Below are 56,766 nucleotides of genomic sequence, written 5' to 3' on the forward strand. Positions count from 1 at the left end.
CGTCAGCGGATACAGGGTCTTGTCGTCCCAGAGATAGGCCCGGCAGTCGCCGACCCAGGCGATGCGGTAGCCGCTGCTGACCCGGTCGGTGAAGGGCATGGCGACGACCAGCACGCAGTCGTCCTCGTCGAGCAGGAGGGCCTGTTGGGCGGCGATCATGGCCTGGATGGCGCCCTGAGCGACGGGCGTGGCGACGGCGGCGGCAGCGGCCTTGCGCGCGGCCTCGGCCGAGCCCGCGGTGTCGCCGATGCCGTCGGCGACGGCGAAGACGAGCTCGCCCGTGGCCGGGTCGCGCCGCGTGGCCACGGCGTCCGCGTTGGTGGCACGCAGGTTGCGCTCGCTGGCGGTGTCCCAGCGGATGTCGAGATCGTGGTGCACGGCGATCTCCTCCCCGAACTCGGCGGTAGAAGGCAGCCCACCGCACACGACCAGGTTCGCGGACTCGCCTGTGAGGACGCTGAGACGGTCGTAGTCAATTGCTGAGGGAATTCGGGGTCTCGCCCTGCCTACTGCGTTCGCCGCGCGAGCCCGAAGCGTAGGGCATGGGTCCCCGCCGCGCAGGCTTATGAAACCGTAGCGTGTCCGTAGATCACCCAGATGGCGGCTTGATCCACTGTGGACGCCATCATAACCGCAGGTGAGGGCGGCCGCCGGACGATCACGACCGGAATGTTCCGGCGTCGCGCGGCCACCAGTTTCGCGTCGTCGCCGCCGCTGTCCTTGGTGACGAGCACGTCGATGCCGTGCTCGTCCAGCAGCTCCAGCTCGGATTCGACGGTGAAAGGGCCGCGGCCCAGAACTGCCTCGACGGGCACGTTCGGTTGCTCGATCGACCTGGCCAGCAGCCACACGTCACTGAGACGGGTGAACGGTTCCAGCTCTTGACGCCCCACAGTGAGCAAGGCGCGCGTTCCGACCGTGGGCAGCAGCTCCGCCGCCTCGGCGACGGAGCCGACCCACCGCCAGTCATCCCCCTCGGCCTGCCGCCAGCCGGGCCGGCGCAGCACCAGGAACGGCAGCCCCAGCGCGCTGGTCGCCGCCGCGGCCGAGGCCGTGATCCGGGCCGCGAACGGATGGGTGGCGTCGACCACCGCGTCCACCCGCTCCTCACGCAGCCACGCCGTCAGCCCCTCGACGCCGTCGAAGCCGCCGATCCGCACCTCGCCCGGTGGCAGGTGAGGCCGGCTCACGCGCCCGGCCAGCGAGGTGACGACACGGAGTCGGTCGCCTGCCTCGGCCAGCGCCTCGGCCAGCCGCCGGGCCTCGGCAGTGCCGCCCAGCACGAGCACAGTCCTGACCACCACCGGACGATAGCCTGGCTGGGTGGCGCGTACGGAACGTGACGATCTCGGCCGGGAGGTGCGGCTGCCCGACGAGGTGCGGCGGGTGGTGTCGCTGGTGCCGTCGCTGACGGAGGCGGTGGCGGCCGTCGACCGTGACCTGCTGGTGGCGGCCACTGAGTGGTGCACCCATCCCGCGGACCTGGGGGTCGAGCGGGTGCGGGGGACGAAGAACCCCGACACGCGCCGGATCGCGGAGCTGGGGCCGGACCTCGTCGCGGTCAACAAGGAGGAGAACCGGGAGATCGATGTCCGGCGGCTGGAAGAGGCCGGCGTGCCGGTGTGGGTGACCGTCGTGGAGGACGTGCCGGGCGCGCTGAGCTCGCTGGACCGGCTGATCACCGTGGCGCTCGGACGTCCGACGCCGGAGTGGCTGGCGGAGGCGCACCGAAGGCTCGACGGACCGGTGCCGGAGCCCGAGAGGTCGGCGCTGGTGTGCGTGTGGCGGGATCCGTGGATGGTGGTCGGCAGCCGGACCTTCGCCACGGACCTGCTGGCCCGGATCGGCGTCGCCAACGTCTACGCCGACCACGCCGACCGCTACCCGAAGCAGGAGCTCGACCAGCTGCGCGCGGCCGGTCTGATCGTGCTCCCGGACGAGCCCTACGTCTTCACCGCCGCCGACGGCCCCGAGTGCTTCGACGCGGATCGGGTCCGTCTGGTCAGCGGACGCCTGCTGACCTGGTACGGACCCTCCCTGGCCATGGCGGCCGAGACCCTGCGCGAGCAGCTGGGACTGGGCTCAGACGGCCCGGCGTGACTCCACGGACCCGGGACAGCCCCGGTGCTCGGCCCACTCGTGGGCCAGGATCGACATGACGTGGGCGTCGAAGCGCTGGCCCTCCCACAGCAACGCGTCGCGCAGCACGCCCTCGGGCCGGAAGCCGACCTTCTCGTACACCCGGCGGGCCCGGGAGTTGAACGAGTAGACCTCCAGGCTGATCCGGTGCAGGCCGACCCGCTCGAACGCGTAGCCCAGCACCAGCCGGGTGGCCTCGGTGCCCAGCCCGCGGTTCTGCCCCGGCGCCCCCAGCGCGATGCGGAACGAGCAGGAGTTGTTGTTGGGGTCGAGCTCGTTGAGCACGACCTCGCCGACGTAGCGGCCGGTGGCGCGGTCGACGGCGGCCAGGTCGAGGCGGTCGTCGTGCTCGGCGCGGCTGCCGTACCACTGCCGCATCGGCTCGACGTCGTCGGGCGAGAGGGTGCCGTGCGATCCGGTCAGCCGCAGCACGTCGCCGTCGGCCAGCACCTCCAGCATGTCGACCGCGTCGTCGGCGATGACCGGGCGCAGCACCACGGTTTCGCCGGAGAGCACGGGTTTCTCACGGAAATCAGGCATAGGACGGATCATGCCGGATGCCGGGAGCGGCCGACTACGGTCCCGGCCCGATCGATCACCACGATGTCCACGGCGATGCCGGCGCCGCGCAGGATGCCGTCGGCGGTGGCCAGGCAGCGGTCGGCGATGAGGTCGCCCAGCGGCAGGCCTTCCCGCTGGCACAGCTGCAAAGCGCCGAGCGCGGTGTTGGCCGTGCGGACGGCCTCGACCAGTTCCGGCGAGCCGTCGCCGTCGACGACCAGGGCCGCCAGCAGCTCGTGGTTGACCTGCGAACGACCCGAGTGCAGGTCCAGGTGCCCGTCGGCGAACTTGGCCAGCTTGCCGACGCCGCCGGCGATGGTCAGCCGCGGCACCGGGTGCCGGCGCAGGTGCTTGAGCATCGCGCCGACGAAGTCGCCCATGTCGAGCAGGGCGTCCTCGGGCAGCGGGTACATCTGGGTGACCACCCGTTCGGAGGTGCTGCCGGTGCAGCCCGCGACGTGCTGGTGCCCGGCGGCGCGGGCGACGTCGATGCCGCGACGGATGCTGTCGATCCAGGCCGAGCAGGAGTACGGCACGACGACGCCGGTGGTGCCGAGAATGGAGAGGCCGCCGAGGATGCCCAGTCGCGGATTCCAGGTCTGCCGGGCGATCTCCTCGCCGTTGTCGACGGAGATCTCCACCACGACGTCGCCCGAACCGCCGTGCGCCGCGGCCACCTCCGTCACCACGCCCTGCATCAGCTGCCGCGGCACGGGATTGATCGCCGGCTCGCCGACCGCCAGCGGCAGGCCCGGCTTCGTCACCGTGCCCACGCCCGGCCCGGCCCGGAACACCACGCCCGAGCCGGCCTCGCCACGCCGGACGGTCGAGCGGATCAGGGCCCCGTGCGTGACGTCCGGGTCGTCGCCCGCGTCCTTGACGATGCCGGCCGTGGCGGCGCCGTCGGCCAGGGACTCCACCGCCAGCGCGAACGCCGGCCGCTGGCCCTTGGGCAGGGTGATCTCCACCGGATCCGGGAACGCGCCGGTCAGCAGCGCCGTGTAGGCCGCCTTGGTCGCCGCCGTCGCGCACGCGCCGGTGGTCCAGCCCCGGCGCAGCCCCGTCCCATCCCTGCTCACGCCGATCAGCATCGCATCGGCCAGCTTCCCCCGAACGGGCGGCCAAGTCGCGCCCCACGTCGCCGGGATGTCCGGCAGGATCGGGTCGAGGTTAGGAGGATCCGTGGCCGAGCTTGCGAGGGCACCAATGAGCACCGGGACCTGGGTCGCGGACCCGCCGAGCGCTGGCGAGGCGGGCCTGGTGACCGAGACGATCGATCAGACTGCGGCGATCGACCAGCTCCAGCAGCAGATCACGGAACTCAGGGAGCAGTTCGCCGCGCTGGTGAAGCGCGGCGGCCGGGTGCGGCCCGGGCTCGACGACGTGACGGAGGACCTGGCCGACGCGGTCGCAACCCTGGCCGAGGGGCACGAGGCCGAGCGCCGGCAGCTGACGTCCGACCAGGCCAACCTCGTGCGCAAGCGGATCGCCGAGGTGCAGACCCAGCTGGCCAAGCCGGCCAGCCGGCGCCAGGGCGGCGACGGCTACATCAACCTCACGCCCAAGCAGGTCCAGGCCAAGTGGGCCACCGTGGAGGCCGCCCAACGCATGGTCGAGGCCGACCTGGCGAAGCTGGAGGCGGCCGCCCTCGGCGGCGGCCCCGACAAGGACCGGATCACCGCGGCCAAGGCCCGGGTCAGCGTCGTCGCCCGCCAGCGCCTCAACGACGCCATGGCCGCCGGCGACCCGCTGCCCGTCTGGCTCACCAGCGCCGTCGGCAGCCTGCACCGGCCCGACCCCGAGCCCTGGGTCAAGGCCGCCCACAGCGTGCTGGTCTACCGCCTGGAGCACGGTGTCGGCGACCCCATCCTGCCCTTGGGCGGCAAGCCCAGCGGCGACGACGCCTACGGCGCGCGGCGGGCGGGGGAGTGGAAGAAGGTCGCCGAGGAGCTGAACAAGCTGCACGCCTTGGCCGGCAAGAGCGAGTTCAAGCTGTAGGTCCGGCTCAATGCAGGGAAGGACGCCTTACCCGCGTTGAGCGAGGGTAAGGCGTCCTTCCCTGCATCAGCCGGGGTTAGCCGGAGGCGAGCCGGCGGAGGGCGTCGTGGGACGGCGTGCCGGGGTCGGCGGTCCAGGTGAACAGCTGCTGGTCGGGATCGGCGGTGCAGACGAGCGCCGCCCAGTCGAGGGTGAGATCGCCGACGATCGGGTGCCGCACCTCGTTGACGCCGGCCCCGCGGACCGCGACCTGGTGCGCGGTCCACCAGCGCCGGAAGTCCTCGTCCAAAGTCGAGAGTTCCTCGACGAGGGCCGCCAGCTCGGGGTCGTCGGGATCCCGTGCGGCCTCCCTCCGCAGCTGCGCGACGCCGTTTCGGGCCGCGTGCTCCCAGTGCGGGTACAACGCCCGCACGCCCGGGTCGCAGAAGACCAGCCGCACGAAGTTCCGGTCCTTCTCCGACAGACGCCCGAAGTCGGTGAACAGCGCCGCCGCCATGGGGTTCCAGGCCAGGATGTCCGTGCGCCGCCCCAGCACCACCGCCGGGGTCGTGACGAGGTCGCCGAGCAGTCGTCGCAACTGCGGGTGGGCCCGCGGCCGCGACGGCCGCCCCGTCTGCTGTTCCCGACCGGACAGCTCGAACACGTAGGCGCGTTCGTCGTCGCTGAGCCGGAGGGCCCGCGCGATGGCGGCCAGCACTTCCTCGGATGCCCGCCGCCGTCCCTGTTCGAGTCGCGTGTAGAAGTCCGTGCTGATCGAGGCGAGGGCGGCGACCTCTTCCCGGCGCAGTCCCCGGACCCGCCGCCGGGGTCCGACGCCGGGCAGCCCGACCGCGTCGGGGCTCAGCTCGGCCCGTCGCGCCTGGAGGAAATCGCCCAGTTCGCTGCGATGCGCGTCGCCGGTCACACCGGAAATCTAACAGCGTCAAAGCCGAGGGTGGGCCAGGACTGTCCCAGGACAACACCGGCCCTTTCGCCGGGCGCGCGGCCGGTGCCACCGTCGGACCCGAGAAGTCGAACCACAAGGAGAACCCATGAGTGCCGGCACCGCCGCCGTCGACCGGGGCACCGCGCCCCACCTGCGCCGGTTGTACTTCGTCCGCTTCGGTTTCGCGATCGTCTGGGCCGGTCTGCTGGCCGCGACGGCCTCGACCGTCACCCCGTTGGCCATCGCGCTGCTGGTGCTCTACCCGGTGTTCGACGTGGCCGCCGCGGTGGTCGACGCGCGCTCGTCCAATGGCGTCAAACCGGGCCTGTACGTGAACATCGCGATCAGCCTGCTCGCGGCCATCGGCCTGGCCGTCGCCGCGTCGTCCGGCAATCCCGGCGTGCTGCGGGTCTGGGGCGCCTGGGCCATTCTGTCCGGCCTCGTGCAACTCGTCGTCGGCCTCACCCGCCGCGCGCTGGGCGGCCAGTGGCCGATGATCATCAGTGGCGCCATCTCGACGGTCGCCGGCGTCTCGTTCATCCTGCAGGCCGGCCAGCAAGGAGCCGGACTGTCCACACTGGCCGGTTACGCGACGCTGGGTGGCATCTTCTTCCTCGTCTCCGCCCTGCGCCTCGGCCGCGCGGCTAAGGCTTGATCATGGTCATGCCGGCGGCGGTGGAACGGTCCATCGCCGCCAGGGCCGAGGCGGCCTCGGCGAGGCCGATGGTGCGGGCGATGAGCAGGTCGGGGCGCAAAGCCCCCGATGCCACCAGATCCATCATCGGGCCGTAGGCGTGGGCAGCCATGCCGTGGCTGCCCAAGATCTCCAGCTCCCAGCCGATGACCCGGTCCATGGGCAGCGGCGTCGGTCCGGACGGCAGGAGTCCGACCTGGACGTGCCGGCCGCGGCGGCGCAGCGACAGGACGGAGTTCGACGCCGTCACGGGATGCCCGAGGGCATCCAGGGACAGGTGAGCGCCGCCCGTGGCCTCCCGAACAGCGGAAACGACGTCTGGATGCGCTTCCAGAGCGACGGCGGCGCCGAACCGCTTGGCCAGGTCCAAGGCGGCCGGGTTGACGTCCACGGCGACAACCTGCGCGCCGAGGGCGGCGGCGATCATGACGGCGGAGAGGCCGACGCCGCCGCAGCCGTGGACGACGACCCACTCGCCGGGGCGGGCGCGGCCCTGGGCGACGACGGAGCGGAAAGCGGTGGCGAAACGGCAGCCCAGGGCGGCGGCGGTGGAGTAGGCCATCTCCGGGGGCAAGGCGACGAGGTTGACGTCGGCGTGGTCGATGGCGACGTACTCGGCGAAGGAACCCCAATGCGTGAAGCCGGGCTGGGTCTGCGCGGAGCACACCTGCTGATCACCGGCGACACACGAGGCGCACCGCCCGCAGGCACAGATGAACGGCACGGTGACGCGGTCGCCGACACGCCAACGAGTGACGTCGCCGCCGACCGCGTGCACCTCCCCGGCCAGCTCATGCCCCGGCACGTGGGGCAGTTCGGTGATGTCGGAGTCGTGCCCCTGCCAGCCGTGCCAGTCGCTGCGGCACAACCCGGTCGCCCGGACCCCGATCACCACCCCGTCCCGTGTGGGCGTGGGATCGGCGACCTCGCGGACCTCGGGCTGACCGCCGAACGACTCGTAGACGACTGCTCGCACCCGACCACCGTAACTTCAGCTGCCGAAGACCTGGAATTCCCAGAGAGAAACGCCATACGGGGTGGCCCGGGTCTGTCCGAGCAGGCGGACGTAGCGGCCGCTGCCCGACACGGCCAGGGTGTTCACGCCGCCGGTCCCCGCGCCGGTGGCGTAAAGATCCGTGGACGTGGCGAAACTCGGGTCGTTCGACACCTGGACACGGAACTGCCTGGCGTAGGCCGCTTCCCAGTTCAGCACGACCCGGTTGATCTGCTTCACGGCGCCGAGGTCGACCTGGATCCACTGCCCGTCGGCGAAGGAACTGCTCCACCGCGTGGAACCGTTGCCGTCCACGGCATTCGCGGGCTGGTAGGAGGCGTTCTCCACCGACGACGCCGTCACGGGACGGCCCTGGGACAGCGGGCCGGCGCCGGCGGTGGCGTTGAAGGAGAAACTGGTGGTGGCCAGACCCTGGCCGCCCTTCCAGATCTCGAAACCGGCCTCGGCGTCGAGCAGGTAGTGGTTGGCGTTGGTCACGCCGCGAGCCACCGAGTCGTCGATCAGCGCCTTGACGTCCAGGTTGGACAGCGACGTCGCGCCGCCTTGCAGCACATAGGAGACGATGTTCCAGGACGTCTGCCGCCCGGTCCACACGTCCCAGTTCAGGCCGCCGATGCTGGCCGTCGCGACCTTCTGGCCGAACGGGCCGACGCCGCCGCGGCTGTTCATCCAGATCATGATCTCGCTGCCGTCGGGCTGCCCGCCGGTGGTGGGCGTGGAGTTGGTCCACAGGTCGTAGGCCACGTCGTAGGCGCCGCTGGCCGGTTGCGTTGTGCTCCACGACGACGTCGAGCTCGCGATCTTGCTGACCTGGAGCGGCAGGCCGCTGCCGGACGTGCAGGCGCCCCAGTGACAGCCCTTGTAGATCGACGGATACGTGGCCGGCGCGCCGCCCGAGAGGGTGAAATTGGCCGTGCTCACCGACCATGCGGTGCCGCTGCTGTAGGTGATGCACTGCTGGTCGGACGAGTTCCATTCGTTGGCCTGGATGGTGTATTCGCCGCCGGCCGCGCTGATCGAGCCCTGCGGGTCACAGGTCGTGGTGGCCGCATGGGCCGCGGGCATGGGCAGCAGCATGGCGGTCGCGCCGACCAGTGCCGCCACGGCCAGCCGTCGCAACTGTGCTCCGGACATGGGCAAGCCTTTCGAAGCAGGGTGGGTGGCGGCCCGGGGCAGGGGTCCTGGAAGCGCTTCCAGAACGCGACCGTAACGTGGCTCACACCGAGCTGTAAAGGTTGAAACCCTTGTAAACGCTTACGACCGGCGCAGCAGGACCACGGTCGACCCGGTCAGCGCGGCGGTGATCACGGCAGCGGTCACGAACAGCCGCTGCGCCGCCGACAGATGCCGGGACAGCACGGCCAGCACGCACATCCCCGCCCACGGCACCACGGCCAGCAGCCCGATCACGCCGCCGACGGTGAATGTGCCGCTGATCTCGCCGTCGCCGAACGGCACCGCCGCCACCAGCAGGACCAGCTCCGCCGCGGCCGCGGCGGTCGTCACCCACGCCAGCGGCCGCCGTCGGACTGGTGCGGTAGCGGTACAGCCCAGAGTTCGTTGTTGTGGGCCTCTACACCGGAGTCGCGAGGCCCCGCCGATGCTTGGCCCGGTTGCCGGATTTCGCCCGCCGCCACCCGACGTGCCTACCCCACCCGGGCCGATGCGGCGGGCGAAATTCAGCAAGGGCGAGGCCTCGGCCCCCGAAGGGGCCGAGCCCCGCGCGGAACGCGCGCCACGGGCACGGTCATACCGCGCAGACCAGCGGCAAGATCAGCAGCCGGGGGTCAGCTTCGCCACCTGCTGCCCCGCCATCAGGTAGGCCCCGACCGCGTAGGCGCCGCTGTCGGTGGCCTTGACCGGCTGCGCGCCGTGCGGGCCGGTCGCGTCGCCCTGCACGTAGCCGAACAGGCCGCTGGGCTGCAACGCCTTGGTGGTCAGGGCGTTCCAGCCCTTGGTCACGGTCGGCGTGAACTTCTTGGCGTCCAGAATGCCGTTGTTGACGCCCCAGCCCAGCGCGTAGGTGAAGAACGCGGTGCCGCTGCTCTCCGGGCCCGGGTGGTCGAACGGGTTGAGCAGATCGACGTTCCAGAAGCCGTCGTTTCGCTGAACCAGCCGAAGGGTGTCGGCCATCTTCTGGAACACCCGCACGTACTCCGGCCGGTTCGGGTCGTCCTTGGGCAGCCACTGGAGCACGGTGGCCAGCGCGGCCAGGGCCTCGCCGTTGCCGCGCGACCAGAACTGGAAGGTGCCGACCTGGCTCGCGTCGTGGTACCAGAGGCCGGTGAGCTCGTTGAACAGGCCGAAGCCGCCGGCCCGCTTCTCCGTGTAGTGGAAGAGGTCCTGCGCGGCCTTGATGTTCTCCGGCTTGTTGTCCATGACGCCCAGCCGCACGAACTGCGGCCACGCCTGGTTCAGCGCGTCGACCGTGTTCCAGTACTTGACGTGCCCGGCCTGCACGGAGGCCACCTCGTCGGCCACCCGCTGACGCAGGGCGGCCAGGATGGGCGGGTCCGGGTGGAAGTAGGTGTAGAGGTCGAGATAGGCCTCCCCGGCGGCCTCGTTCGCGGGGTTGAACTCTCCTGCCGGATCGGTGTCCAGCTGGTAGTTCAACGCCTGCGCCCACGGCAGGGTCTTGTGGTTGGACTGGCCGCTGGTGAGCACCATGGCCAGGTTCCCGACATGGAAGACGGCGTTCTTCCAACTGGCCGAGGCCAGGTCGGTCCCGTGCGCGAGCCAGTAGTCGGCGGCGGTGTACATCGGCGCGACGACCGGGCATGCTGCGGGCACCGTGTCGGCTGACGCGACAGGAGCTGCGGCTGCCTGTCCGACCAACACGGTCGTGCTCAAGGTCAGACTGGCGACCAACGTCGCAGCGACCCTCATGTCGTCCTCCTCGATCACGGGGACGCGGCGGTGCAGTCATCTCACTACGCACGTCGGTGACTGTCAATCGCGCGTGCTGCTAGCCTCACCGAGAGTTACGTCGACTCCGCCGCGTCGACCACCTACCTGGGAGGTCGCATGGCAGGAAGTGTGTCCCGGCGCGGTTTTCTGGGCAGCGCCGCGGCTGCCTCCGTCGTCGGCACGGTGGCGGTGGCGCCCGGCCGGGCCTGGGCGGATTCAGTTCCACCCGACCGGATTCACTTGAGCGTCAACGGCAAGGCGTACGAGATCGACGCCGATCCGACGGTCACGCTGCTGGATGCGTTGCGTGAGCGGCTCGGGCTGACCGGCACCAAGAAGGGCTGCGACCGCGGCCAGTGCGGGGCCTGCACGGTGCATGTGGACGGCCGCCGCGTGGTGTCCTGCCTGACGCTGGCGATCGCCTGTGCGGGCAAGAAGGTCGTGACGATCGAGGGCATCGCGGACGGCGATTCGTTGCATCCCGTGCAACAGGCCTTCGTCGACTGTGACGGGTTCCAGTGCGGCTTCTGCACCTCGGGACAGATCATGTCCGCGGTCGAGGTGGTCGCGCAGGGCGCGGCCCGCAGCGACGAGGAGATCCGGGAGGCCATGTCCGGCAACATCTGCCGGTGCGGCGCCTACCCCAACATCGTCGACGCCATCAAGCAGTGTCGGGGTGAGCACTGATGAAGACCTACGACTTCGTCTCGGCCGGTTCCATTCGGCAAGCGCTTTCCCGGGAGGACGCCTCCTACCTGGCCGGCGGCACCACGCTGGTGGACCTGATGAAGCTGGAGGTGATGACGCCGGCCCACGTCGTCGACATCAACTCCCTGCCCCTGCGGGGGATCCACTGCACGCCGCAGGGCCTGCGGATCGGGGCGTTGGAGCGGATGGCCGACGTGGCCGTGCACCACGAGGTGGCGCAGCGCTGGTCCATGGTGTCGACGGCGCTCGCGCTGAGTGCCTCGCCGCAGCTGCGCAACATGGCCAGCATCGGCGGTAACCTGTTGCAGCGCACCCGTTGCGACTACTTCCGGGACGTGCGCATGCCGTGCAACAAGCGCAAACCGGGCAGCGGCTGTCCGGCGGTCGACGGGGACAACCGGATGCACGCCGTTCTCGGGGGAAGCTCCGCCTGCGTGGCCACCCACGCCAGCGACCTGGCGGTGGCGCTGGTCGCGCTGGACGCCTCGATCCGGCTTCAGGATCGGCACGGCGAGCGGGTGATCAAGCTGGCCGACTTCTACCGGCTGCCCGGAGACACGCCGTCGGTGGAGAATCAGCTGCGGCCGGGGGAGCTGATCACCGAGGTGATCGTGCCGGCCTGCGACTGGCCGCAGGCCTACGTGAAGGTCCGGGACCGGACGTCCTACGAGTTCGCCCTGGCCTCGGCCGCCGTGGCGGTGGACGTGCACCGGGATGTGGTGCGGGACGCCCGCATCGCGGTCGGCGGCGTGGGCACCCGGCCGTGGCGGTTGCAGGCCGTGGAGAAGGCGCTGCGGGGCAGGCCGGCGACCGAGGCGAGTTACCTGGAGGCGGCCCGCGTGGCGGTGGTTGAGGCGAAACCGTTGTCTGGTAATGGATTCAAAGTACCGCTGGTGCAGCGTACCATCGCTCGGGCCCTGGCCGGTGCGCGATGACCGTGTCACTGTCCCGTGTGGAGTCTCATCTCAAGGTCACCGGCGGCGCGGTGTACGCGGCCGACAATGCCGCCACCGCTTACGGCTACCTGCTGACCAGCACAATCGCCTTCGGCACGGTGACCACAATGGACACCGCCGCCGCGCAGGCCGCGCCGGGTGTGTTCGCGGTGTACACGCCGTTCAACCCATTGAAGCTCTACGGGTACGGCGACGGCTCCACCGACGAGACCGCGCCGGTGTTGCAGGACGCGGCCGTCCGCTACAACGGACAGGTGATCGGCATGGTCGTCGCCGACACCTTCGAACACGCCCGGGACGCCGCCTCGCTCGTGTCGACGACCTACGATGCCAAGCCGGGCACCGTGAACTTCGCCGCCGGCGTCCCGACCGCGACCCCGCTGGGCGCGCCGGTCGAGGTCCTGGCCCCGGGCGTGCCGTCCATCGACGCCGCGCTGGCGGCCAGCGACGTGACGGTGTCGGCCGTGTACACAACCCCGCACCAGCACCACAATCCGATGGAGCCGCACGCGGCCGTCGCGGTGTGGACCGACGACCGGCTCACGCTCTACACGGCCACCCAGGGCGTGATGAACGTGGTGAGCCACATCGCCCGGGCGCTCGGTGTCGATCAGTCCAAGGTGCACGTCGTGAATCCCTATGTGGGAGGGGCGTTCGGCGGCAAGATCGGCAACTGGGCCCCTGTGCCGCTGGCCGCCGCGGCCGCCCGGGCGCTGAGCCGGCCGGTCAAGGTGGCGCTGACCCGTGAGCAGACCTTTGCCGTGTCGGGACATCGGCCGCCGTCGCACCAGACCGTGACCCTGGGGGCGGCCAAGGACGGCACGCTCGTGGTGGTCAGACACGACGGCATCTCCGGCAAGTCGCAGTCCGGGCCGTCGTCGGAGAACGTGGCCAACCACTCGCTGACCGCCTACGCCGCGCCGAATCTGCATGTGTCGCGGGCGATCGTGCCGCTGGACGTGTCGGCCATGACCCCGATGCGCGCGCCCGGCGAGTCGCACGGCGCGTTCGCGCTGGAGAGCGCCATGGACGAGCTGGCGTTCAAGCTGAACATGGATCCCTTGGCGCTGCGGCGGAAGAACTACGCGGCCACGGTCCCCAACACCGGGAATCCCTGGTCCAGCAAGCACCTGGACGAGTGCTACGACGTCGGCGCACACGCTTTCGGCTGGGACAAGCGCAACCCCGTGCCCGGTGCGGTGCTTGACGGCGACTGGTTCGTCGGTCTGGGCATGGCGACCGCCACCTATCCGGCCTCGCGTTCGAAGTCGTCCATGAAGGTCCGCCTCCAGGCCGACGGCACCGCGGTCGTCTCCGGCACCGGGGCGGATCTCGGCACCGGGCAGTTCACCGTCTTCGCCATCCTCGGATCGCAGGCGCTGGGCATCCCCGTGAGCTCCGTTCGGGCCGAGCTGGGCGATTCCTCGTTGCCGCCCGCGACCCCGGCCGGCGGCTCCACCTCGACGTCCAGCAACGGCCCGTCCCTGCTGGCCGCCGCCGACGGCGCGAAGGCAGCGTTGGTCACCGAGGCCGCGCAGAACCCGCAATCTCCCTTCTACGGCAAGACTCCGGTCTACGAGGGCGGCATGGTTCGCGCCGACGGCGTGGCGATGACCTTCGGCAGCCTGCTCACCGCCATGGACCTGCCGGCCGTAGAGGGCACCTCGGCCCTGCCCGGCGGCACCACCAAGGGCTACGGCTACCTGTCCTTCGGGGCGCACTTCTGCGAGGTCCGAGTCAACCGGTGGACCGGCGAGCCACGGGTGGCGCGGTGGCTGACCGTGATCGACGGCGGCACCATCGTCAACGAGAAGACCGCCCGCAGCCAGATCCTCGGGGCCGTCGTCATGGGCATCGGCGGGGCCCTGCTGGAGGACAGCCGGGTCGAGCCCGACACCGGCCGCTACGCCGGCGCCAACATGGCCGCCTACCTGGTGCCGGTCAACGCCGACATCCCGCCCGTCGACGTCCGCTTCCTCGACCACCCCGACACCGTCTTCAGCCCGCTGGGCGCCCGCGGCATCGGCGAGCTCGGCATCGTCGGCGTCGCCGGGGCCGTCGCCAACGCCGTGCACAATGCCACCGGCCGCCGCGTGCGGGACCTGCCCATCACCCTCGACAAGCTGTTGTGAAGGTCAACTACACCTCTCGTGAAGCCCAGATGCCTGGACAGCGCCTGTAATCCTTGAGGCATGAACGAGATGTCGGCAGAGGCCGTCCTCACCACGACCAGGGCCGTGCGCAAGCGCCTGGACCTTTCCCGGCCCGTGGACCTGGCCGTGGTGAAGGAGTGCCTCACCATCGCCCTGCAGGCGCCCAGCGGCTCCAACCGCCAGGAGTGGCAGTGGCTCGTCGTCACCGATGCCGCGCAGCGCGCCGCCATCGGCGACGTCTACCGCCGCGCCTGCACCGCCTACCTCGAATCCTCCCGCGCCGCCGGCAAGCTGTTCGCCGACGACCCCTCGCGTTCGGCCGTGCAGCAGCGGGTGCACTCCTCCGTCGCCGCCCTGGCCGACACCATGGGGCAGGTTCCCGTGCTGCTCATCCCGTGCATCCAGACCGGCCGCGACCTCCCCGAAGGCAACCAGGCCGGCGTGTGGGCCTCCCTGCTGCCCGCCGCCTGGAGCTTCATGCTCGCCGCCCGCACCCGTGGCCTCGGCACCGCGTGGACCACCCTGCACCTCACCTACGAGTCCGAGGTCGCCGACATCCTCGGCCTGCCGGCCGGCGTCCACCAGGCGGCGCTGATCCCCACCGCCTACTACACCGGCGCCGACTTCAAGCCCGCCCCGCGCCAGCCCCTCGACGAGGTCCTGCACATCGACCGGTGGTAGCCGTTCACGCCGTGTCGAAGCGCATGACGCCGTCGGCGACCGGGGTGTAGGTCAGGTCGAAGTGGTCCACGAGGTAGCTCTGCCGGGACCGCCACGGCCGCCGTGTGCCCTGCTTCGGCAGGAACGCGGCGGCCCGGGCGACGTAGCCGGAGGTCAGGTTGAGAATGGGGCCGCCGCTGCCGACGGCTTGCGGTGACGGCATGCAGGTCGTGAAGCGCTTGCGGTCCATGTGGTTGAGCAGCCGGCAGACGTAGCGCGAGGTCAGGTCGGCCCGCAGCGTCCAGGAGGCGTTGGCGTAGCCGACGCACCAGGCCAGGTTGGGCACGCCGCTGAGCATCATTCCCTTGTAGACGGTGGTCTGGCCGGGGTCGATGGCCCGGCCGTCGACGGACAGCCTGATGCCGCCGAGGGCGATCATGCGAAGGCCGGTGGCGGTGATGATGATGTCGGCCGGCAGCTCGCGGCCGGATTTGAGGCGCAGGCCGTCGGGCGTGAAGGTTTCGATGTGGTCGGTGACGATGCTGGCCTGCTTGCCGGCCAACGCCTTGAACAGGTCGCCGTCCGGCACCAGGCACAGCCGCTGGTCCCACGGCTTGTAGCGCGGCATGAAGTGCGGGTTGAGCGGCACCACGCCGCCGAGCGCGGCGGCCGCGCCGAGCTGGAGCTTCATGGCGGCCCTGGTCGGGAAGCGGCGCAGAAACTGGTAGAAGATGGTGCCCAGCACCAGGTTCTTGGCCCGGACGGCCCGGTGCGCGAGCGGGGCCGGCAGCCTCGCGCGGATCTTGTCGGCCAGCGGGTCCCGCTGCGGCCGGGAGACCATGTAGCTGGGGGAGCGCTGCACCATGGTGACGTGCGCGGCCTTGTCGGCCATCGCCGGCACGAGCGTGACGGCGGTGGCGCCGCTGCCGATGACCACGACGTTGCGGTCGGTGTAGTCCAGGTCCTCGGGCCAGAACTGGGGATGCACCACACGGCCGGTGAAGCTGTCCTGGCCGGGGAAGTCGACCACGTCCGCGGTCGTAGCTGTAGTAGCCGCTGCACAGGTACAGGAACGAGCAGGTGATGGTGACGGGCTGGCCGTCGTGCACGGCCTCGACGGTCCAGCGCGCGTCCACAGTGGACCAGTGCGCCGAGATCACCTTGTGCCCGAACCGGATCTCGCGGTCGATGCCGTACATGGCGGCGGTGTCGCGGACGTAGCCGAGGATCGACGGGCCGTCGGCGATGGACTGCGGGTTGGGCCACGGCCGGAACGGATAGCCGAGAGTGAACATGTCGGAGTCGGAGCGGATGCCGGGATAGCGGAACTGGTCCCAGGTGCCGCCGATCGCCTCCCGCGCCTCCAGGATGGCGTACGTCCGGCGCGGCGTCCGGGTACGCAGCCGGTAGGCGGCGTTGACGCCGGACAGTCCGGCTCCGACGATCAGGACGTCCACGTGCATGTACGGCCCCCTTGCGCCGACAACCCTGTTTACGCACGGTACCTGTTGACATGCGGAGCCTATGGTAAGAATATTGAACCGGTAACAGAACTGAACCGATTGGAGGCCGCATGCTGTCGAGCGCACGGAAGGTCGCCGCGGTGGCCCACGAGCTGGCCGAGGAGACCGAGCGGGGGCGGCAGCTGGCGTCCGGGCTCGTCGACGAGCTGAAGGCCCACGACCTGCTGCGCATCGGCCTGACCGCCGACCTCGGGGGCGTCGAGCCGACCGCGGCGGAGATCCTGGAGACGGCCGAGACCATCGCCACCGGCGACGCCTCCGCCGGCTGGTGCGTGTCCATCGCCGCCACCAGCAGCCTGCTCGGCGCGTACCTGCCGGCCAAGGGCGCGCAGGAGGTGTTCGGCGACCCGACCTCGGCGGCGGCCGGCGTATGGGCGCCGCGGGCCAAGGGCTCCGCCGTCGACGGTGGCGTGCGGATCAGCGGGCGCTGGTCGTTCTGCAGCGGCGTCCGGCACTCCGACTGGATCTTCCTCGGCTTCATCCAGGACGGCGCCGTGCGCACCGCCGCCTTCTCCACCGCCGAGTTGGACATCCTGGACACCTGGAAGACCTCCGGCCTGCGCGGCACCGGCAGCACCGACGTCGTGGCCCGCGAGGCCTTCGTGCCGGATCACCGCCTGTTCTCCGTGCTTGACGGGCCGCCGGCCGGGGCGCGGACCTTGCAGCGGTTCCCGTTGTTCGGCTTCTTCGCCGCGTCCATCGCCGCTGCGGCGCTGGGCAACGCCCGTGGCGCGATGACCGAGTTCATCGAGCTGGCGACGGTGCGGAAACCGACCGGATCCAGCCGCAGCACCGCCGAGCGGCCGGCGACGCAGAGCGCCTTCGCCGCCGCCGAGGCGTCCCTGCGGGCCGCGCGAGGCCTGTACTACCAGGCAATCGACGACGCCTGGCAGGCCGCGGCCGCTTCGGAGGAGCCCGTTTCGGTCGAGCTGCGGACGTCGCTTCGGCTGGCCTGCACGCACGCCGTGCGCACGTCGGCGGAGGTCGTCAGGGCCGTGTACGACCTGGGCGGCGGCTCCGCGATCTACGAGGATTCCCCGTTGCAGCGCCGTTTCCGGGACGCGCACACCGCCACCGCGCACTTCCAGGTCAACCCGGCCACCTTCGAGCTGAGCGGCCGGCTGCTGCTGGGCCTGCCGACCGAGACGGGGCAGTGGTGAGCGACATCGGCGTGGTCGCGCCGTACTGGCTGGACCGGCCGGACAACGAGGTCGTCGGCATCGCGCTGGAGGCTGAGCGCAACGGGTTCGGCACCATGTGGCTGGGTGAGATGGCCACCTATGACGCCTTTTCCCTTGCCACGGCGGTGGGTCTGCGCACCGAGCGGATCGGCCTGCGCATCGGCCCGCTGCCGATCTCCGTGCGCACGCCCGTGTCGGTGGCCATGGGGGTGTCCTCGGTCTCCGACCTCGCCCGACCTGTCGCCGGCATCGGGCTCGGCGGTTCCAGCCCGTTCATCGTCAGCGGCTGGCACGACCGGGAGTGGGCGCATGCCGCCGGCCGCATGCGTGAGGCCGTTGGCGTTCTGCGGTCCATTCTGGACGGTGGACGGGCTGATTTTTCGGGAGAACACATCCGTAGCAAGGGATTCCGCCTGCGCAAGCCCTTGCCTGGGTTGCCCATCACCGTCGCCGCCTTCGGTCCGGCGATGACCCGTGTGGCCGCCGAGGTGGCCGATGAGGTGGTGCTCAACCTCGTGTCGCCCGAGCATGTCGCCTCCGTGCGAAAGACCGTGGACGCCCATGCCGCGCTTGTCGGGCGTACCCCGCCGCGGCTGGCCGTGTGGATCCCCGCCGCCCTTGAGCCCGGAGCTTCGACCTTGCAGCAGGCCGCCGCCCAGACCGCGGTGTACCTCAGCCCGCCCGGCTACGGCGAGATGTTCGCCGCCCTCGGTTACTCTTCGCTCGTGGAGCGTGCCCGGGCCGGTGAGCCGCGAAAGTCCCTCGCCGCCGACATCCCCGCCTCGCTCGTCGCCGCCGTCGGCGCTGTCGGGTCGCGGTCGGACGTCCTGTCCCGCATCGCCGAGTTCCACGCCGCCGGGGCCGACCACGTCGGCATCGTCCCGCCCACGGCGGAGGACCCCTGCGGCGCCCGGCTGCTGTCCGAATTGGGCCGCCGATGACCGCCGGCGGAGCAGCGCCGTCGCCGGCCGTGCGGCCGTTGCCGAAAGCGGGCCGTCGATGACCGCCGAGCAGGAGTTCCGGCACCGCTTCACCGCCGAGTCCGTCGGACGGGCTCTCGAACTCGTCGGCGAGCGGTGGACCCTGCTCATCCTGCGCGAGGCCTTCTTCGGCGTGCGGCGCTACGGCCAGCTCGCCCGCAACCTCGGCATCCCGCGGCCCACCCTGTCCACCCGGCTCAAGCGCCTCGTCGAGGCCGGGCTGCTGGAGAAGGTCGCCTACGAGCAGGACAAGCACGAGTACCGCCTCACCGACGCCGGCAAGGGCCTGTTCCCGGCCGTGGTGGCGCTGATGAACTGGGGCGACGCCTACCTTCCCGGCCCCGACGGCCCGCCGATCGTGTTGCGTCACAACGACTGCGGCCACCATGCCGACCCGTTCCTGGCCTGCCGCCACTGCGGCGGCGAGATCACCACCACCTCGGTCACCCCCGAACCCGGCCCCGGCTACCGCCCCTGACCTCGCCGAATCCCGTCCGGCGCATGTGCGCAAGCCGTCCAACGGGTATTTTCGCCACCCTTTCCGGCATTAGTAGTAAATGTCGACGGCGATCTCCAGGGTGCTTGCGTTGGCCTCGGGGCGGGTCGATCATGCCGGTATGACATTCCGTCACGGTTTTGTTCTGGTCAGCCACGACTTTCTGAATAACGAGCAGATTGTCGATGCCGTCGGGCAGGCGGCGCAGGGGGAGGAGCTGGGCAACGTCGAGCCGGAAACGCGAGTCGAGCTCGACGAAGCTTTTGTGAACAGGAATTTCGCGCGGATTCGGCTCGCGGGGGCGCAAGGGGTGTTCCACGTCGGCGAGGTCTACAAGGACTCGGTCCAGGACCTGCGTCCGGCCTACGCGAGGCGGCGCATCGCGGAACTGGACCGGCAGCGGACAGTCGACCACATGCCGACCATCGCCGAGCACTGGCGGGCGGAAGGGACACGGTTCTGGTGGCGCGTCGATCCGCCGGCCGGGCTGGCTGTCGAGCAGGTCGTGAAGGTGACGGTGGTGGCCGATGACGCGTTCACCGTGCAGTCCGACGAAGGTCGGTCGGCCGTGGTCCGGTTCGACGCGATGGATCTCGACACGATCGATTTCGTGCAGTCGGCCGGGGAGCTCGACGAGCGCAGGGCCGGGTTGGACAGCCGCAAGGGCGAGCGGGTGCTCACCCCCCGGGAGGCGGTGGCCAAGCTCGCCGAGAGTCCGCTCATCCAGCCGTTCACGACCGAGCCGCCGCCGATCACCATCGCCGTCGCGGCCAGCGACGACGATTTCGAAATGGCCTGCGTGAAATACCTCGTGCAGACCCCTCAATTCCTGAACGACGTACCAGCGGCGTTGGGGCACACGGCGATGGTCAACGGTTTCACCGACACGGTCGACGAGGTGCGAACCATCCTGCTGAGACCCGGTGCGCAGGGTGTCGGAACCGAGGTGCACGAGACCGTGCACGCGCTCGGATCGGACGCTTTCGCGCGCCGGGCGGTGAATTTCTTCAACGAGGGCCTCACCGAGTACTTCACCAGGAAGGTCGTCGCCAAGGAAGTCCGCGGCGACCGGTACGAGTACAACACCGATTTCGTGACCGAACTCGTCGCCTCCGGGGCCACCACGGACGACGTCCTCGTCCGGCTCTACTTCACCGGCGACTGGGCCGGATTCCGCGCCGCCCTGTACGCCGCGGCCGGCGACCTGCTGGCCATCGACGTCCTGCTGGCCGCCGGGCTGAGCGACCACTCGTCGACCATCGACTACCTCAACGAGCTCATCCAGAACCCGGACCCGCAACTGACCTAGCCGGGATCACCCGAAGGCGGCCACCTGCGGCGCGCGATACGACTGTTCGGGCTTCGCGGCCAGTAGGTTGGACGCCCCGACCGCCGTTCGAAATGAGCCGACCTTGGCATCGAGCAGCACCACGTCCCCATGGGCGCCGCTGGCCGCCGGCACGTTCCGGGCGCTGTGGCTGGCGCAGTTCGCCTCGAACGTGGGCACATGGGTGCAGTCGGTGGGGGCGCAGTGGCTGGTGCTTGATCACGGCCCGACGGTGGTGGCCCTCGTGCAGACGGCCAGCACCCTGCCGGCGTTCATGTTCGCGCTGCCGGCGGGTGTGCTGGCCGACCTGGCGGACCGCAAGCGCCTGCTGGTGTGGGCGCAGCTGTTCATGACGGTGGTGGCGGCGCTGCTGGCGGTGGCGGCGTTCACCGGCGGCATGACGCCGGGCCTGCTGCTGACGCTGACCTTCCTGTTGGGCTGCGGCAGCGCGCTGGTCGGCCCGGCGTGGCAGGCGATCCAGCCGGAGCTGGTGCCTCGGGAGCAGCTCAAGCAGGCCTCCGCGCTGGGCGCGGTGAACATGAACATCGCCCGGGCGGTCGGCCCGGCGCTGGGCGGCCTGCTGGTGTCGGTGGCCGGCATCGGCTGGACGTTCGCGCTCAACGCGGTGTCGTTCGTGGTGATCCTGGTGGCGTTGCAGCTGTGGCGGCGGCCGCCGCAGGCCCGCCCGAGCGAGACGGAACGCGAGCACACGGTCGCGGCGGTGCGCGCGGGCGTCCGCTACCTGCGCAACGCCCCGGGCATCCGGCGGATCCTGCTGCGGGCGCTGCTGTTCGTGCCGGCGGCGTCGGCCCTGTGGGCGCTGCTGCCGACGGTCTCGGCCCAGGTGCTGCACCTCGACTCCGGCGGTTACGGCCTGATGCTGGGCGCGCTCGGCCTGGGCGCGGTCGCCGGGGCGCTGGGCCTGCCGGTGGCGGCCCGGCACGTCAGCGGCACGGCGATGCTGATGATCTCCGGGGCGGTGTTCGCCGCCGTGACGGCGGTGCTGCCGCTGTGCCCGAACGCCATCATCGCGGCGTTCCCGCTGATCCTGGCCGGGGCGGCCTGGATCGGCGTGCTGTCGACGTTGAACGCGGCCATGCAGCTGACCCTGGCGGGCTGGGTCCGGGCCCGCGGCCTGGCCTTCTACCTGATCGTGTTCATGGGCGGGCAGGCGTTCGGCTCGGCGATCTGGGGCATCGTGGCCGGCTACGCGGGCCTGATGATCACCCTGTTCATCGCCGCCGGCCTGCTGGTGCTCGGCGCGGCCACCGGCTGGTGGTGGCCGCTGTACGACGGCGGCAACCTGGACCGCTCGGTGGCCACCGGCTGGGCCGACCCGTCGCTGGTTTTAGAACTCCGGCCGACCGACGGGCCGGTGCTCGTGCAGATCGAGTACCGGGTGCCCGAGGACAACGTGGACGAGTTCACCCGCGCGATGACCGTGGTCGAACGCTCCCGCCGGCGCACGGGCGCGACCAGTTGGGGCCTGCACCGGGATCTCGCCGACCCAGTGTTGTTCCTGGAGACGTTCCAGGTGCCGTCCTGGGCGGAGCACCTCGCGCAGCACCACTCCCGCTACACGGGCGCCGACCACGACGTGCTCGACCGCGCGCGGCGGCTGACCGACGGCGAACCGACCGTGCGACACGCGCTCGCCGCGCCGTCGCCGCCGGACTGAGCGCATGCGCGTCTGGCACGAACTGACTCGCGGCGAGCGGCACGGCCCGCTACCGGCGTTGCTGCTGGCGCTGACGGCCGCGACCGGTCTCGTGGATGCCGTGAGCGTGCTGGCCCTCGACCGCGTTTTCGTCGCGAACATGACCGGCAATGTCGTGTTCGTGGCCTTCGCGCTGGCCGGGGTGGCGGGCTTCTCGCTGCTCGCGTCCGTGGTCGCATTGCTCGGCTTCCTGGCCGGGGCGTTCTTCGGCGGCCGCGTGGGCCGCGCGCACACGCACCGTGGTCACCTGCTGCGTGACGTCGCCCTTATTGAGTTGGGGCTGGTGGCAGCGGCGTTGCTCCTCTCCGTGTTCACGGGCGCGGTGGTCGGGCAGGCGGCGCTGCTGGCGATCGCGATGGGGCTACAGAACTCCACCGCGCGGCGGCTGGCCGTGCCCGACCTGACCACGACCGTGCTGACCTCGACCATGTCCGGCCTCGCCGCCGAGATCCGTCGTCAGGGACGGGTGGCGGCGGCGCGGCGGGCACTCGCCGTGGCCACGATGTTCCTGGGCGCGCTGATCGGGGCCGTGTTGGTGCAGCACAGCAGTCCGGCGTGGGCGCTGGCCGCCGCGGCGGTCCTGATCGGACTCGTCGCGGTGGTCAGCGCCGTGCGTAGCCGGGGTGGGGCGCCCTGGCACGCCGTCGTCACATCTTGATGACCGAGAAGGCCGCGCCGTGCGGGTCGTTGAGGACCGAGAAGCGGCCCTGCGGGATGTCCGTCGGCGGCACCGCGACCGAGCCGCCCAGCTCGACGCACCGCGCGGCGGCGGTGTCGGTGTCCGCGACGGCGAAGTAGACCATCCAGTGCGCCGGCAGCTCGGCCGGCCACATGTCGCCCTCCATCGGCATCATGCCGCCGATCATGCCGCCGTTGTGCGTCCACACCGTGTAGTGCACGTCGCCCGGCTGGTCCTCGTGGCCCCAGCCGAAAACGGCCTCGTAGAAGGACTTCGCGCCGGCAGGGTCGCGGGTCATCAGCTCGTTCCAGCTCAGCGCGCCCGGCACGTTGAACGTCGTGGCGCCGGGCATGGTGCCCGGCTGCCAGACCGAGAACGCCGCGCCGCCGGAGTCCAGGAACACGGCCATCCGGCCGTTCTCGCCGACGTCGCCGGGCGCCATCAGCACCTTGCCGCCGTTGGCCTCGACCTTGGCCGCGATGTCGTCGGCGCTGTCGGTGATGACGTAGGTGTTCCACAGCGGCGGCTGGCCCTCGCCGAACAGCGGGCCCGCGCCCGCGACGGCGTCGTCGCCGAGGTTGAAGATGGTGTAACCGCCGAACTCCTCGCCGCCGGTGTGCGCGGTCCAGCCGAACAGCTCCGTGTAGAAGGCTCTGGTCGCGTCCAGGTCGGGCGAGCCGAGGTCGATCCAGCCGGGCACGCCCGGCGCCACAGCGCTCATGATGGTGCTCCTCGTTTCGGCGGGACGGGGGACGTCCCGACACGTGAGCATCGTCGCAGCGGGGTCTGACATTTCGGGGTCCGCGGAATTCGGTTCGCCGTAGAGTGTCGCGGTGCAGGTTCCCTCCCCGCTGACCGAGCTGCACGACGAACGGCTGCGGGACGTTCGCCTCTATCTCAAGCGGGACGACCTCATCAGCCCGGACGTGCCCGGCAACAAGTGGCGCAAGCTCAAGTACAACCTGGTCGCCGCGCGGGAGCGTGGGCACCACACGCTGTTGACGTTCGGCGGCGCCTATTCGAACCACATCCGCGCCACCGCGGCGGCCGGCGCGCTGTTCGGGTTCGACACCATCGGCGTCATTCGCGGCGAGGAACACCGCCCTCTCAACGATTCCCTGGCTTTGGCCGTCAACCGGGGAATGCGACTGACCTATATGGACCGAACCACCTATCGTCGCAAGACCTCGCCGGAGGTGCTGGCTTCACTGGCCGCCGAGTTCGGCGACTTCTACCTGGTGCCCGAAGGTGGGACGAACATGTTGGCGCTCAAGGGATGCATGGAGCTGCCGGCCGAGATCGACCTCGACTTCGACGTCCTGTGCTGCGCCTGCGGAACCGGTGGCACCCTCGCCGGCCTCGCCGGCGGACTGCGGCCCGGACAGCGCGCCCTCGGCTTCTCCGCCTTGAAGGGCGGCGAATTCCTGGCCGACGACGTCCGTCGGTTGCAGACCGAGGCGTACGGGGCCGAGACCGGCAACTGGTCCATCGATTTCGCCTCGCATTTCGGCGGCTACGCGAAACGCACCCCCGAGCTGGACCAATTCGCGTCCGACTTCCGCCGTCGGCACGACGTCGAACTGGACCGGGTCTACGTGGCCAAGATGCTGCACGGCGTGTTCGCCCGGGTGCGGGACGGCCGGTTCCCCGCCGGCTCCGTCGTCGTCGCCGTCGTCACCGGCTGAAATCCGGTTGCGCCCGTCGCCACGCTGGTCGGGTGACCTTGACTCCACTGCATGACGACCTCCTGTTCAACGGGCCGCTGTCGTCCTACCGTGCCGATCTGCTGCTTCGTTCCCTCGGGCCGCTCGACGGGCAGCACGTCGTCGACCTCGGCTGCGGGTGGGCCGATCTGCTGCTGCGCGCCGTCGCCGCCGGCGCCACCGGGCACGGCGTCGACCAGGACGCCGAGGCCATCGCCCACGGCCGCAAGGTGGCCGTCGACCGCGGCCTCGCCGACCGCGTCACCCTCGACGTCGGCGACGCCGGCGCGTGGACCGGCTCCGCCGACGTGTTGATCGTCAACGGCGCCTCCCAGGTCTTCGGCGGGGAGCCGTTGACCCACACCGTCAACGCCCTCGAAGCCGGTCGCCGCATCCTCCGCCCCGGCGGCCGTCTCCTGCTCGGCGAGGGTTTCTGGGAGCGCGAGCCCACCGCCGCGCAGCTCGCCGTGATGCCCATCGAGCGCGAGCAGTACGGCTCCGTCGCCGACCTCGTCGACCTCGCGCTGGCCCACGGCTACCAGCTCCAGTGGCTCTCCCAGGCCAGCCAGGACGACTGGGACGAGTTCGAGTCCGCTCACGCCCTCGGCTACGTGCGCCACCTCCAGGCCCACCCCGACGACACCGAGGTCCGCGCCCGCGCCGACCGCCAGCGCACCTGGCGCCTCCACGGCTGGCGCGGCGTGTTGGGCATGGTGTATCTGACCCTGGTCCTGCCGCTGTGACCTTGCCCCGCCGGGGATCCCGGCCGGCCCGGCCCCGCCTCGTCGATGCGCCGGTCAGCAGGGGGTATGCCCCAAACCGGATTTCGGTGTGACGCTGGGCGGGACTCGCGGGGTGCCCCGAACCGGTTTTATGGGTGCTGGAGAGCGGGACTCGCGGGGGTGGGGGGTTATTGGCGGCGGGCGCGGGCTCGGCGTTTGCCCTCGTGCATGGCCTGGACGCGGGCCACGGGGATGGTGTGGCCCTCGGCGACCAGGTCGGCGGGGAGGGGCTGGGCTGGGGGCATGGCGGCGGACCAGGGGTCGGTGGAGGCCAGGAGGGCGGGGGCGGTGCGGATGGTGAAGTCGGAGGGGGAGGCGTCGTCGAGGGAGTCCCACGACAGGGGGAAGGAGACGGGGACGCCGGGGCGCAGCCGGGGGCTGTAGGCGGCGGCGACGGTGGCGCCGCCGGCGCGGGTGGAGTCGAGGAAGACCTTGCCGTGGCGGTCCTCGACGATGAAGGCGGTGGTGGCCAGGGCGGGGTCGAGGCGCTCGGCGCGGGCGGCGATGGCGCGGGTGGCGGCGGCGACGTCCTCGACGGAGGAGCCCGGAGCGACCGGCACGAAGATGTGGACGCCCTTGGAGCCGCTGGTCTTGACGGCGCCGCTGAGACCGCAGTCGGCCAGGGCCTGGCGGATGAGGTGCGCGGCCTGCACGACGAGGCGGAACGGCTCGCCGACGGGCGGGTCGAGGTCGAGCACCATGTGGGTCGGATGGGCCCACTGGTCCAGCAGGAACAGGGTGGGGTGGTACTCGACGGCCCGCTGGTTGGCGAACCACAGCAGGGTCCGGCGGTCGTTGCACAGCGCGTACGAGATCTCACGCTTGGAGGCCTCGGCCCAGATGGGCTGCCGAGCGACCCACGGTGGCGTGTACTTCGGCAGGTTCTTCTGCATGAACGACGGCTGGTCGCGCAGGGCGCGGATCACCGAGAGGGGCCGGTCGGTCAGCGCGCGCACCAGCTGTGGGTGCACGGCGTCGAGGTAGTCGACCAGGTCCCCCTTGGTCGCCTCGGCCCCGTCGAACAGGGGCTGGTCGAGATTGGTCAGCGCGACGCCGTCCCGTTCCATGGCACCACGATCCCCGTGCGGACGGGCGACGGCAACCCGTCGCCGGTTGTGTCGCCGCCGGTCACGGTATTACTCTCCGCCTCGTGACGAACGACGTGCGCTTTGGCGGGGCCCCGCGCGGCTCCCGCTCGCCCGCGCGTCGGATCAAGGGCCGCCGGGTGCGGTACCACATCGGCAGCGAACCGGGTCAGGTCCGCGGGATGCGATGGCACGGCTGAGTTTCCTCAGCCCACCCTGTGCCATTCCCGTAAGGACAACCTCATATGAACGCGTCTTTTTTCCATCCCGCCGACGGCGACGGGACGGGCGTCTTCGGCCGCTTCGGCGGCCAGTACGTGCCCGAGGCCCTGGTCGCCGCGATCGACGAGCTGACCGTCGCCTACGACAAGGCCCGCGCCGACGAGGACTTCGCGGCGGAGCTGACCGCGCTGCTGGCCGACTACGCCGGCCGGCCCACCCCGCTGACCGAGGTGCCGCGCTTCGCCGAGGCGGTCGGCACGCGGGTGTTCCTCAAGCGCGAGGACCTCAACCACACCGGCTCGCACAAGCTCAACAACGCGCTGGGCCAGGCGTTGTTGGCCAGGCGCATGGGAAAGCCCCGGATCATCGCCGAGACCGGGGCCGGCCAGCACGGCGTCGCGACGGCGACGGCCTGCGCGCTGCTGGGCCTGGACTGCACCGTCTACATGGGAACGGTCGACATCGAGCGGCAGGCCCTGAACGTGGCGCGGATGCGCATTCTCGGCACGGAGGTGGTGCCCGTGTCGACCGGCGCGGGCACCCTCAAGGACGCCATCAACGAGGCGTTCCGCGACTGGGTGTCCACTGTGGACTCGACGCACTACCTGTTCGGCACGGCCGCGGGCCCGCACCCGTTCCCGACGATCGTGCGCGACCTGCAACGAGTGGTCGGAGTCGAGGCGCGGGAACAGATCCTGCGCCGCACCGGGCAGTTGCCGGACGCAGTGCTGGCCTGCGTCGGCGGCGGCTCCAACGCCATCGGCGCGTTCCACCCGTTCCTCGACGACGCCGCCACGCGGCTGATCGGCTGCGAGGCCGCGGGTGACGGCGTCGAGACCGGGCGACACTCGGCGACGCTGACCGGGGGCCGGGTGGGTGTCCTGCACGGATCTCGCTCGTACGTGTTGCAGGACAACGACGGTCAGACCATGGAAACGCATTCCATCTCGGCCGGCCTGGACTACGCCGGCGTCGGGCCGGAGCACGCCTATCTGCGGGACAGCGGCCGGGCCGAGTACGTGCCGGTCACCGACGACGAGGCGATGGCCGCGCTGCGGCTGCTGGCCCGGACCGAGGGCATCATCCCGGCCATCGAGTCCAGCCACGCCCTGGCCGGCGCGATCAAGCTGGGCGCCGAGCTGGGCGAAGTGGTGCTGATCAACCTGTCCGGCCGCGGCGACAAGGACATGGACACCGCCGCGAGCTACTTCGACCTGGTGGGGGAGTGACGACCATGTTCTCAGGCGACAAGAAGACGGTCGTAGGCTATCTGCCGGCCGGCTTCCCGACCGTCGACGCCAGCGTCGAGGCACTGGTCGCGATGGCCGAAAGCGGTTGCGGCGCACTGGAGATCGGCCTGCCGTACACCGATCCGGTGATGGACGGGCCGGCCATCCAGTCGGCCAGCACGGTGGCGCTGGCCAACGGCGTCAAGACCGACGACGTGCTGCGCGTGGTGGAACGGGTGGCCGCACGGACCGAGGTGCCGATCCTGGTCATGACGTACTGGAATCCCGTTGAGCAGTACGGGATCGAGCGTTTCGCGGACCGCCTGCGCGAGGCTGGAGGCGCGGGCTGCGTGCTGCCGGACCTGCCGGTGCAGCACTCCCTGCCGTGGCGCGAGGAGGCGGCGAAGCGGGACCTGGCCAGCGTTTTCATCGTGGCGCCGAGTTCCACCGACCGGCGTGTGGCCGAGATTGCCGCTGCGAGCACGGGATTCGTCTACGCGGCGTCCACCATGGGCGTCACGGGGATGCGCACCCAGGTCACCGGCGGGGACCTGGTGGGGCGCATCCGGACCGCCACGGATCTGCCGGTGTTCGTGGGACTCGGCGTGTCGAACGGCCGCCAGGCGGCCGAGGTGGCGGGCTTCGCCGACGGTGTGATCGTCGGCTCGGCGATCGTCCGGCGGATGCTCGACGCGCCGGACGTCGGCACCGGCATCGCCGAGATCCGCGCGCTGTGCGGTGAACTCGCCGACGGGGTCAGCTCCCTAGTCGGCAGCCCGTGATGCGATCAGCAGCAGGCAGAGCGTTGCCACCGCGGCGACCAGCCCGGCTACGAGCAACATGGGGTTCAGGGTGGGCTGATCGATCGGTGTCATCGCCTGCATCGCCTGCGGCGCTTGAGAAGTAGCAGCGGTCGTCGTCGGTGGCGCGGTCGTCGTGGTCGGATGCATGACCTCGACGGGTGCGCCCCCGGCGGTCGGCCGCCGTGCCGCGGTGGTCGTCGCCGGCCGCTGTGTCGGTGTCGTCGGGGTCGCGGCCAGCACGATGACCTGTGCCCTCATGTCGGGGTGGATGGAGCAGATGTACGCGTACGTGCCGGGCTGGCTGAAGGTGTAGGTCCAGGACTGGCCGGTGGCCAGTGTCGGCGAGTGCAGGGGCACCGGGGCGCTGGTCGTGGTGACGTCGTGCGGCGCCTGGTCCTGATTGGTCCAGGTGATCGTGTCCCCCACGTGCACGGTCAGCGCGGCCGGCGCGAAGGCGTACTGCGCCATCGCGACGGCGTGGACCGCGGCCATGGCCGGTGTCGGCGCCAGCAGCGTGAGAAACGGCAGGACCAGCAACGAGAAGAGCAGTCGGCGGGTCATCGGGTGAACTCCATCGCGGCCTCGATCCGGACCCGGCGCCGGCCGGGCGCGACCGCCGTGCCCGTGGCCGCGAACACCAGGCTGTTGTCGTCCCGGTGCACGATGCGAGCCGTCAGCCGGAGGGTGTGCCGCCGCTCGCGGAGATCGAGCCGGCCGGTGAGGCTCAGTCGGCGACGACCCGCAACGGTGACGGTCGCGGTGAGCAGGTCGGGCAGGCACAGCGTCGTCTCGTCGCCGATGACCAGTTCGCCGCCGTCCGTCCGGATCCGGCGGTGCAGCAAGGGAAATGTGGTGCGTTCGAGGACGCAGCCGCCGAGGCGGAACGCGCCGGGCGGCGGCAGGGCACGGTCGCCGACCGGCAGGACTGCGGTGTCGGGCATGGACGGGTCCTTTCAGCGCGGGGGAAGGGCCGCAGCGGGCCACGCTGACCGCTGCGGACCGCGATCAGCAGGTCAGCTGGTTGAACACCGGTTCGAGCATGCTCTCCACGAGCACGGTGTGGGTCTTGACGTACTGGTCCACGTTCAGCAGGTCGGTGACCTGCTGGCCGAGCGACTCGTCGAGGTGGGCCGCCTTGAGGTGGGCCAGCAGCGGTGAGAGCACGTCCTTGACCGTCTGGTCGGCATCACCGTTGAGGATGGGGGTGAGCATGTTCTCGATCAGCACGGTGTGGGTCTTGATGTACTGATCGGTGTTGAGCGCGTCGGTGACCTGTTGGCCGAGAGACTCCTCCAGGTGCGCCGCCTTGAGGTGCGCGATGAACGGCGCCAGCGCCTCCTTCACCGCGCAGCCGCTGCCCGGCGTGGAGGTCGGCATGGTCATCGTGGTGGTGGGCGACGTCGTCGTTGTCGTCGGCGGCGGGGTGGTGGTGGGCGGGGGAGTGGCGCCCTGCACGGTGACGCTGGCCTTCATGTCCGGGTGCACGGCGCAGTAGTACGAGTACGTGCCGGCTTTGGCGAACGTGTAGCTGAAGGTCTGACCCTGTTGCAGCGTCGGTGATGCGAACGTCACCGGGCCGGCGGAGACCGTCACCGTGTGCGGAGCCGTGTCCTCGTTGGTCCACGTCACCGTGTCCCGACCGACACGGTGACACTGGCCGGGCTGAACGCGTAGTTCTTGATGTCCACGGCGATCGCCGAGGACTCCGCGGCCGGCGAGTACTGTGCGACGGCGGCCTTCTGCGCGTCCACGACCGAGGCGGGCAGGGCGGCCGTCTGCGCGGCCGGCTGCGGGATCGCGGTGCGCTGGTCGTCGGCGCGCAGCGAGGTCAGCGCGAAGACCGATCCGGCGACGGCGAGCAGTGCGAGCGCGGGCAGCAGCAGACCGCGCCGGCGTGCCGACAGGGGTGGTTGGTCCACTTCGGTTTTCCTCTCGGGTGGGGACATCAACGGCCGGGACTGGCCGTGACGAGGAAGCTCGCGGCGAGCAGCACGAACACCACGAGCACTGTCTCCGCGGTGACGGAGTAGACGAACGGCCGGACCGTGCGGGCGTCGCCGCGCAGCACGACGGCGAAGTCCAGCCGCCGGCCGACCCAGCTCTTGCTCGCCTGCGCCGCGGCCAGCACGACGGCGAGCACGCCGATCTTGACCAGCAGGATCCGGCCGTAGTCGGTGTGCAGCAACGCATCGACCGACCCCAGCGTCTGCCAGGCGAGCACCAGGCCGGCCGCCAGGACCGCGCCGACGCTGACCATCGCGAGTCGCGAGTAGCGCGGCACCACCCGGGCCAGCTCCTCGGGCCTGCGCCGGGGCAGCACGCCGAACAGCAGCACCGCGAGGCCGCCGATCCACAGCGCCATGCCGAGCAGGTGCACCAGGTCGGCGATCTCCACCAGCGCGGTGCCGGCGTCGGAGGTGTGCCCGGTCAGGCCGACCGCACGCAGCAGGCCCAGCCCGACGGCCAGCGCCCCGGTCCGCCACGCGACCGATCGCGCGGCGATCTCCTTGCGTTGCAAGAGGTCCGCCAGCACGACGCCGGCCAGCAGCCAGAGCAGCGCGATGTCCAGCCACACCCGGCCGAAGTCCGTGGCCAGCACCTGCGTGACGAGCGGCAGTCCGATCGGGCCGGCGCCGGCCCAGACGCCTTCGAGCACGAGGGTGGCGACGGCGCCGGTGGCGCCGAGCAGCCAGCCGGTGGTGATCACGCGCCTGGTGGCGCGCACCGCGCTGCCCGCCGGCCAGAGCAGGGCGACGAAACTGCTGCCGCCGAGGAAAAGCGCGATGCCGAGGTAATCGACGAGCCTGGCCAGCACGTACCAGGATCGGGCCGCGTCGACGCTCATCGAGTGGTCGGCGTCGGCGTGGTGGTCGTGGTCGCCGCCGGGCACGAACCCAGCAGGGTGTCCACCAGCGGCGGCAGGCCGACGCCGGACACCAGCGGCCCCAACAACGGAAGTCCTTGCACGCCGGTGGTGAGCCCGTCGGCGACCTGCGGCAGCAGGCCGAGTGTGCAGGTCGGCCCGGTCGTCGTCGTCGGGACGCCTGTCGTTGTCGTCGGCGTCGCCGTGGTGGGTGTGGTGGGCGCCGTCTGGACCGGAATCGCCGCCGTTGTCGTTGCTACGTAAGGGTTGTCGCCCTGCTGTGCGCCGATGCCGGGGTAGCCGGCCGACTGACCGCCGCCGCCGCCGGTTTGGTCGCCGCCCGGTTCCATGGCCGGCGGCGCGGGAGTGCCGGCCGTGGCCGGCGGCGCCGCCGCCGCGCCGGTGGTCTGGTGGATGCCGAGTCCGGAGGCGAAGCCCAGGACCACGACCACCGAGCCGACCAGGCTCGCCGCCACCACATGCTCGCGCCGTAAGGAGATTCCTGCCGCCACGTGTCTGCTCCCCGCTGCTGCCCTGATGCCGGTGGACGAACGGGGACTGCTCCGTTCGTCCGTCGTTGCGCGTCACAGTGGAGCAGAGCGTGCATGGCGGGTAGTGACCGATCAGTCACTGATCGGTAAATCGAACCTCACAGTCACGAAGATCCGGTTGTGAGGGTCGGCGGCCCCAGCCGAAGTAGGCGAGCGGCCCGAAGAAGTTGACGCCGATGGCCAGTGTCCACGCCCACTTCGGGCCGCGAACCCTGGCCGCCGGGCGGATCGCGAGATCCACCCAGGCGGCCACCGCGATGACCACCTGGACGATGCCGATGGCCGCGAACTGGCGGCGGCGGTGCGGACTCAGATCGTCCCAACCCATGTTGGTCAGCTCTCCTCGACGTCACGCCGCCGAGGGGCGCGGCCGGGCGGTTGCTGGCTGGGGCGGACCCGCGGCGGCGCGGGAATGGGGAGCTCCTGCGGCTCGGCGAGGTGCACGGTCCGTCCATGGTGGACGATCGTCAGGTCGTCGGGACCGTCCACTTCGTACCGGGCCGAAGCGGGGGTGATGGTCACTCGGAGACGGGAATCCCGCTGCCGCACGGAGAACTTCAACCGCGACAACCCCGGCGGCAGCCGTGGGCTGAAGTGCAGCATGCCGCCGTCCTGGCGCAGGCCGCCGAGACCGTTGACGAGGGCGACCCAGGCCCCGGCCAGCGACGCGATGTGCAGGCCGTCGGCCGTGTTGTGCTCAAGGTCGGCGATGTCCATCAACGCGGCCTCGGCGAGGTAGTCGTGGGCCAGCTGGAGCTGGCCGACCTCGGCGGCCACAACTGCCTGCACGCAGGCCGACAGGGACGAGTCCCGCACGGTGATGCGCTCGTAGTAGTCGAAGTCCCGGGCCTTCTGCTCGGGCGTGAACTCCTCCGGGCACTGCATGATGGCCAGCACCAGGTCGGCCTGTTTGACGACCTGCTTGCGGTAGATCTCGAAGTACGGGTGGTTGAGCAGCAGCGGGTACTTGGAGCGGGCGAAGTCCCATTCCTGGTGCCGGGTGAAGCCGTCGGACTGCGGATGCACGCCGAGGGTCTCGTCGTACGGCACGAGCACCGCCTTGGCGGCGTCGTGCCAGGCGGCGGACTCCTCCTCGCCGACGCCGAGCTGGCGGGCCCGGTCGGGGAAGCGGTGCACGTACTCGTAGGCGGCGAGCAGATTCCGCTTGGCCATGAGGTTCGTGTACACGTTGTTGTCGGCGATGGCGCTGTACTCGTCGGGGCCGGTGACGCCGTCGATGCAGAACCGGCCCTCGCTGTTGTGGTGCCCCAGCGACCGCCACAGCCGGGCGGTCTGCACCAGCAGCTCGATGCCGGCGGTGGCGGCGAACTCCTCGTCGCCGGTGGCGCTCACGTACCGGGTGACGGCGGCGGCGACGGCGGCGTTGAGGTGGAACGCGGCGGTGCCGGCCGGCCAGTAGCCGGAGCACTCGGCGCCGGTGATGGTCCGCCACGGGAAGGCGGCGCCCTCGAAACCCAGCTGCTGCGCGCGGTCCAGGGCCAGCGGCATTGTGTCGTGCCGCCACCACAAGGCGTGCGAGACCGCCTCCGGGTAGGTGTAGGTGAGCACCGGCAGCACCAACATCTCGGTGTCCCAGAACGCGTGCCCGTCGTAGCCGGGGCCGGTCAGCCCCTTGGCGGCGATAGCCCGCCGCTCGCCCCGCGCCGCCGCCTGCAACACGTGGAACAGGGCGAACCGGACGGCCTGCTGGACCTCGGCGTCGCCGTCCACCTCGACGTCGGCGTCACGCCAGAAGTTGTCCAGGAACTCCTTCTGCTCCGCGACGAACGCGTCCCAGCCGGTCACCTTGGCCGCCGCCAGCGCGGCCTCGACCTGGTCCCGCAGGGCCGGCACGGACCGGGTGCTCGACCAGCCGTAGGCCACGAACTTGGCAAAACCCAGCTTCTGGCCAGGGGCCAGCCGGTTGCCGATGGAGAACCGGCCGAGGTCCGGCTCGATCTCCGTGCGGCACGGCAGCTCGTCGTCGCCGAACACGGTGTGGTCCATGGCCGCGGCCACGCCCAGCCCGCTGTGCTCGACACGGTGCACCAGAACCGCCTTGGTGCCGTGCGCCGCGTGCATGACCGGGTTCAGCGGTCGGGCCAGCACCGCCGAGGACCGCGGGTCGTCGGACTGCGCCGGCAGCTCCTCGTTGGCGATCAGCTCGGACTGGATGACCACGCGCACCGACTGGTCGACGGCCTCCACCTCGTAGCCGATCGCCGCCACGGCCCGCTGCGTGAACGAGACCAACCGGGTGGAACGGACCTTCACCGCCTTGCCGGCCGGCGACACCCAGTGGATCTCGCGGGTCAGGCAGCCGGTGCGGAAGTCGAGGGTGCGCTCGTGGCTGACCAGGGTGCCGTAGCGCAGGTCGAGCGGCTCGTCGTCGACCAGCAGCCGGATCACCTTGCCGTTGGTGACGTTGATGACCGTCTGGCTGTCCTCGGGATTGCCGTAGCCGCGCTCGGCGTACGGCAGCGGGCGCACCTCGTGCACGCCGTTGAGGTAGCTGCCGGGCAGCGCGAACGGCTCGCCCTCGTCCAGGTTGCCGCGCCAGCCGATGTGGCCGTTGGACAGGGCGAACAGCGACTCGCTCTGGGCCAGCAGGTCCAGGTTGAGGGTGGACTCGCGCAGCTGCCACGGCTCGACGAGGAAGTCGGGACTGGGGATCACAGCAGGTCCGCCAGGTCCTTGACGACGTGGTCGGCGCCATGTCGGCGCAGCGCCTCGGCCTGGCCGACCCGGTCGACACCGACCACGAAGCCGAACTTGCCGGCGTGGCCCGCCTCGACGCCGGCCAGCGCGTCCTCGAACACCACGGCCTCGCCCGGCTCCACGCCGAGCTCCTTGGCGGCGGCGAGGAAGGTGTCCGGGGCCGGCTTGCCCTTGAGCCGCCGCACCGCGGCCACGATGCCGTCCACCTCGACCTGGAAGTAGCCGTCCAGGCCGGCGGCGACCAGCACCTCGTGCGTGTTGGCGCTGGAGGAGACGACCGCTCGCGGCAGGCCGGCGGCCACCACCGCCTCCAGGTACTGGCGGGAGCCCTCGTAGGCCTCCACGCCGTCCCGGCGGATGAGCTCTTGCACCAGGTCGTTCTTGTGGTCGCCGATGCGGCGGACCGTCTCCTCGTCGAAGTGGATGCCACGGGACTGCAGGAAGGACCGCACGCCGTCGGCCCGCGGCTTGCCGTCCACGTACTCGTCGTAGTCCTGGACGGGGTCGAAGGGCACGTAGGGGCCGCCCCGGGAGGCGAGGAACTCGTCGAACGCCTGCTGCCAGGCCTTCGCGTGCACCACCGCGGTCTTCGTCAGCACGCCGTCCATGTCGAACAGCAACGCCTTGGTGGTATCCGGGACACCGAGCACGCGCTCACTCCCTCAACTGCGCCTCCGGGTGCGGTGCCGGTACAGCAGCACGGAACTCACGGCCGCCATCACGAAACCCCAGATGGCGAGCGTGCCGCTCAGGCACACGCAGCCCAGCACGAACAGGGCAAGCCCGAGCGTACCCGTCGCGAGCACCAGCCACCGGTGACGCGCCACCCAGTCGAGGCTCAGCCGGCTCGCCAGTCTGGGATCGTCGTTCGCCAGGCGCCGCTCTATCTCCTCGAGCTGGCGCCGCTCGTTCTGACTCAACATCAACCGCTCCACTTCGCCCGCCGGCCCGCCCGCACGGACCGCCCGGTTCCTGGGTACCGCGTTCTCCACTGGGGAAAACGCGTGTGATTGAGGTGCGGCCGGCCGGGTACCCGAATTGCGTAGAGAGGAGCAACGAGCGATGACCACCATCGAGAAGACGATCGATGTGCGGGTGCCCGTGCGCACCGCCTACAACCAGTGGACCCAGTTCGAGTCGTTTCCCTACTTCATGGAGGGCGTCGAACGCGTCATCCAGCTCGACGACCGGACCACGCACTGGGAGACCACCGTGGCCGGCGCGCACCGCGAGTTCGACGCGGAGATCACCGAGCAGCACCCGGACGAGCGGGTCGCCTGGCACTCCACCGACGGCCCGTCGCACGGCGGCGTCGTGACGTTCCACCGGCTGGACGAGCACTCGACGCGGGTGAGCCTGCAGATGGAGTTCGAGCCGGAGACCATCACCGAGAAGGCCGGCGCCGCGCTCGGCATCCTCGGCGTCCGGGTCAGCGGCGACCTGGAGCGGTTCAAGCAGTACATCGAGGAGCAGGGGCACGAGACGGGGGCGTGGCGCGGCAACATCGACGCCCCGCCGCAGACCCCGATGCCCCATCCGCCGCCCCCGGAGCACGACCCCGCCGTGGCCGACGACCGGCCCGTCCATCCCGGCCTGCCCGGCCCGGTGACCCCCTGGATGCGGCCATGACCGTCCCGCCGATCGACCCCGAGCCCCAGCCGGACGAGAACCGCCCCATCGGCGACCCCTCGCCCGGCCACGGCTCGGGCCCGGCCGCCCCGGACGACCCCGACGCCCCGGAGGAGTTGGAGGAGCCCGTCACCCTGGACCCCGACGACTACCGCTAGCTCCGCGTCAGGGCACTTGATGCAGGGAAGGACGCCTTACCCGCGTTGAACGAGGGTAAGGCGTCCTTCCCTGCATAACGGGGGTCAGGGCGCGGGGAGCAGGATGCGGGCGAGGGTGGGGCCGCCGGTGGGGCTGGTGATGTCGAGGCGGCCGTCGAAGGGGGCGAGGCGGCGGCGGAGGCCGGTGAGGCCGCCGGCCTCGACGACACCGCCGCGGCCGTTGTCGGAGACTTCGGCGACGAGGGTGTTGCCGGTTCGGTGCAGGGAGATCCGCGCGTGGGTGGCATGAGCGTGCTTGGCGATGTTGGTGAGCAGCTCGGCGATGGCGAAGTACAGGGCGGATTCTATTGGCGTGTCGAGACGTTCGGGTAACGAGGCGTCGACGACCGTGTCGAGTGGACTGTCGAGGGCCAGCGCGCGGACGGCGTCCACGAGGCCGCGTTCGGTCAGTAGCGGCGGGCTGATTCCCCTGACCAGGTCACGAAGTTCGGTCAGCGACGCCGCCGCGCCGGCCCGGGCCTCACGCAGCAGCTCGACCGCCTGTTCGGGATTGGTCCGCAGCAACCGCTCGGCCGTGGCCAGGGACATGCCGAGGGCGACGAGCCGGGCCTGGGCGCCGTCGTGCAGATCCCGTTCGATGCGACGGATCTCGGAGGCTTGGGCGACGGTGGTGTCGGCCCGCTGGGCGGTCAGCTCCTCGACCCGGTCGGCGAGCGCCGTCGACACCGGCGGGCGCAGGAGGCGGACGATCATCGGCTCGGCGATCCGCCAGACATAGGGGGAGGCGGCGATGGCCACCACGAAGACGACGTTGACCAGCACGGCGAGGGCGATTCCGGACAGCGGCACGGCCGCGACCAGGCCGACGGTGAACGGGGCGAGCAGCACGAACCGCAGGTCACGCCAGCCGGCCGGATCCCGGAACCGGGTCCGCCACCACAGCTCCTGCCGGGCGTCGCGAGCGGTGCGTGAATAGGAGTGCCCGTTCCACCAGTAGCCGGTGGACAGCTCCGTCACCGCGCCGAGCGGCCGGTAGCCGTCCGGGATGTCCACGGAGCCCCACCGCCGCGCCAACGAGCGGAACATCCGGCATACCGGGCGGGCCAGCACCACCGTGCCGATGGCCGCCCACACGAACGGAGCGATCCACGACCACGCGGTGCCGCCCCACCACAGCCACAGCCCCACGGCCGCGGCCCAGACCGCCGGCACCAACATGCTGACCGCCAGCAGGACACACGCCTCCGCGAACCCCAGACCGGCGGCCACCACCCACTTCCGCATGGCGTTCACTGTGCCGCAACCGGCGACGCTTCAGACCCGTTCTCGGGCGATCAGCCGCTGCAAGGCGTCGGCGCTGGCCGTGCCGGCCTCGGCGTGGAACACCACCAGCGTCAACGCGGTGCTGGCAATGGGCAGCTTCTCGCTGTGCAGCTCCAGACGACCGGCGATCGGGTGCGTGAAGTGGATCATGTGCCCGGCGCGGGCCTTCACGTCGTGCAACGCCCACAGCTCACGGAACCGCGCGCTGCGGGCCGACAGGTCGTCGACCAGCTCCATCAGGTCCGGGTTGTCCAGGTCGGCGCCGAAGGAGGCGCGCAGGATGGCCACGCCCTCGGCGACGGTCTCGTCCCACTCCGGCCGGAACTCCCGCTCGGCCGGGTCCAGGAACACCGTCCGCAGCAGGTTCACGCCCACCGCGTAACACGGCCCCAGCGCAGTGGCCGCCCGGTTCGCGGCGACGACGTTGGACAGCCGGTCCTGCACATAGGCGGGCGTCGCCGGCCAGCTGTCGATCAGCTGGAGGATGCTCGCCGGCACCCGCTCGCTCGCCCGCGGGGCCACCGGGCGGGCCAGTTCGTGCAGGTAGGCGGTGGCTGCCGGGTCCAGCCGCAGCACGGCGGCCAGGGCGTCCAGGACCTGCCCGGAGGGGTGTTGGTCCCGCCCCTGCTCCAGCCGCATGTAGTAGTCGCTGCTGATGCCGGCCAGCAGGGCCAGCTCCTCGCGCCGCAGCCCCTGCACCCGCCGCCGGCCACCGCCCGCGGGCAGGCCGACATCGGCGGGCCGGACCTGCTCGCGCCGGGCCCGCAGGTAGTCGCCGAGACGATTCGTCACTGTGTCAACTTAACCGAGCCCCCCTACACGGTCCTAGAACCCCGCCGCCCGGTAGGCGGAGAAGTCCAACGGCGGGGCGACGTCGACCTGGTCGCACTGCGGGGCGTTGTCCCGGGTCTTGGGCCACTGCGTGAGATAGAGGATGCGGCGGCCGCTGTCCTTGCTGCCCTTGAGGAAACCGTCCGCGGCCACCGTGTCGTTGTAGAAGGACTCGCCGATGATCACCGGCTGGTCGGGGTAGCCCTGCCGGCGCAGCTGCTGGTCGTCGCCGACGAGCTGGTTGTACTCGTCGCCGTAGATGTGCAGGTCGAAAACCGGCGGAGGGTTGTCGCCGTAGACCTTGGCGACGTTGGGGATCTGGCCGGGATCGTTGCTGTTGACCGAGAAGCCCACGGTGTCGGCGCGGCCGTACTTTGCGGTGTAGTCCTGCCACAGCTGCTGGTCGTAGCGGACCACGACGCTCTGCCCGGTCGACGGCGTCAGCTCGTTGCCCAGGTCGATCCGGTACGGGATCTTGGCCGCCACCACCAGGTCGTGCACCTTCTGGACGAGCTGCCAGTTCTCGTCGTACAGGTCCTGTTGCCAGCCGCGCCAGCCGCTGGGGTTGTTGGGGTTCTGGGAGTTGAACGCCACCGTCACCTCGGCGAAGCCGGCCGTCCTCACGCCGGCCAGCAGGTCGGTGAAGTTCTTCAGGTCGGCCGGGGACAGGGTGCCGCCGGTGGAGTCCATCACCGCGCCGCCGCCGTCGCCGTGATGGTGGAAGACGCCGATGGTCAGCCGGTCCTGGCCGGCGGCGCGCATCTGGCCGAGCTGGAGGCGGATCATGTCCGGCGCCCGGGAGAAGCCGCTGATCACGTTGTAGGGCTCGCGATAGCAGCCGTTGAGGTAGTAGAAGTCGTAGTTGGAGCCGCCGGCGACGGGCGAGGGAGTGTCCGGCGCCGTTGGCGCGGTGGGTGTTGGCTCAGTGGTAGTGGGCGCAGGGGGCGTTGGTGAAGCGGTCGTCGGCGAAGCGGTCGTCGGCGACACGGGCGTCGCGGCGGCGGCGAGCGGCGCGGGGTCCGCGGGCAGCGGGGCGGGCGCGGGCTGGTCGGCCCCGGCCCGCACGACCGGGATCGCGACGGTGGCGACCAGCAGCACGGACAGGGACAGGATGCGGCCGATTCGCATGGGCGACCTCCTCCGCGGGGATCACCAGCCTCGCACCACCGTCCCAAGTGGACCGATGAAGACCGGGTCAATCCACCCTTACGGGTGATTGTCGGCTCAAGCACCGCCGCTGAGCACGGCCCAGACGACCTTGCCGCCGGCCCAGGTCGGCGCGTATCCCCAGGCCCGGGCGATGACGTCCACTATGTACACGCCGCGGCCGCCGGTCGGGGCGGCGCCGACCGTGTGACGGCGCGGCGGCGCGGGGGCGTCGTCGCGGACGGAGATCGTGAGGACTCCACGACTCAGGTCCAGCCGCAGCCGGGCCTGGGAGCGCGCATGGTGGACAGCGTTCTCCACGAGTTCGGACGCGACCAGACAGGCGTCCTCGCACAGTCCGTCGACGTTCCACGCCGCACAGGTGTCGTTGACGAAACGCCGGGCCCGGGCCGCGCTGGCGATCTCGGCCGGCAGTTCCATCACCGCGTGTTGGCGCTCCGGCATGGTCCCCAACGCCCGCACCGCCTCCGCGACTGTGGAAAACGTCGGCACCGTTTCGTCCAACGCCGTGCGGCGCAACAGGTCCCGCACCGTGCCGTCGGAAACGGCCAGTGCCACAAGCACCCCCGGCCACTCGGCGGCCCGGCGGGCCAGCGTGCCGAAGGCCCCCAACGCGATCGGGGTGCCCACCGTCGTGCCGTCGAGCTCGACGACCACCCCGGACGGCTCGTCGGCCAGGCACTTGAGCAGCGCCGAGCGCAGGTGCCCGACGGTGCGGAGACCGATCTCGCCGGCGAGGCGGACGATCGCGGCACGCCCGTGGTGCGCCACGTCGACCGTGAGGTGAGAACCTGTCATGACAGGCGGAGGTTACCCCCGCGGCCAGCGCCTTACACCTGAGCGCGAAGGACCGGCGCGAGGTTTTGGCCGAGGGCGCACCGGAAAGCCTGCACAGGTGAGAGTGGCTATGGTCGGCGAGCAGTCCCCGCCGGTCACCGCGCTGACCTCGGCGCTGACCGCGCTGGGGAACGAGGTGACCGGGTACGGGCACGACGAGGTGGACGGCGGCCTCGTCGACCGGCTGCGGGAGGGCTTCCGGGCCGAGCCGCCGGACGTCGTGCACGCCCATTCCTGGCTGTCGGGCATGGCCGCGGCGCTGGCGATCGGGGACCGGCCGATCGCCAAGGTGCTGACCGTGCCGACGACAGTGAGCTTCGACGCCGAGGTGCAGCGGCTGGAACGCCTGGTGTGCCGGCGGGTCGACCGCGTGCTGGCCGCCGGCGGCGCCCAGGTTCGGCGGTTGGCGGCGTTGGGGGTGCCGCGCAATCAGATCACCGTCGTGCCGCACGGCGTCGATCACGACCGGTTCACGCCGTACGGGCCGAGTGTGCTCAAGGGAAAGCGTTTTCGGCTGCTCGCCGCCGGGGATCTGGCGGTGTATCACCGGTTCGACCTGATCGTGAGCGTGCTGCCGGCCATTGCCGACACCGAGTTCGTCGTCGCCGGCGGTCCGTTGCGCGACAATCCCGAGGCGGACCGGCTGATCCGGTGCGCACGGCACTACGGGGTCGAGGACCGCGTGCATCTGCTGGGGCCGGTCGACGACATGCCGGCCCTGTACCGCTCCGCCGACATCGTCGTGTGCACGCCGGCCCGCAGCACGTTCGGCACCATCGCCCTGGAGGCCATGGCCAGCGGCGTGCCGGTGATCGCCTCGGCGGTCGGCGGCCTCGTCGACACCGTCGTGCACGAGGTGACCGGACTGCTCGTTCCGCCGCGCCGGCCGGCCGATCTGCTGCGTGCCGTTCGCCACATGTTGGCGGAATCGGCGCTGCGCGAGGCTTTCGGCGCGGCCGGCCGGGATCGCGCGTGTGCCCGCTATTCGTGGGAACGGGTGGCCGCGGACACCGCACGGGCCTACGCTCGCGCCGCATACGGCGTCGCGCCGGCCTACGGTGACGCCTTGAGGTGATCTTGCCGCCAATGCTGACGCTGCGGTACAGCTGTACCGCTCGCGTGGGAGAGGAGTCGGGGTCGTGACCAAGGCAGTGACGCTGCTCGGGACCGGATTGATGGGGGCGGGCATGGCCCGCAGCCTGCTTCGGGCCGGGTTGGCGGTGACGGTGTGGAACCGCAGCGTCGAGAAGGCCCGGCCGCTGGCCGCCGACGGCGCGACCGTCGCCGAGGACCCGGCGGCCGCGGTGTCCGGCGCCGACGTCGTGGTGACCATGCTCTTCGACGCCGAATCCGTCGAGGCGGTCATGACCGAGGCCGTCGGCGCGATGAAGCCGGGGGCGGTGTGGGCGCAGTGCGCCACCGTCGGCCTCGACGGCGTGGAAGCGCTTGCCTCGTTGGCAGCAAAGCACAATGTGCCTTTTGTCGACGCCCCGGTGCTGGGCACCCGGCAGCCGGCCGAGGAGGGCAAGCTGATCGTGCTGGCCGGCGGCGACCCGTCGCTGGCCGACGCCGTGGCCCCCGTCTTCGACGCGATCGGCATCCGCACACTGTGGGTCGGGTCGCGGATCGGCGACGGCCACCGGCTCAAGCTGGCCGCCAACTCGTGGGTGCTCGCCCTGACCGCCGGCACCGCGCAGGCGCTCGCGCTGACCCGAAACCTGGGCCTGGACCCGCAGCTGTTCCTGGACCTGATCGCCGGCGGCGGCCTGGACAACGGCTACGCGCAGCTCAAGGGCCGAGGGATGATCGCGGGCGAGTTCCCGGCCTCGTTCAGCCTCGACGGCGCGGTCAAGGACGCCGGGCTGATCGCCGCCGCGCTGCGCGACGCCGGGGCCGACGACCGGCTGATGACCGCCATCCACTCGCAGTACCAGAGCGCCGCGGCCGCCGGGCACGGCGACAGCGACATGTCCGCCGTTTTTGTCGCCCACGGCCAGGAGGACGCGCAGTGAACATCGCCGAGCTGCTCACCGACGGCTTTGGCCGGGTGCACGGCGTCGTGCACGAGGCGTTGGACGAGCTCACCGCCGACCAGCTGGCGTGGCGGGTCACGCCCGAGGCCAACTCCATCGCGTGGCTGGTGTGGCACCTCACGCGCGTGCAGGACGATCACGTCTCCGAGGTCGCCGGCGTGCCGCAGGCCTGGGCCGCCGACGGCTGGGCCGAGCGGTTCGGCCTGCCGTTCGACGAGGACGCCACCGGCTACGCCCAGGACTCCGGCGCCGTCGGCGCCGTCGTCGTCGACGCCGACCTGCTGGCCGGCTACTTCGACGCCGTGTACGCGCGGACCATCGCCTACGTCGCCAAGCTGACCGATTCCGACCTGGACCGGGTCGTCGACCACAACTGGAACCCGCCGGTGACGCTCGGTGTCCGGCTGGTCAGCGTGCTCGACGACGACATCCAGCACGCCGGCCAGGCGGCCTTCATTCGCGGGATCCTGCCCGACTGACGTTTTGTCCAGGTCGCGGCCAGGGAACCCTCGCGGCATGGGAAGAGCGACGCAAGAGGCGCGGCAGGCAGAGACCAGCAAGCCGGTGCAGATCATGGGCCGGCTCGGCATGAGCGGGTACGGCGTGGTGCACCTGGTGGTCGCCTGGCTCGCGGTGCAGGTGGCCTTCGGCGGCGGCGGCGAGGCCGACCAGAAGGGCGCGGTGTCGGCCATCGCCGCCCAGCCGTTCGGCGAGGTGCTGTTATGGATCCTGGCTCTCGCCCTGATCGGCTTCGGCGTGTGGCAGCTGCTCGCCGCGGTGTCCGGCTACCAGTGGATGTCGGACGAGAAGCGGCGATTACGCCGCCGACTGGGCGTTGCCGGCCGCGGAGTCGTGGTGCTGGGGCTCGCCGCGTACGCGATCAAGCTGACCGTGTCCGGGGGCGGTTCGTCCGGCAACTCCAGTGAGCAGGACGCCACCGCCAAGCTGTTGGGGCTGCCAGCCGGGGTGGCGTTGGTGGTCGCCGTGGCCGTGGTGATCGTCATCGCCGCCGGGGCGATCGGCTACCGCGGGGCGTCGCGCAAGTTCCTGGAGGATCTGGAGCTGAGCAAGCTGCCGCCGAAGACCGCGCACATCGTCGAGCTGCTGGGCATCGTCGGCTACCTCGCCAAGGGCGTGGCCTACGGCGTGATCGGCGTGCTGACGGCCGTCGCCGCCATCACCGCCGACCCGAGCAAGACCGGCGGCCTGGACAAGGCCCTGCACACGATGGCCGGCCAGCCCTTCGGCGTGGTGCTGCTGGTCGCCGTGGCCCTCGGCTTCGCCGCGTTCGGCGCCTACTGCTTCGGCGACGCCCGCTGCCGGCGAATGTGAGGATCAGGCCACGTTGTCGTGCTGGTGGCGCTCTTCGATCTCTACGTCCAGCACCGACACGCAGTCACAGCCGCCGTCCACCGCGCTGCAATCCACGATCGCCAGGTGCCGCGTGTCGTCGTGGTCCTCGCACAGCAGTTCCGTGCACTCGACGAACTCCGTGGTGTGCACGATCAGCGTGCCGTGGCAGTGGTCCAGACCCCGAGTGCAGCTGACGCACTCCATTGTTGTGCCCTCCGCGTGATTGACTCCCACGGGGTTCCTTGCTACCACCGCGAGGCCGCAGAGTCTCGCACAACCGCCCGGCGTGTCGCCCACGACCCCCGCGAGTCCCGCCCAGCGTCACACCGAAACACGTTTTCGTGCACACCTGAGCCCCAAGCCTCACGCCCCCGTCCCGGCTCCCGCCCTCGCCTCGGCTCCCGCCCTCGCCTCGGCTCCGGCCTCCGGCCTCCGGCCTCCGGCTCGCCTTCCGCCCCGCCCCTGCTCGCGCGCCTCCCCGCCGATCCCCATTGGCACATCTGGACCGCATGTGCCTCGGGGAGGCGACAACGACGCGCACGTGACATTCGAATGTGCGTGAGAGCGTGTTTCGGTGTGACGGAGAGCGGGACTCGCGGGGGTGGGGTGGCTGGAGCTCTGGGCAGGTGCTATTCGCCGTCGAAGCACAGGCAGAACGGATGGCCGGCCGGGTCGAACAACACCCGCACGTGCTCCTGCGGCTGGAACTCTGCCACGGTGGCGCCGAGTTCCACGGCCTCGGTCACGGCCGACGCCAGGTCCCCGACCTGGAAGTCGAAGTGCATCATCGGCCGCTGCTCGCCGGTCGCGGGCGGCCAGACCGGGGGCCGATAGCCGTCGGCCTGCTGGAAAACGAAGAACGGCCCCTGCGGCGAGGCGGCGACGATGCTTGTGCCGGGCTCCTCGTGGCCGATCACCCAACCCAGCAGCGAGGCGTAGAACCGGGCCAGCGCCGCGGGATCGGGGGCTTCGATGGTGGTGCCCCACCACATGCCCGCTGTGCGTGATCTCATGCCCTGGAACCTACCTTCGGCGAGTCGCGCTCTCCGGCATACCGAAACATCGTTGTGGGCAGAACTGACACCCAAGTCTCAGCTCTGCCTGAAACCGACATTCGGTGTGACGGAGAGCGGGACTCGCGGGGGTGGTCAGGCGCTGCGGGTGGGTCGGCGCTTCGACGGGGGCTTCTTCTCGGCCTTGTCCGCGGACTTGCGGACGGTGGCTCGTTTCGCCGCGGGCTTGGCGCGGCCGGCGGCCTTGACGCTGGCCTGGAGGGCGCTGATGAGGTCGACGACCTCGGCCGTCTGCTCGACGCCGGGCGGGGTGGTGACCTCCTCGCCTTCGACCTTGGCCTCGATGAGGTTCTCCAGGGCCTGGCGGTAGCTGTCCTGGTAGCGGTCGGGCTCGAACACCGGCTCGGCCAGCGAGTCGATGAGCTGCCCGGCCATGGTGAGCTCCTGCTCCCGCACCTGCGGCGCGTCCTCCTGTAGGAAGGAGAAGTCGGGCGTGCGCACCTCGTCCGGCCACAGCATGGTCGACATCGTCAGCACGTCGTTGTGCACGCGGAGCACGGCGAGCACTTCGCGTTGGCGCAGGGCGACCTTGGCGATGGCGACATGGCCCGACTTGTGCAGGGCGTCGCGCAGCAGCACGTACGGCTTGACCGCCGACTTCTGTGGCTCCAGGTAGTAGGCCTTGTCGAAGAAGAGGGGGTCGATGGCCGCCAGCGGCACGAATTCGAGCACGTCGATGGTCTTCTGGCTGGGCAGCGGCAGGCTGGACAGCTCGGCGTCGGTGAGCACCACCATGCGCCCGTCGTCGAGCTCGTAGCCCTTGGCGATCTCCGCGTAGGGCACTTCCGCGTCTTCGACCGAGCACCACCGCTTGTACTGGATGCGTCCGCCGTCCGCCTCGTGCACCTGTCGCAGCTGCACGCCCTTGTTCTCGGTGGCCGCGTACAGGTTGATCGGGATGGCGACCAGTCCGAAGGCCACCGTCCCCTTCCACATCGCGCGCATGGTGCTCACCCCTCCGGCCGCTGACCAGGGCTGACGACCTCCACCATGGTGAGCGAGATCGGTCCCGAGCGCCAGGCGTGATGGTTTGGGCGGTGGGCGTGGGGGCACCCGTCGGCATGGCCATCGCGACGGTGAACCCGAGCACGGGACAGACGGAACGCTCCTTCGAGGCGCACACCGAAGCCGAGGTCGAGCGCCGGATCACGAACGCCCGTGCGGGCTTCGAGGAGCTCTCGCGCACCACCTTCGCCCAGCGATCGGCCTGGATGCGGACGGCCGCGGATCTGCTCGACGGCGAGGCCGGGGACATCGCCCGCATCATGACCACCGAGATGGGCAAAACCCTCGTCGCGGCCAAGGCCGAGGCGGCCAAGTGCGCCACGGCGATGCGTTTCTACGCCGAACACGCGGAGGAGTTCCTGGCCGACGTGCCGGCCGAAGCCGAGGCCGTCAAGGCGTCCAGCGCTTACGTGACCTACCAGCCGCTGGGCGTGGTGTTGGCCGTGATGCCGTGGAACTTCCCGCTGTGGCAGGTCGTGCGGTTCGCCGCCCCCGCTTTGATGGCCGGCAACGCCGGTGTGCTCAAGCATGCCTCGAACGTCCCGCAGACCGCCCTCTACCTGGGCGAGCTGTTTGCCCGGGCCGGTTTCCCCTCGGGCGCGTTCCAGACCGTGTTGGTCGGGTCGGACCGGGTGGCCGGCATCATCGCCGACGACCGCGTGCAGGCTGCCACCCTGACCGGCAGCGAGGCGGCCGGTCGTTCGCTGGCCGCCGAGGCCGGGAAGCACCTGAAGAAAACCGTGCTTGAACTGGGCGGTTCCGATCCGTACGTGGTGATGCCCAGCGCCGATCTGGCCCGTGCCGCCGAGGTCGCCGTGACCGCCCGCTGCCAGAACAACGGCCAGAGCTGCATCGCCGCCAAGCGCTTCATCGTGCACGCCGACGCCTACGACGAGTTCACCGAGCACTTCGTCAAGGCGATGTCCCAGCTCACCGTCGGCGACCCCATGCGGGAGTCCACCGACGTCGGGCCGCTGGCCACCGAGCAGGGCCGTGCCGACGTCGCCGAGCTGGTCGACGACGCCGTGGCCAAGGGCGCCGAGGTGCTGCTCGGCGGCGAGGCGCCCGACCGCGACGGCTGGTGGTACCCGCCGACGGTGATCGCGGGGGTCACCGAGCAGATGCGCATGTTCCAGGAAGAGGTGTTCGGCCCGGTGGCGGCACTGTACCGAGTGGACAGTGCCGACGAAGCGGTCGCGCTGGCCAATGCGACCAGTTTCGGCCTCGGCGCGAACGCCTGGACGTCCGACGCCGGCGAGCGCGACCGCTTCGTCCGCGATCTGCAGGCGGGCCTGGTGTTCATCAACGGCATGGTGGCCTCGTACCCGCACCTGCCCTTCGGCGGCATCAAGAACTCCGGCTACGGCCGCGAGCTCTCCGCCGTGGGCATCAAGGAGTTCTGCAACGCCAAGGCGGTCTGGATCGGCTAGGCGTAGACCTGAAACTCCGAGACCTGCCCGGCCGGCCAGCCGGTGTTGGCGGTGAAGGTCAGCCGGACGTAGCGCCGGCTGCCGGCCGGCACCGGGATGGTGACGGTGTTGCCGGTGTTGGGATCGAAGGTGTAGCCGGCCGAGCCGACCAGCGTGGTGAACGTGCTGCCGTCGGTGGAGCCCGAAACGCTCAAGGTCTGCGTCCGGGCACCCCAGGCGGCTGACGGCGGCAACGCCAACACGACCCGGCTGATCGGGGTGGACCCGCCGAGATCGACCTGAAGCCATTGTGGGAACGCGTTGTTGGCGCTTTCCCAGTACGACCCCGAGTCGCCGTCCACGGCGTTGCCCGAGCCGTACCCCTGGGTGTGGCTGGACTCGGCGGTCGGCCGGTTCAGCGCCAGGTTGGCGTTGCCGCCGGGATCCGTGGTCACGCCGGCGGCCGCCGAGACAGGGGAGGAGTTTCCGGCGGCATCCTGCGCGGTCACGGTGAAGCTGTAGGCCGTCGACGGCGTCAGACCGTTGGCGGTGAAGGAAGTCGACGCCGTGGCGCCGAGCTGGGTTCCGTTGGCGAAGATCCGGTAGCCGGTGACGCCGACATTGTCGGTGGCGGCGGTCCAGGCCAGGGCGACGGAAGTGGCGCTGTGGGCGGTGACGTGGAGTCCACTGGGGACGGACGGGGCCTGGGTGTCGCCCCCGCCGCCGAGCACCGGCGGTGTCGGACGGGTCGGCGTCAATGCGATCTGGCCCTTGAGCATGCGGCCGCCGTCGGCGGTCAGGCGGAGGTAGTAGTCGGATGAGCACGGGGTGCCGTCCTCGTCCAGGGCCAGCATGCCGGAGTTGGTGGGCAGCATGGCGGAGTTCTCGGCGGACTTGGCGATCTGGTTGCCCTCGCCGTACTCGTCGAACATGGAGATGTAGATGCCTTGCGCCCCAACGCGAACCATGTTGTAGAACTGCCGCCACATGAAGTCGCCGTGGGCCCGCTGGCGGGCATGGACCTCGCCGGGCAGGACGCAGGGCTGGTAGTCGATGCCATGGGCGTTGCAGTCGGCCTGGTCGCCGATGTTGATGCTGTTGTAGATGTTGTCGGAGTCGCCGGCATTGCTGATCGCGCCGACCATCCACGGGGAGAGCATGTTGAAGGCGTGGTAGGTGTCGAGGAAGCCGGTCCGCGTGCCGGCGCCGCCGACCCGCCATTCCCTTGGCACGCCGCCGATCACGTAGCAGCCCTGGCCCTTGAACCAGTTGATCACGTCCAGGCAGGTGCCGGCGTCCCACGGATGGTTGCCGTCGCTGAAGCCGAAACCCCAGATGCACACGACGGGCTTGCCGTTCTGGCGGGCATACATGGGCGAGGCCGTGTGCGCCGACATCTTGGCCGTCCAGTCGGCCTTGATCTCCGACTGCATAGCCGTCCAGCCCGAGACGTCGTACATGATGTAGAACTTCACGCCGTACTTCTCGGCCGAGGACCGGACGCGAGCGGCGACGGCGTCGCGGGTGGCGCCCTCGCCGCCGTTGGGATTGAAGCGCTGCAGGGCGGCGGCGTCGCAGCCGTACTGGCGCATCCACGAGAAATGGGTGTCCACGGCCTGCTGGTCGTAGGAGGAGAACAACGTCGCCGGCTGGCCGTTGCCGAGTGCGGCATAGGCGGTCGGATATCCACGGCTGTACTCACGCATGTCGGGCCAGATGTTGATCCAGTTGTTGCTGGGGGAGGGCGGCTGCTCCCAGACGTTGCTCCAGTGCCACCAGGCGTTGATGGGCGCGCCGTCGCCGGCGCAGGCGAACCAGCCCTGGTAGCCGACGGCGACCTTGCCGACGACGTCTCCGGGGGGACTGGTCGCCAGGGCGCCGAATGTGGGGAATAAGCTGAGCGCCGCGGTGGAGCCTAAGAACGTCCTGCGGGAGATTTCCACGGGGTGTTCCTCTCGTCCGTCATTGCACGAGATGGGCAGGGACCTTAGACGGTAGGCAACCCGACAACATAGAGCAAGATACGCATTGATTTTCGCAAATTTGCAACGATCATGCGCAAGAAATCAGCAACCAGCGGGGGAATTTGTCCGGGTCACGGAGGCGACCTGCGGATTCAATGTTTTCGCAATAGCCCCGGCCGGTCGGGCTGACACGATCCACGCGCTGTCATTGGGATCTGTTTACCCGACAGGGGGGCTGGGCTTTGACGCGCAGATCTACGCCGATACACCACGGACTGAGATGGACGGTCGCGACCGTGGCCTTCACGGTCGCGGCGGCGGTGGCGGTGGGAATCCCCACGCTGTCGTCACTGTCCACATCGGTCGAGGCCGTCACGCCGATCACGGAGACGCCCGACGCGGGCATTGCCTTCGCGGCGGCCAAACGGCAGAACCAGAACATCGTGGTGACCTCGCTGGGCACGCCGACCCGCAAGGTCTCGGCCAAGCCGGACGGCTCGCTGGTGGCCGAGGTGTCCGCGGAGCCGATGCAGGTGAAACGGGGCGACACCTGGGCCCCGATCGACACCAGGCTGGCGGCCAAGGACAACCAGCTGGCGCCCAGGTCCGCCAGCACCGACGTCGTGTTCTCCGGGGGCGGGGACACGGCGCTGGTGCGCTTCGGGGCGCCCGGCCAGTCGTTCACGTTGACCTGGCCCGGAAAGCTGCCCAAGCCCGCGGTGGACGGTGACAAGGCCACATATCCCGAGGTGCTGCCGGGTGTCGACCTGGTTCTCAACGCCGAGTCCACCGGCTTCAGCCAGCACCTCGTGGTCAAGAACCCGGCCGCCGCCGCGAAGATCGGCGATGTCCGCCTGGGTCTGACCACCGACGGTCTGACGGTCAAAACAGGCGACAACGGCGTGGTGCAAGCGGTGAACGCCAAGGGCGACACCGTCTTCCAGACGCCGCCGTCGACGATGTGGGACGCCTCCGGCGAACGGCAGGCGACCGTCGGCGTGACGATGGACCAGACCTCGCTGACGCTGGCCCCGGACCGGTCCTTCCTGACCGACCCCAAGGCCAAGTACCCGATCGTCATCGACCCCGACTGGCACACCTTCGACCGCAGCGACTGGGCCAAGGTCTTCCAGGCCACGGGGAACAGCACCCACTGGTACGGCGCGAACGACGTGGACAGCTGGGGCAAGCTGGGCTCGTGCAGCGGCTGGGCCGGTTGCTCCGGCGTGGGCGTGGCCCGCACCTACTGGCAGTTCGACACCAGCTTCCTCAACGGCAAGCGGATCATCAGCACGCAGCTCGACGCGACCGTCGTGTACGGGCCGAGCTGCAACACCCGCAACTACGAGCTGTACATCGCCGACCGGACCTTCGACTCCGGTCTGACGTGGAACAACCAGCCGCACGGCACCTACGTCGACACCAGCCCCGCCGACAGCGCCTACACGGGCTGCGCCGGCAACAAGGGCCTGGGCTTCGACGTGGGCCAGTTCATCAACCCTAGCGGCTGGTCGGCCTACACGATCAAGGCGCAGGACGAGGGCGACCGGTACGCGTGGCGCAAGCTGGACGCCCCGGCCACCCGCATCATCGTCAACTACAACACGCGGCCCAACCCGCCGTCGGCGATGGCCACGCAGCCGCCGCTGAAGGTGTGCAAGTGGTGCGGCGGCACGGCGTACGTCGGCGACGACACGATTCGCCTGCAGGGCACGCTGACCGACCCGGACAACGACCAGCTCACCCCGATCTGGGACATCTACGGCGGTCCCAGCGTCGAGGAGCACTTCGGCACGACGCTGGCCTCCGGCAGCGTCTTCACCCAGGACGTCGACCTGCGCAACCGCGATGGCCAGAACGTCAGCTGGACGCTGTGGGGCAAGGACGGCCCCGACGGCGGCGACTGGAAGAACGGCCCCGGACCGTTCATCGTGGACAGAGTCGGCGTCGACAAGGCGCCCGGTGTCACCGGTGGGCTGTACCAGGAGGACAACCAGTGGCACGGCGGCAAGGACGTGCCCGGCACGTTCACCTTCGACGCCAGCGGTGTCGCCGACATCGACCACTACCTGTACGGCTGGAGCGACCCGCCCGCCACGCAGGTTGACGCCGATGCCTTGGGCGGCAAGGCGACCGTGAGCATCGCGCCGCCGACCGACGGCCCGCAGGACCTGTACGTGCAGAGCGTGGACCGGGCCGGTCACCGCAGCCCGACCAAGAAGATGCACATCTACGTGCGGGCCGGCAACGGCCCGGTGGCGCAGTGGTCGTTCGAGGGCAACGCCAACGACTCCGCGTATCTGGGCAGCCGCAACGGAACGCTGACCGGCGGCGCGACCTACACGCCGGGTGCGGTCGGCTCCTCGTTGGCGCTGGACGGCACGGGGTACATGACCGCCGCCAACGCCGTGCGCACCGACGGCAGCTTCAGCGTGTCGGCGTGGGCGAAGGTCGCCAACGGCGCCGCCGCGCAGGCGATCGTCAGCCAGGACGGCGACAAGTTCGCCGCCTTCGACCTGTGGTACCGCCCGGAGAACGGCGGCAAATGGGTCTTCGGCATCTACAACCCGACCTCCAACGACACCGCGTCGTCGGCGAATCCGGCCCAGCTCAACGTATGGACGCAGCTGACCGCGGTGTACGACGCGCCGACCAAGCAGATGCGGCTCTACGTCAACGGTGTGCTGTCCGCGACGGTGGCGCGTAGCGTCGTGACGCCCTACGTCGCCGGCCCGCTGCGGGTGGGTCGCACGCTGTGGGACTCCGACCCGAACCGCGACTACGTCGTCGGGGCCGTCGACGAGGTCGCGCTCTACGACCGGAGCCTGACCGACAGCGAGGTCAGCGCCGCGGTGAGCCGGGCCAACGTGCAGGTCGGCTACTGGAAGCTGGACGACCCCAACGGCAAGACCGCGGCCAACGCCGTGCCCGGCGGTGATTCCGGTGTGCTGCAAGGCAATGCGCACTTCGTCGCCAACGGCGCGGTGAACGGGGCCGTGCAGCTGGACCAGTCGACCGACTACGTGTCCACCGGCGCCCCGGCGTTCCGCACCGACCAGAGCTACACCGTGTCGGCCTGGGCCCGGCTGGACACCGAGCCGGCTTCGACCGCGATCAGCACGGTCGCCGCGCAGAACGGCGCCACGAACAGCGCGTTCCTGTTGGGCTACCGCAACAACTCCGCCGGCGACTGGTGGGAGTTCTACACCACCGGCGCCGACGCCGTGACCCATCCCGGCGATGCAGCGGTGCACAGCGCGCCGGGCACCGCGAAGGTCGGCGAGTGGGCGCAGATCACCGCCGTGGACGACGTGCCCACCAAGCAGATCCGCATCTACGTCAACGGCACGCTCGCCGGCACCGCGCCACAGCCCTCGACGTTCAACGCGACCGGTCCGCTCCAGTTCGGTCGCAGCCTGTGGCAGAACGTGGTCGGCAATTTCTGGACCGGCGCGATCGACGACGTGCGGGCCTACAGCCGGGTGCTGTCGGACGAGGAGATCCGCGGCATCGTCAGCCAGGCCAGCGTGACCCAGGGCAACTGGAAGCTGGACGGCAACCTCAAGGACGCCTCCCCGCCGAAGAACGCCACCACGCCGCCGGCCGACGGCACGGCGGTGGGCCAGGTGGACTACACCGGCGGCCAGTCCTCCATGCCCGACCCCAACGACCTGGCGGCGCGGCTGGACGGCAAGGACTCCGCGATCAGCGCGCCGCACGTGATCGACGTCGACCGCAGCTTCTCGGTGGCCGCGTGGGCCAAGGTGGACAGCGCCACCGCGCTGGCCACGGTGGTGTCCGAGGACGGCACGCAGGACAGCGCGTTCAAGGTCCGGGTCCGCCAGGACGGCAAGTGGGGCTTCGTGATGTTCGCGAAGGACGCCCCCGACGACGGCACGCAGCGCGACGAGGTGATCGGCGGCAGTGTCCAGGTAGGACAGTGGACGCACCTGGTGGCGGTGTACGACTCCGGCACGCACCAGTTGCAGCTGTACGTCAACGGCACACTGGCCGGTTCCATCGCGCACACCCAGACCTGGAACGCCAGTGGCGGCCTGCAGATCGGCCGGGCCAAGTGGGCCGGCGCGCCGGTGGAGTACCTCGCGGGCTCGATCGACGACGTCCAGGTGTACTCGCGGGCCTTGTTCGCCACGGAGATCCAGGCGATGGCCGGCCGCGACCTCACGCTGGTGCACGACTACCCGCTGGACGAGTCCAGCGGCCGCAACACCGCCGACGCCGTCGGCGCGCGGGGCGCGGCCCTGACCGGCGGCTCGAGCTTCACCTCGGGCCGGGTCGGCAACGCCGCCAGCTTCGACGGTGTCAGCGGCGCGGCCGCCACCACCGGCGTGGACCTGCGGTTGGACCAGGCGTTCACGGTGTCGGCCTGGGTCCTGTTGCCCAACAAGGACTGCGACCTCACCAAGGTCGCGGCGTGCAAGGTCGACGCGGTCACGGTGGACGGAGCGCACGGCAGCAAGTTCCGGCTGGGCCACATCATCGACCGGGACAACAACCAGCTCGGCGCCTGGACGTTCGAGATGCCCGAGTCGGACACGGACAACGCCGTGGTGACCAAGGCGGCGGTGTCCACGCAGGAGTCCGACGTGAACGCCTGGACCCACCTCGTCGGCGTGTACGACCCGTCGACCAGGAAGGTCTGGTTGTACGTCAACGGAACCCGGGTCGGCGACGGCACGCTGAACTCGCCGTGGCAGCCGACCGGCGGCCTGGTCATCGGCCGCGGCAAGACCAACAGCGCCAACGCCGAGTACTGGCCGGGCAGCGTGGACGACGTGCGCCTGTACACCGGCCAGCTCGACAAGGACCGGGTCAGCGCCCTGTACCACTCCTACCCGGCGGTGACGGCCTCGGCGCTGCCCAAGGCCGACGCGGCGCTGTGGAAGTACAACGAGAACACCGGCAGCACGGCCAAGGACAGCAGCGGTCGCGGTCTCGACCTGACGACGACCAACGCCACCTGGATCGGTGGCCGCGACATGTACGCCACCAACTACAACGGCACCTCCGCGTACGCGCAGACCGCCGCCCCGGTGGTGGACACGGGCCACAGCTTCTCGGTGGCGACGTGGGCGTACCTGCTCAAGGCCGGCACCGACAACCAGACGGTGATCGGCCAGGACGGCACCCGGCTCAGCCCGTTCCTGCTGTCCTACAACGGCGCCGCCGGCAAGTGGGCCGTGATCATGCCGACCGCCGACAAGGACAACCCGGGCAGCGCGGTCGCCATCCTCAACTCGACCGAGGCCGCGCACGCTGGCGAGTGGACGCACCTGGCCATGTCGTACGACGCCGATCTGCACCAGGTGCGGCTCTACGTCAACGGTCTGCTGTCCGGCGCGCAGGTCGGCGTCACCCTGCTGCCGGCGCCCGGTCCGATGACCGTCGCCCGCGGCAAGTGGAACGGCAACGCGTCCGCGCTGTTCGACGGCGTCGTCGACGAGACCCGGGTCTACGCCAAGGCGATCAGCGACGGCGAGGTCCGCAAGATCCACGACGACATCACCGACGCGGACTGGGGCTACTACCAGTTCAACGACGGCACCGGCAAGGACTCCAGCTGGCGCGCCTACACCGGCACGGCCAGTGGCGGCACGAGCTTCGGGCCGGACGCGGGCGGCGGCAAGGCGTTGCAGCTCGACGGCGCCTCCGGCGTGGTGACCACGCCGTCCGGGCTGCCGATGCACGACAGCTTCACCGTGTCGGCGTGGGCCAAGCTTTCCCGTGACGACAAGGACGCCACCGTCGTCAGCCAGGACGGGGACCGCAACAGCGGCTTCGCCCTGGGCTACCGGGCCGACATCAAGCGGTGGGTCTTCGGTTCGTCCACTTCGGACACCGACGGCGCGGCCAAGGCCTACGCGGCCTCGGTGACGGCGCCGGCGGTGAACCAGTGGGCCAGCCTGGCCGGCGTGTACGACTACCCGGCCCGGCAGCTGCGGCTGTACGTGGACGGGCAGCTGGTCGGCACCCGCAACAACGTGGTGCTGTGGAAGGCGACCGGCAAGATGGTCATCGGCCGGGGCAAGGCCGACGGCGCGGCCACGGCGTTCTTCCCGGGTTCGGTGGACGAGATCCGGGCCGGCGAGGGCGTGGCGACCGATGCCGTGCTGACCGACCGGGGCAGCTTCGGCGCGCCGATCGCGGGCCAGCTGGGCAGCTTCGTCAACAGCGCGGGCGACCACTACACCGGCCCGACCGACGCCAACACCATCCGCCCCGGCTACCACTTCGAGTCGGCGCTGGGCCTGCCCGCCTCGCCCGGCGCGAACACCCGGACGCTGTACGCGTGCGCCACCGGCGGCGACGGGTTCACGTCGCTGCAGGCGGACTGCGAGGGCCAGACCAAGATCGGCGCCGCCGGTCTGGTGTTCACTCAGCAGCCCAACAACATTCCGACGGTCGCGCTCTACCGGTGCAACAACGGCGCCGGGGACCACTTCGAGTCGCGGGACGCCACGTGCGGCGGCAAGACCGTGGAGAGCCAGCTGGGCTACACCGTCGGCTACGCGGCCATTGCCCGCTACGCCAACCCGGGCTTCGACCACGTGACAACCATCGACGGGGTGCCGGCCGCCTTCAAGAACGAGGGCTTGCAGGGCTACGTGTCCCTGGTGGCCGGCGCCGGCCTCCAGCCGTTCATGTCGTGCCGCAACGGCTCGGACTCCTTCGCCTCCAACGACACCGCCTGCGAGGGCAAGACCGTCGTGTCGGCGCAGGGCTTCGTGCTGGCGCAGGCGCCGGCCGACCCGGCCGCCGCCAAGCAGCTGACCCGGTGCACCGTGCCGCCCGCCGACAGCATGGTGTCGCTGGCCGCCGACTGCGAGGGCGTCGCCGTGGACAAGGCACTCGGCTACGCCCGGGTCGACGCCCCCACCGGCGGCGAGTTCCAGACCGATCCCGGCACCGATCCCACGTCATGACCACCAGAGGGGTGTTCGTGCGAAGACTGAGACGAGTCGTCGCGGGCGCGCTGCCCGCGGCGCTCGCCGCCGGTGCGCTCGCCCTGCTCACGCCGTCCGCGGCGTGGGCGGGGGAGCCCTCCGTCCCCCTGCCCGGCATCGCTTCGACGCCGGTGAGCCAACAGCAGCATCGGACCGACCGTCCGACCGACCAGGCCACCAGCAGCGAGCTGCACGGCAACCAGCCCAGCTCCAGCGCCAAGGACGGCGGCGGCCTGGACACCGCCACGCCGCTGTCCCAGTCGGCCAGCTGGAGCGTGGCCGCGCAGACCGGCGACTTCAGCTGGTCCTATCCGATGCGGGTGCCGCCGTCGGCCGGCGGCCTCGACCCGACGCTCTCCCTCAACTACAAGTCGTCCAGTGTGGACGGTCGGACCAGCGCGACCAACAACCAGGCCTCCTGGGTGGGCGACGGCTGGGACCTGG

Annotated in this window: 57 protein-coding genes and 1 pseudogene (2 of these 58 running past the window's edge); 27 read left to right on the top strand and 31 right to left on the bottom strand. The window is 70.7% G+C overall.

Features of this window, described 5'->3' with window-relative positions; all coding sequences use genetic code 11:
* Positions 1–378 carry the 5' portion of a serine/threonine protein phosphatase gene (locus AB0M73_RS13985; protein WP_363890883.1) on the bottom strand. 360 nt of this gene lie to the left of the window's left edge, so only the first 378 of its 738 coding nucleotides appear in the window; it begins with the start codon at positions 376–378; its stop codon lies off the left edge, out of view.
* Positions 379–563: 185 nt separating this feature from the next.
* Positions 564–1,301: a cobalt-precorrin-6A reductase gene (locus tag AB0M73_RS13990; RefSeq protein ID WP_363890884.1), complete on the bottom strand. Its 738-nt coding sequence runs from the start codon at positions 1,299–1,301 to the stop codon at positions 564–566.
* A gap of 22 nt (positions 1,302–1,323) precedes the next feature.
* Between AB0M73_RS13990 and AB0M73_RS13995 the strand changes: the two genes are divergently transcribed.
* The gene (locus tag AB0M73_RS13995) at positions 1,324–2,100 is read left to right on the top strand and encodes a helical backbone metal receptor (protein WP_363890886.1); all 777 of its coding nucleotides are present in this window, start codon (positions 1,324–1,326) and stop codon (positions 2,098–2,100) included.
* Here the strand turns inward: AB0M73_RS13995 and AB0M73_RS14000 are convergent.
* Both AB0M73_RS14000 and AB0M73_RS14005 read right to left on the bottom strand, forming a co-directional pair.
* Positions 2,083–2,679 (bottom strand): GNAT family protein, encoded by a 597-nt coding sequence (locus tag AB0M73_RS14000; RefSeq protein WP_363890888.1) that lies wholly within the window; start codon positions 2,677–2,679, stop codon positions 2,083–2,085. The genes AB0M73_RS13995 and AB0M73_RS14000 overlap by 18 nt on opposite strands.
* An 8-nt stretch (positions 2,680–2,687) precedes the next feature.
* Positions 2,688–3,779 (bottom strand): cobalt-precorrin-5B (C(1))-methyltransferase, encoded by a 1,092-nt coding sequence (locus AB0M73_RS14005; RefSeq protein WP_363890890.1) that lies wholly within the window; start codon positions 3,777–3,779, stop codon positions 2,688–2,690.
* A 181-nt stretch (positions 3,780–3,960) separates the two neighbouring features.
* On the opposite strand from AB0M73_RS14005, the gene AB0M73_RS14010 reads away from it, so the two are divergent.
* Positions 3,961–4,698: a hypothetical protein gene (locus AB0M73_RS14010; protein ID WP_363890892.1), complete on the top strand. Its 738-nt coding sequence runs from the start codon at positions 3,961–3,963 to the stop codon at positions 4,696–4,698.
* 76 nt (positions 4,699–4,774) lie between these two features.
* Here the strand turns inward: AB0M73_RS14010 and AB0M73_RS14015 are convergent, their stop codons facing one another.
* A complete protein-coding gene (locus AB0M73_RS14015; protein WP_363890894.1) occupies positions 4,775–5,602 on the bottom strand; it encodes a helix-turn-helix domain-containing protein in 828 nt (275 codons plus the stop codon).
* A gap of 127 nt (positions 5,603–5,729) precedes the next feature.
* Between AB0M73_RS14015 and AB0M73_RS14020 the strand changes: the two genes are divergently transcribed.
* Positions 5,730–6,278 carry a hypothetical protein gene (locus AB0M73_RS14020; RefSeq protein ID WP_363890896.1) on the top strand — a complete coding sequence of 183 codons (549 nt, stop codon included), beginning with the start codon at positions 5,730–5,732 and terminating at the stop codon, positions 6,276–6,278.
* Here the strand turns inward: AB0M73_RS14020 and AB0M73_RS14025 are convergent.
* The 4 genes from AB0M73_RS14025 to AB0M73_RS14040 form a co-directional block, all read right to left on the bottom strand.
* Positions 6,268–7,293 carry a zinc-dependent alcohol dehydrogenase family protein gene (locus AB0M73_RS14025; protein WP_363890899.1) on the bottom strand — a complete coding sequence of 342 codons (1,026 nt, stop codon included), beginning with the start codon at positions 7,291–7,293 and terminating at the stop codon, positions 6,268–6,270. The two genes, AB0M73_RS14020 and AB0M73_RS14025, sit on opposite strands and share 11 nt — an antisense overlap.
* A gap of 15 nt (positions 7,294–7,308) precedes the next feature.
* A complete protein-coding gene (locus tag AB0M73_RS14030; RefSeq protein WP_363890901.1) occupies positions 7,309–8,466 on the bottom strand; it encodes a discoidin domain-containing protein in 1,158 nt (385 codons plus the stop codon).
* Positions 8,467–8,586: 120 nt separating this feature from the next.
* Positions 8,587–8,838: a hypothetical protein gene (locus AB0M73_RS14035; protein WP_363890903.1), complete on the bottom strand. Its 252-nt coding sequence runs from the start codon at positions 8,836–8,838 to the stop codon at positions 8,587–8,589.
* Between the two features lie 267 nt (positions 8,839–9,105).
* A complete protein-coding gene (locus AB0M73_RS14040; protein WP_363890904.1) occupies positions 9,106–10,218 on the bottom strand; it encodes a glycoside hydrolase family 88 protein in 1,113 nt (370 codons plus the stop codon).
* A gap of 138 nt (positions 10,219–10,356) precedes the next feature.
* On the opposite strand from AB0M73_RS14040, the gene AB0M73_RS14045 reads away from it, so the two are divergent.
* From AB0M73_RS14045 to AB0M73_RS14060, 4 genes are all read left to right on the top strand, one after another.
* The gene (locus AB0M73_RS14045; protein WP_363890906.1) at positions 10,357–10,926 is read left to right on the top strand and encodes a (2Fe-2S)-binding protein; all 570 of its coding nucleotides are present in this window, start codon (positions 10,357–10,359) and stop codon (positions 10,924–10,926) included.
* Entirely contained in the window at positions 10,926–11,882 is a 957-nt protein-coding gene (locus tag AB0M73_RS14050; protein WP_363890907.1) for a xanthine dehydrogenase family protein subunit M, read from the top strand. Before AB0M73_RS14045 ends, AB0M73_RS14050 begins: the two co-directional genes overlap by 1 nt.
* Before the next feature lie 17 nt (positions 11,883–11,899).
* Complete coding sequence (locus AB0M73_RS14055) at positions 11,900–14,035, top strand: xanthine dehydrogenase family protein molybdopterin-binding subunit (protein ID WP_363890909.1); 2,136 nt, start codon at positions 11,900–11,902, stop codon at positions 14,033–14,035.
* A gap of 69 nt (positions 14,036–14,104) precedes the next feature.
* Entirely contained in the window at positions 14,105–14,737 is a 633-nt protein-coding gene (locus AB0M73_RS14060) for a nitroreductase family protein (RefSeq protein ID WP_043728688.1), read from the top strand.
* A gap of 4 nt (positions 14,738–14,741) precedes the next feature.
* Here AB0M73_RS14060 and AB0M73_RS14065 read toward each other — a convergent pair whose 3' ends face one another.
* A complete protein-coding gene (locus tag AB0M73_RS14065) occupies positions 14,742–15,746 on the bottom strand; it encodes an NAD(P)/FAD-dependent oxidoreductase (protein ID WP_363890911.1) in 1,005 nt (334 codons plus the stop codon).
* A 53-nt stretch (positions 15,747–15,799) separates the two neighbouring features.
* On the opposite strand from AB0M73_RS14065, the gene AB0M73_RS14070 reads away from it, so the two are divergent.
* Positions 15,800–15,937 (top strand): hypothetical protein, encoded by a 138-nt coding sequence (locus tag AB0M73_RS14070; protein ID WP_363890913.1) that lies wholly within the window; start codon positions 15,800–15,802, stop codon positions 15,935–15,937.
* A gap of 137 nt (positions 15,938–16,074) precedes the next feature.
* Here the strand turns inward: AB0M73_RS14070 and AB0M73_RS14075 are convergent.
* Positions 16,075–16,179, bottom strand: a pseudogene (locus AB0M73_RS14075) (NAD(P)-binding protein); the annotation flags it as partial.
* Between the two features lie 110 nt (positions 16,180–16,289).
* On the opposite strand from AB0M73_RS14075, the gene AB0M73_RS14080 reads away from it, so the two are divergent.
* The 6 genes from AB0M73_RS14080 (at position 16,290) to AB0M73_RS14105 (ending at position 22,598) form a co-directional block, all read left to right on the top strand.
* On the top strand, positions 16,290–17,399 hold the full coding sequence (locus tag AB0M73_RS14080; protein ID WP_363890915.1) for an acyl-CoA dehydrogenase family protein: 1,110 nt from the start codon (positions 16,290–16,292) through the stop codon (positions 17,397–17,399).
* Entirely contained in the window at positions 17,396–18,361 is a 966-nt protein-coding gene (locus AB0M73_RS14085; protein WP_363890917.1) for an LLM class F420-dependent oxidoreductase, read from the top strand. Before AB0M73_RS14080 ends, AB0M73_RS14085 begins: the two co-directional genes overlap by 4 nt.
* A 58-nt stretch (positions 18,362–18,419) precedes the next feature.
* Positions 18,420–18,878, top strand: a complete 459-nt coding sequence (locus AB0M73_RS14090; protein WP_363890919.1) for a helix-turn-helix domain-containing protein — start codon at positions 18,420–18,422, stop codon at positions 18,876–18,878.
* A gap of 139 nt (positions 18,879–19,017) precedes the next feature.
* Positions 19,018–20,205 (top strand): hypothetical protein, encoded by a 1,188-nt coding sequence (locus tag AB0M73_RS14095; RefSeq protein ID WP_363890921.1) that lies wholly within the window; start codon positions 19,018–19,020, stop codon positions 20,203–20,205.
* Between the two features lie 103 nt (positions 20,206–20,308).
* On the top strand, positions 20,309–21,901 hold the full coding sequence (locus AB0M73_RS14100; RefSeq protein WP_363890923.1) for an MFS transporter: 1,593 nt from the start codon (positions 20,309–20,311) through the stop codon (positions 21,899–21,901).
* Between the two features lie 4 nt (positions 21,902–21,905).
* Entirely contained in the window at positions 21,906–22,598 is a 693-nt protein-coding gene (locus AB0M73_RS14105; protein ID WP_363890925.1) for a YoaK family protein, read from the top strand.
* On the opposite strand, the gene AB0M73_RS14110 is transcribed toward AB0M73_RS14105, so the two are convergent.
* A complete protein-coding gene (locus tag AB0M73_RS14110; RefSeq protein ID WP_363890927.1) occupies positions 22,588–23,340 on the bottom strand; it encodes a VOC family protein in 753 nt (250 codons plus the stop codon). The two genes, AB0M73_RS14105 and AB0M73_RS14110, sit on opposite strands and share 11 nt — an antisense overlap.
* A gap of 112 nt (positions 23,341–23,452) precedes the next feature.
* Between AB0M73_RS14110 and AB0M73_RS14115 the strand changes: the two genes are divergently transcribed.
* Both AB0M73_RS14115 and AB0M73_RS14120 read left to right on the top strand, forming a co-directional pair.
* On the top strand, positions 23,453–24,304 hold the full coding sequence (locus AB0M73_RS14115) for a pyridoxal-phosphate dependent enzyme (protein ID WP_363890929.1): 852 nt from the start codon (positions 23,453–23,455) through the stop codon (positions 24,302–24,304).
* Between the two features lie 32 nt (positions 24,305–24,336).
* Positions 24,337–25,065, top strand: coding sequence for a methyltransferase domain-containing protein (locus AB0M73_RS14120; protein ID WP_363890930.1), 729 nt, complete (start codon positions 24,337–24,339; stop codon positions 25,063–25,065).
* 167 nt (positions 25,066–25,232) lie between these two features.
* Here AB0M73_RS14120 and AB0M73_RS14125 read toward each other — a convergent pair whose 3' ends face one another.
* Positions 25,233–26,171 (bottom strand): ATP-dependent DNA ligase, encoded by a 939-nt coding sequence (locus AB0M73_RS14125; RefSeq protein ID WP_363890931.1) that lies wholly within the window; start codon positions 26,169–26,171, stop codon positions 25,233–25,235.
* A gap of 263 nt (positions 26,172–26,434) precedes the next feature.
* On the opposite strand from AB0M73_RS14125, the gene trpB reads away from it, so the two are divergent.
* Positions 26,435–27,640, top strand: coding sequence for a tryptophan synthase subunit beta (gene trpB / locus AB0M73_RS14130; RefSeq protein ID WP_363890932.1), 1,206 nt, complete (start codon positions 26,435–26,437; stop codon positions 27,638–27,640).
* Between the two features lie 5 nt (positions 27,641–27,645).
* The gene (trpA, locus tag AB0M73_RS14135) at positions 27,646–28,422 is read left to right on the top strand and encodes a tryptophan synthase subunit alpha (RefSeq protein WP_363890934.1); all 777 of its coding nucleotides are present in this window, start codon (positions 27,646–27,648) and stop codon (positions 28,420–28,422) included.
* Here trpA and AB0M73_RS14140 read toward each other — a convergent pair.
* From AB0M73_RS14140 to AB0M73_RS14185, 10 genes are all read right to left on the bottom strand, one after another.
* Positions 28,405–29,004, bottom strand: coding sequence for a cupredoxin family copper-binding protein (locus tag AB0M73_RS14140; RefSeq protein WP_363890936.1), 600 nt, complete (start codon positions 29,002–29,004; stop codon positions 28,405–28,407). The genes trpA and AB0M73_RS14140 overlap by 18 nt on opposite strands.
* Positions 29,001–29,384, bottom strand: a complete 384-nt coding sequence (locus AB0M73_RS14145) for a hypothetical protein (protein WP_363890938.1) — start codon at positions 29,382–29,384, stop codon at positions 29,001–29,003. Before AB0M73_RS14145 ends, AB0M73_RS14140 begins: the two co-directional genes overlap by 4 nt.
* Positions 29,385–29,448: 64 nt before the next feature.
* Entirely contained in the window at positions 29,449–30,072 is a 624-nt protein-coding gene (locus AB0M73_RS14150) for a plastocyanin/azurin family copper-binding protein (protein ID WP_363890940.1), read from the bottom strand.
* Positions 30,069–30,362 (bottom strand): hypothetical protein, encoded by a 294-nt coding sequence (locus AB0M73_RS14155; RefSeq protein WP_363890942.1) that lies wholly within the window; start codon positions 30,360–30,362, stop codon positions 30,069–30,071. The genes AB0M73_RS14150 and AB0M73_RS14155 overlap by 4 nt, the downstream gene beginning before the upstream one ends.
* A 26-nt stretch (positions 30,363–30,388) precedes the next feature.
* Entirely contained in the window at positions 30,389–31,333 is a 945-nt protein-coding gene (locus AB0M73_RS14160; RefSeq protein WP_363890944.1) for a CopD family protein, read from the bottom strand.
* Positions 31,285–31,818: a hypothetical protein gene (locus AB0M73_RS14165; RefSeq protein WP_363890946.1), complete on the bottom strand. Its 534-nt coding sequence runs from the start codon at positions 31,816–31,818 to the stop codon at positions 31,285–31,287. The genes AB0M73_RS14160 and AB0M73_RS14165 overlap by 49 nt, the downstream gene beginning before the upstream one ends.
* A gap of 115 nt (positions 31,819–31,933) precedes the next feature.
* A complete protein-coding gene (locus AB0M73_RS14170) occupies positions 31,934–32,185 on the bottom strand; it encodes a PLD nuclease N-terminal domain-containing protein (protein ID WP_363890948.1) in 252 nt (83 codons plus the stop codon).
* A 5-nt stretch (positions 32,186–32,190) separates the two neighbouring features.
* Entirely contained in the window at positions 32,191–34,533 is a 2,343-nt protein-coding gene (locus AB0M73_RS14175) for a glycosyl hydrolase family 65 protein (RefSeq protein WP_363890950.1), read from the bottom strand.
* A complete protein-coding gene (locus tag AB0M73_RS14180) occupies positions 34,530–35,225 on the bottom strand; it encodes a beta-phosphoglucomutase family hydrolase (RefSeq protein WP_363890951.1) in 696 nt (231 codons plus the stop codon). The genes AB0M73_RS14175 and AB0M73_RS14180 overlap by 4 nt, the downstream gene beginning before the upstream one ends.
* A gap of 12 nt (positions 35,226–35,237) precedes the next feature.
* Entirely contained in the window at positions 35,238–35,498 is a 261-nt protein-coding gene (locus AB0M73_RS14185; protein ID WP_363890952.1) for a DUF3040 domain-containing protein, read from the bottom strand.
* A gap of 139 nt (positions 35,499–35,637) precedes the next feature.
* Between AB0M73_RS14185 and AB0M73_RS14190 the strand changes: the two genes are divergently transcribed.
* Together AB0M73_RS14190 and AB0M73_RS14195 are read left to right on the top strand one after the other, a co-directional pair.
* Entirely contained in the window at positions 35,638–36,204 is a 567-nt protein-coding gene (locus tag AB0M73_RS14190) for an SRPBCC family protein (RefSeq protein ID WP_363890953.1), read from the top strand.
* Positions 36,201–36,362, top strand: coding sequence for a hypothetical protein (locus tag AB0M73_RS14195; RefSeq protein WP_157494399.1), 162 nt, complete (start codon positions 36,201–36,203; stop codon positions 36,360–36,362). The genes AB0M73_RS14190 and AB0M73_RS14195 overlap by 4 nt, the downstream gene beginning before the upstream one ends.
* A gap of 84 nt (positions 36,363–36,446) precedes the next feature.
* Here the strand turns inward: AB0M73_RS14195 and AB0M73_RS14200 are convergent, their stop codons facing one another.
* The 4 genes from AB0M73_RS14200 to AB0M73_RS14215 form a co-directional block, all read right to left on the bottom strand.
* Positions 36,447–37,646 (bottom strand): sensor histidine kinase, encoded by a 1,200-nt coding sequence (locus AB0M73_RS14200; RefSeq protein ID WP_363890954.1) that lies wholly within the window; start codon positions 37,644–37,646, stop codon positions 36,447–36,449.
* Between the two features lie 30 nt (positions 37,647–37,676).
* Entirely contained in the window at positions 37,677–38,477 is an 801-nt protein-coding gene (locus AB0M73_RS14205) for a helix-turn-helix transcriptional regulator (protein WP_363890956.1), read from the bottom strand.
* Positions 38,478–38,510: 33 nt separating this feature from the next.
* Positions 38,511–39,644, bottom strand: coding sequence for a hypothetical protein (locus AB0M73_RS14210; RefSeq protein ID WP_363890958.1), 1,134 nt, complete (start codon positions 39,642–39,644; stop codon positions 38,511–38,513).
* Positions 39,645–39,740: 96 nt separating this feature from the next.
* On the bottom strand, positions 39,741–40,481 hold the full coding sequence (locus AB0M73_RS14215) for an STAS domain-containing protein (RefSeq protein WP_363890960.1): 741 nt from the start codon (positions 40,479–40,481) through the stop codon (positions 39,741–39,743).
* Positions 40,482–40,578: 97 nt separating this feature from the next.
* Here AB0M73_RS14215 and AB0M73_RS14220 point away from each other — a divergent pair, with 97 nt between their 5' ends.
* From AB0M73_RS14220 to AB0M73_RS14235, 4 genes are read left to right on the top strand one after another with little or no spacing between them, the layout of a single operon-like run.
* Positions 40,579–41,595, top strand: a complete 1,017-nt coding sequence (locus tag AB0M73_RS14220; protein ID WP_363890962.1) for a glycosyltransferase — start codon at positions 40,579–40,581, stop codon at positions 41,593–41,595.
* 31 nt (positions 41,596–41,626) lie between these two features.
* Complete coding sequence (locus tag AB0M73_RS14225) at positions 41,627–42,532, top strand: NAD(P)-dependent oxidoreductase (RefSeq protein WP_363891057.1); 906 nt, start codon at positions 41,627–41,629, stop codon at positions 42,530–42,532.
* Positions 42,529–43,032 (top strand): DinB family protein, encoded by a 504-nt coding sequence (locus tag AB0M73_RS14230; protein WP_363890964.1) that lies wholly within the window; start codon positions 42,529–42,531, stop codon positions 43,030–43,032. The genes AB0M73_RS14225 and AB0M73_RS14230 overlap by 4 nt, the downstream gene beginning before the upstream one ends.
* Positions 43,033–43,069: 37 nt before the next feature.
* Positions 43,070–43,885 carry a DUF1206 domain-containing protein gene (locus AB0M73_RS14235; protein WP_363890966.1) on the top strand — a complete coding sequence of 272 codons (816 nt, stop codon included), beginning with the start codon at positions 43,070–43,072 and terminating at the stop codon, positions 43,883–43,885.
* A gap of 3 nt (positions 43,886–43,888) precedes the next feature.
* Here the strand turns inward: AB0M73_RS14235 and AB0M73_RS14240 are convergent, their stop codons facing one another.
* The 3 genes from AB0M73_RS14240 to AB0M73_RS14250 all read right to left on the bottom strand — a co-directional run bounded on the left by AB0M73_RS14240 (position 43,889) and on the right by AB0M73_RS14250 (position 45,924).
* Entirely contained in the window at positions 43,889–44,110 is a 222-nt protein-coding gene (locus AB0M73_RS14240) for a hypothetical protein (RefSeq protein WP_363891058.1), read from the bottom strand.
* A gap of 425 nt (positions 44,111–44,535) precedes the next feature.
* Positions 44,536–44,919: a VOC family protein gene (locus AB0M73_RS14245; RefSeq protein ID WP_363890968.1), complete on the bottom strand. Its 384-nt coding sequence runs from the start codon at positions 44,917–44,919 to the stop codon at positions 44,536–44,538.
* Positions 44,920–45,054: 135 nt separating this feature from the next.
* Positions 45,055–45,924, bottom strand: a complete 870-nt coding sequence (locus AB0M73_RS14250; protein ID WP_363890970.1) for a Ku protein — start codon at positions 45,922–45,924, stop codon at positions 45,055–45,057.
* Between the two features lie 92 nt (positions 45,925–46,016).
* Between AB0M73_RS14250 and AB0M73_RS14255 the strand changes: the two genes are divergently transcribed.
* On the top strand, positions 46,017–47,414 hold the full coding sequence (locus tag AB0M73_RS14255) for an NADP-dependent succinic semialdehyde dehydrogenase (RefSeq protein WP_363890972.1): 1,398 nt from the start codon (positions 46,017–46,019) through the stop codon (positions 47,412–47,414).
* Here the strand turns inward: AB0M73_RS14255 and AB0M73_RS14260 are convergent.
* Positions 47,411–49,336 carry a discoidin domain-containing protein gene (locus AB0M73_RS14260; protein WP_363890974.1) on the bottom strand — a complete coding sequence of 642 codons (1,926 nt, stop codon included), beginning with the start codon at positions 49,334–49,336 and terminating at the stop codon, positions 47,411–47,413. The genes AB0M73_RS14255 and AB0M73_RS14260 overlap by 4 nt on opposite strands.
* Positions 49,337–49,653: 317 nt before the next feature.
* Here AB0M73_RS14260 and AB0M73_RS14265 point away from each other — a divergent pair, with 317 nt between their 5' ends.
* Positions 49,654–56,301, top strand: coding sequence for a LamG-like jellyroll fold domain-containing protein (locus AB0M73_RS14265; RefSeq protein WP_363890976.1), 6,648 nt, complete (start codon positions 49,654–49,656; stop codon positions 56,299–56,301).
* Positions 56,302–56,318: 17 nt separating this feature from the next.
* A protein-coding gene (locus AB0M73_RS14270) for an RHS repeat-associated core domain-containing protein (RefSeq protein ID WP_363890978.1) crosses the window boundary here: on the top strand, positions 56,319–56,766 show its 5' end (the start). Its footprint extends 5,333 nt past the window's final position; only the first 448 of its 5,781 coding nucleotides appear in the window; the start codon lies at positions 56,319–56,321; the stop codon falls past the right edge of the window.

This window comes from Kutzneria sp. NPDC051319 (assembly GCF_040682195.1).
Taxonomy (GTDB): Bacteria; Actinomycetota; Actinomycetes; order Mycobacteriales; family Pseudonocardiaceae; genus Kutzneria.

Coding starts and splice junctions, on each gene's coding strand:
- AB0M73_RS14000 (WP_363890888.1), bottom strand. CDS start 2,679: ATGCCTGATTTCCGTGAGAAACCCGTGCTCTCCGGCGAAACCGTGGTG.
- AB0M73_RS14020 (WP_363890896.1), top strand. CDS start 5,730: ATGAGTGCCGGCACCGCCGCCGTCGACCGGGGCACCGCGCCCCACCTG.
- AB0M73_RS14030 (WP_363890901.1), bottom strand. CDS start 8,466: ATGTCCGGAGCACAGTTGCGACGGCTGGCCGTGGCGGCACTGGTCGGC.
- AB0M73_RS14040 (WP_363890904.1), bottom strand. CDS start 10,218: ATGAGGGTCGCTGCGACGTTGGTCGCCAGTCTGACCTTGAGCACGACC.
- AB0M73_RS14045 (WP_363890906.1), top strand. CDS start 10,357: ATGGCAGGAAGTGTGTCCCGGCGCGGTTTTCTGGGCAGCGCCGCGGCT.
- AB0M73_RS14050 (WP_363890907.1), top strand. CDS start 10,926: ATGAAGACCTACGACTTCGTCTCGGCCGGTTCCATTCGGCAAGCGCTT.
- AB0M73_RS14060 (WP_043728688.1), top strand. CDS start 14,105: ATGTCGGCAGAGGCCGTCCTCACCACGACCAGGGCCGTGCGCAAGCGC.
- AB0M73_RS14070 (WP_363890913.1), top strand. CDS start 15,800: ATGGTGACGGGCTGGCCGTCGTGCACGGCCTCGACGGTCCAGCGCGCG.
- AB0M73_RS14080 (WP_363890915.1), top strand. CDS start 16,290: ATGCTGTCGAGCGCACGGAAGGTCGCCGCGGTGGCCCACGAGCTGGCC.
- AB0M73_RS14090 (WP_363890919.1), top strand. CDS start 18,420: ATGACCGCCGAGCAGGAGTTCCGGCACCGCTTCACCGCCGAGTCCGTC.
- AB0M73_RS14095 (WP_363890921.1), top strand. CDS start 19,018: ATGACATTCCGTCACGGTTTTGTTCTGGTCAGCCACGACTTTCTGAAT.
- AB0M73_RS14105 (WP_363890925.1), top strand. CDS start 21,906: ATGCGCGTCTGGCACGAACTGACTCGCGGCGAGCGGCACGGCCCGCTA.
- AB0M73_RS14110 (WP_363890927.1), bottom strand. CDS start 23,340: ATGAGCGCTGTGGCGCCGGGCGTGCCCGGCTGGATCGACCTCGGCTCG.
- AB0M73_RS14125 (WP_363890931.1), bottom strand. CDS start 26,171: ATGGAACGGGACGGCGTCGCGCTGACCAATCTCGACCAGCCCCTGTTC.
- trpB (WP_363890932.1), top strand. CDS start 26,435: ATGAACGCGTCTTTTTTCCATCCCGCCGACGGCGACGGGACGGGCGTC.
- trpA (WP_363890934.1), top strand. CDS start 27,646: ATGTTCTCAGGCGACAAGAAGACGGTCGTAGGCTATCTGCCGGCCGGC.
- AB0M73_RS14140 (WP_363890936.1), bottom strand. CDS start 29,004: ATGACCCGCCGACTGCTCTTCTCGTTGCTGGTCCTGCCGTTTCTCACG.
- AB0M73_RS14145 (WP_363890938.1), bottom strand. CDS start 29,384: ATGCCCGACACCGCAGTCCTGCCGGTCGGCGACCGTGCCCTGCCGCCG.
- AB0M73_RS14170 (WP_363890948.1), bottom strand. CDS start 32,185: ATGGGTTGGGACGATCTGAGTCCGCACCGCCGCCGCCAGTTCGCGGCC.
- AB0M73_RS14185 (WP_363890952.1), bottom strand. CDS start 35,498: ATGTTGAGTCAGAACGAGCGGCGCCAGCTCGAGGAGATAGAGCGGCGC.
- AB0M73_RS14190 (WP_363890953.1), top strand. CDS start 35,638: ATGACCACCATCGAGAAGACGATCGATGTGCGGGTGCCCGTGCGCACC.
- AB0M73_RS14195 (WP_157494399.1), top strand. CDS start 36,201: ATGACCGTCCCGCCGATCGACCCCGAGCCCCAGCCGGACGAGAACCGC.
- AB0M73_RS14200 (WP_363890954.1), bottom strand. CDS start 37,646: ATGCGGAAGTGGGTGGTGGCCGCCGGTCTGGGGTTCGCGGAGGCGTGT.
- AB0M73_RS14210 (WP_363890958.1), bottom strand. CDS start 39,644: ATGCGAATCGGCCGCATCCTGTCCCTGTCCGTGCTGCTGGTCGCCACC.
- AB0M73_RS14215 (WP_363890960.1), bottom strand. CDS start 40,481: ATGACAGGTTCTCACCTCACGGTCGACGTGGCGCACCACGGGCGTGCC.
- AB0M73_RS14235 (WP_363890966.1), top strand. CDS start 43,070: ATGGGAAGAGCGACGCAAGAGGCGCGGCAGGCAGAGACCAGCAAGCCG.
- AB0M73_RS14240 (WP_363891058.1), bottom strand. CDS start 44,110: ATGGAGTGCGTCAGCTGCACTCGGGGTCTGGACCACTGCCACGGCACG.
- AB0M73_RS14245 (WP_363890968.1), bottom strand. CDS start 44,919: ATGAGATCACGCACAGCGGGCATGTGGTGGGGCACCACCATCGAAGCC.
- AB0M73_RS14250 (WP_363890970.1), bottom strand. CDS start 45,924: ATGCGCGCGATGTGGAAGGGGACGGTGGCCTTCGGACTGGTCGCCATC.